Genomic DNA, 57671 nt, shown 5'->3' on the forward strand with positions numbered 1-57671 from the left:
TGTCTCCAGCCGGTCACCCGGGTGAAGATGCAGGTCTTTACGAAGCGGTGAAAGCTGTGGGTGAAGAGCTATGTCCAGCACTTGGTCTGACTATCCCTGTGGGTAAAGACTCAATGTCGATGAAGACCAAGTGGGAAGAGAACGGCGAACAGAAAGAAGTAACCTCTCCGCTATCTCTCATCATCACTGCGTTTGCTCGTGTTGAAGATGTTCGTAAGACAATCACACCGCAATTGCGCACAGATAAAGGTGACACGTCACTGGTTCTTATCGACCTAGGTAACGGGCAAAACCGCCTAGGCGCAACAGCACTTGCGCAGGTTTACAAGCAGCTTGGTGATAAGCCAGCAGATGTAGATAACGCAGCACAACTGAAAGGTTTCTACGAAGGAGTTCAAACTCTAGTAGCAAACGATCAAGTAGTGGCTTACCACGATAAAGGCGATGGCGGTCTATTTGTAACGCTTGCAGAGATGGCATTCGCTGGTCACTGTGGTGTTAAAGCAGACATCGCCGACCTAGGTGAAGATGTACTAGCAGCACTATTCAACGAAGAGTTGGGTGCAGTGCTTCAGGTTAAAAACGATGACCTAGACGCTGTACTTTCAACGCTAGCAGCGAACGGTCTTGAAGCATGTTCTCACGTAATCGGCTCAGTCGAAGCGTCTGATGAGCTAGTGATTACTTCTGGTGACACAGTGGTTCTTGAGCGTAACCGTACTGAACTGCGTACTATCTGGGCTGAGACGACGCATAAGATGCAAGGTCTACGTGATAACCCAGCATGTGCTGACCAAGAGCATGAAGCGAAGAAAGACAACTCTGATCCAGGTCTAAACGTTAAGCTAAGCTTCGACGTAAACGAAGACATCGCAGCGCCTTACATCGCGGGTTCTATGGTAAATACCGGTGCGAAGCCTAAGATGGCTATTCTGCGTGAGCAGGGCGTTAACTCTCATGTAGAAATGGCAGCAGCGTTTGATCGTGCAGGTTTCGAAGCGACTGATATTCACATGAGCGACATCCTAACAGGTCAAGCGGCTCTGGATGAGTACCACGGTCTAGTGGCTTGTGGTGGCTTCTCTTACGGTGACGTACTTGGTGCGGGTGAAGGTTGGGCTAAGTCTATTTTGTTCAATGCACAAGCTCGTGAACAGTTCCAAAGCTTCTTTAATCGTGACAACACATTTTCTCTAGGTGTGTGTAACGGCTGTCAGATGTTATCGAACCTGAAAGAGCTAATCCCAGGTGCAGACCTATGGCCACGCTTTGTTCGTAATGAATCTGAGCGTTTTGAAGCGCGCTTTAGCTTAGTTGAAGTTCAGAAGTCTGATTCTGTATTCTTTGACGGCATGGCGGGTTCTCGTATGCCTATCGCAGTTTCTCACGGTGAAGGTCGTGTAGAAGTACGTGATGCTGACCATCTAGCAGCGATTGAAGCATCAGGTACCGTTGCGGTTCGTTACGTGGACAACCACGGTAACCCAACGCAGCAATACCCGAATAACCCGAACGGTTCGCCAAACGCTATTACGGGTCTAACGACTCAAGATGGTCGTGTCACAATCATGATGCCGCACCCTGAGCGTGTGTTCCGCACAGTAGCGAACTCATGGGCTCCAGAAGGTTGGGGCGAGAATGGTGCTTGGATGCGTATGTTCCAAAACGCACGTAAGAACATCGGCTAATTACGGTGTAGTCCAAGGTTAACGAAAAGAATAAAGCGCTGGTTGAAAGACTGGCGCTTTTTTATTTAAGGGAATCGAGAACGTCTCCCGTCTCCCTTAAAAAACTTGCAGCGTTTCGGTAACTTTTATGCTCTAATACCGCGCTTACCAAGGGATGGTGTTAAACAGCTCAGCTTAGATGGAGTTATCAAGTTGACCGAATCCCTGATTAATCCCTTAGGAAATGAAAGAAATGTCTAAAAATCCAAAATTTGCTATCCGCGTAACTGAAAAACGTAACGGCTGGAGCGCAGAGATCACTCGTCAAGTGACATCTCGTAAGACAGTAGTATCAAAACGTGAAACTGGTTTTGACAGCGAAGAGAAAGCACAAGCTTGGGCTGAGCAAGAACTAGCGGGTTTTGTTCAAAACCAAGTTGTTCGTAACGAGCGTAAAGCAGCACAGCGTCAAGAGCGTGAAGCTGAGCAACTAGCGGCGAAAGTTCGCAAAGAAGAAGCTCGCAAAGCGCGTGAAGTAGAAGCTGACGAAGAGTAATCTCAGCCTACTAGATGGCTTATCTGTGCCGTCGATTATGAATTAAAAAATGCCCTGAGATCATCTCGGGGCATTTTTGTTTGTGTCGTTTAAAAGCAGTCCGAAGATACCGAAAAGCTCACCGAACCTTCTGCAGGGGCTGCAAATTGTTTATTACCAGCAAGCAATTGAGGATTATTCGAATAGGTTCGATACTTGTGGCTGTTTTTGGGAGTATGTACGGGCGGCAAATCGATGTTATGCAAGCCGTCAGAAAGATCTTTGGCTTCCCCATAATCATAATCTCTCGCTTCCGTTATCTCTCCTTTTGTGTATTGGCAATGATCGGGTTTGCCATCTTCTTTCCACGTTAAACCATCTGTTTGAGCATCAAGATCTAAGTTGTCTGTCACAGTGGCAGCGTAATGATCTTCTAATTGCTGGCGCTTACTGTGTTCTTCCAAATATTGAGAGATATTGTCTTGTGAAATACTCGCTGCATGCGGAGAGGCTAGGGCAGCGACAAATAACATTTGTTTCCATGTCAGCGTTTTTCTTCGAAGGCTCATAAGTTTGTATGTAAAATGAGGGTGATAGACCCAAGTCACTCTGGCTGAATCAAGCATTTTGAGGTTACTTGGATATAAACGAAAACTCGGAGCCATTCATAGCCCCGAGCTGGTTGAAGACCAATACAGATAATGTGATTAATTAGTACTGGTAAGTCAGTTTAAGTTTAACTTCACGACCCGGTGAAGGCACGCCGTTAGATAGGTAGGCTTCATAGTAACGGTCAGTCAGGTTTTTCACGACCGCTCCAACGCTCAAGCCTTTGACTTGTTGCACATCCCAAACGACATACGCATTTTGCAGCGTATATTGCTCACTAGGCGATTTTACTTTCAGGTTGTTACCCTCTGCCTTCGTTTTGGTTTGTGCATCGTACCAACGTACTTCCCAACCTGAGCGTAGACCTGGGAGCCATTCGTAACCGAAGCCTAGGTTGATGTTCAATGGTGGTACATCTGGGTGATCGTCATCAGAACCAGTGGAGTCAGATAGACTACCTTTGTTTTTACCACGTACGTAACTCGCTGAAAAATCAGTATAGAAATCTGAAATACGGTACTGTGAAATCAACTCAAAACCGTAGTTTTTGAACCCATCTAAGTTCGTATTCCAGCTTTGGTTTTCTGTACTGTTTTTATCTAGATTTGCACCTGTTCGGATATCGACCGTGTCATTTACGTCGTTGTAAAACACGGTAAACTCCGTTGCAAGGTTGTCACGGTCACTGACGAGACCTTCGGTTAAATTGATCATGCTCGCTTGGTAGGCATGAATACGCGAAACATCCAGATCTCTTGCCGTTGCTGTCGCCGTAGCGCGGGCATATTGTACAGAGTAGATGTTATCAACCGTTGGCGCTTTTAATGCGTATGCGTAAGAGAAATTCAAACGCGTATTATTAGTGGCATCAAAATCGATATCGAGACGCGGACTAAAGCCTTTGTGGCTCGTCTCACTGTAGTCATGTCCAGCCGCCGGGTCGTTGTAGTCTGGCGCTGCATTGCTTTTACCTTCGCTGGTGATGTATTCATAACGCAAAGATGGCGTGATGGTTAGACGATCGGTCGCTTGGTAATGGTCTGCTACATAAGCGGCGTAAATCGTCTGTATACCCGATGGCTCGTAATAAGGTGTGTACCAGCCGTAGTTCTTTGCTTCTTTTTTGGCATACGATTTATTGAAGACCAGTGAATCGCGGTCAGTTTTTTGGTACTGAAGACCGGTGACTAGTGCGTGATCTCCAATTTGTGCTTGGTTGAAGACATCAACATAATCGCGTTCGTAACTTAGCCAAGACTCGTGACCGTAGCTGCCGACAGAGACGAACATTTTTTCGAATGCAACATCAGGGCGTACCCAGTGGCGATCGTTTTCAGAGCGTGCCATTTTGATGTTGAAATCAATGTAAGGATTGGAAGGCATGTAATGGTAAGAGAGCGTCGTCGTATTGTCGGTGTATTTGTTGTCGACCGTGTACGCGTATTTCGCCTTCTCTAATGAGCCATATTTTTTGATGTTGTAGTCGGAAATATTCGGCATTTTTCCACGACGGTTCGCCCAAGGTTTGCGACCTTCGTCTTTGTAGCGCGTATGACTGATTTCGAACTCGTGGTCGTCATTTTCATAGCCGACTTTCACCAGCATGTTTTCTTGCTCGTAACCCGAGTAATCCAACGTTTCACCGCCGCCAACTTGGATGTCATCTGAATCTTTTACCGAGCCATTGGCTAAGAAGTAGAAGCCGGCGTCGTTCTTGCCGTATAAGGACAAGGTGTATGAGTTTTCATCACCATTATTGTTATAGCCAGTGGAAACACGAGCACCAAAGTTACGATCGCCATCGAGGAGATCATCGACACTTTTCGTTTTGATACGGATGGAGCCACCAAATTTACCATTCAATGCGCGATAGTCGTGCGCGCCTTTGATGATCTCTGCCTCACCAATTAAGAACGGGTCAAAGAAGAAGGTTCCGTAACGGTATTGTTGGAAGCCGATAGGTGCGCCATCAACAAATACAGCGATGTCACTTGGGTCATCAAAACCGCGGATATTGATACGTTCCCCCCCAGAGCGAGCACCACCATCTAATGTTGCTCCTGGCACGGAGTCGATCATATCTGCAAAATTGGAATACTGCTGTTCCTCGATAAGAGACCAATCAATGGTCGTTTGAGCAGGTTCTGCAACAGTGATTGGTTTCGCGTAATGCACACCAATGACTTCAAGCTCTTCATCTGAGCCTTCTGCTGCATAGGAAGCAAGGGAGTTGAGCACTGCGAGCGAAACAAGGCTTACCTTGAAGCCATGAGTGGATAAACGTTTCATATTCGTCATTTATAGTAATTTGATTAGGCGAGGATTATATGAATGCTGCACAAATTAATAAATGATAATGAGATTAATTATCAATGGTGTTTTTTTGAATGCCTGTAAAGTTTTATATCCACCAAATGACGGTAAAACAGATTTTGATAGGGATTAAGATATGTAGGGGAGTGAATGTGTCTATCTTTTCGCCACAAAAAAGCCCAGATGAATTTCTGGGCTTTCAGTTTATGCAAAAACTTATTGCTGAGTTTCTAGCGGAATTTGCCCTGTCGTGACTTGATCAACATCGAACTCCGTTAGCTCTTCAATATAGCTTTCTACGGTTTGTTCAACGACATCATCGTCTTGTTTGAAGTAAGCAATGTGGAAGATTGCATCACCTTCGTTAACTAGAGGCAGTGTTTGCTGACCGATCACGATACCGCCTTTTGGTGCAACCAGTTCAAGTTCGTCGTGGCCAAGAGGCGAGCTGATGTATGCGAGTGTTTCACCTTCTTCAACTTTGTCACCTAGGTTCACGACAGTACGCAGAATACCGTTACCTGATGCACGTACCCAACTGGTGGATTTTGCGATAATTGGCTCTGGTAGCTTTTTGCGGCTTGCGCGAAGCATGCCGATGGCTTGCATGACGCGCTGCACGCCAAGTACACCTGCGCTGATAGATAGAGGGTCAAAGCGCAGAGCTTCACCAGCTTCATAAGTTAGCACTGGGATATCGCATTTTTCAGCTTCACTACGCAAAGAGCCATCACGCAGTGCCGAGTCTACGATCACTGGTGTGGCAAACGCTTTTGCGATTCGCAGTGTTTCTGGATTACTCAGGTTCGCACGGATCTGCGGTAGGTTAGTTCGGTGAATCGCACCCGTATGAAGATCCAAGATGTAATCACAGCGTTTGGCGATATTGTTAAAGAACCCATGCGCCATGCGAGATGCCAATGCACCTTTTTCGCTTCCAGGGAAGCAACGGTTTAGGTCGCGGCGGTCCGGTAGGTAGCGTGACTTATGAATAAAACCAAATACGTTCACAATAGGAACCGCAATCACGGTGCCTTTCAGCTTTTGCGGATCCAGTTGGTTGATCATCTGACGAACGATTTCTACGCCATTAAGCTCATCACCATGGATCGCCGCATTCACCATTAGCACGGGACCTTCTTGTTTACCGTGGATGATTTCCACAGGAATAGAAAGTGGTGAGTGCGTGTAAAGCTGTGCTGCTTCAAATTCGGTTTCTAGTCGTTGTCCTGGTTGTACTTGATGCCCGAGTAGCTCAAATACTTTGCTTTTTTTACTTCTGGCCATAAACCATCTCTGTCAAATACGTTAGCAACAATGTAACAACTGGTTCAAAATCACACTAATCATTCTTCTTTAGGTGACGAAAAATAATTTTTATTGAAAAGATTAAAGTTTCACCAGATGTATGAGTTGTGTAAGCACATTGGGTTAATTTCTGTGTTTATTGAGTGGCTGTACGCTGTGTTTTAAAGTAGCACATTCATCGAGTAAATAAGGCTGTGTTAAATTTAATACTCATATTTTTTTGAAGAAAAACTGACTTTTACCTATGGTTTTAATCCGCTAATATCCCCGCCGAATTTTTGACCTAATACTATTTAACTAGAGGTTTTGATGAAAAAGGCGTTCGCTAAAATTGGCGCATTGACTGCAGTCGCAGTTTCTCTTTCTGGCTGTGTGGGCAGTAATGCAGTGACAGGTTACGTAATGGGCTTTAACCTAAAAGCAGTAGATAACCGTTACGCTCGTGGTGGTCTAAACATGCTTTTGGCGCCTGTTTATGGTGTTGCTGTTGCAGCGGATTACATCGTATTCAACTCTCTAGAATTCTGGACTGGTAAAAACCCACTAAACGGTAAGCCACACATCTTTGATACCAAGATGGATACTTACATCGACGTGAACCACCAGTTAGACAAATCTCTAACGACTGCACCGATCGGTCCTCTAACGCACAACCGTGTTATCGAGCAAGGTCAAATGCAACAGATCGACGAGAACACCGTTCAGATGGACATTACATACAACAACGGTGACAAAGCGACACTAATGGGCGTTCGTGAAGGTGACTTCGTTACTTACTACATCGATGGTGAAGTGGTTGCTAAAACTTCTATGGATGAGCTAGCTGCATACGCGCAAACTCGCGCATAGTTTGCGATACTCTTGTTATAAAGAGTCTGTAATAAAAAGCTCACAATAAAAAAGGGTGCCGAGGCACCCTTTTGTGTTTTTCGCGTATTGTTTTGAATTACGCTTTTTCAGGAATGGCTTCAAGAAGCGCAACCATTTGGTCCCAGAACAGTTGAACGGTATCGATCTTCACTTTCTCATCTGGAGAATGAGGGAACTTGATGGTTGGACCGAAAGAAACCATATCCATGTTCGGGTAAGGTTCTTTGAACAGACCACATTCAAGGCCTGCGTGGATAACCATGATATTTGGCTTGTGACCGTAGATGCCTTCGTACATATCACGGAAAATTGCCATGATCTCTGAATCAGCATCTGGTTTCCAGCCTGGGTAAGCGCCAGAGAATTCAATTTGAGCACCAGCCAGTTCAGCGACAGATTGAAGCATACCTTCAACTTGGCTACGACCTGAGTCGATCAGGGAACGAATTAGGCATAGAACGGTTACTTTGTTCTCTTCTGTTGTGATAACACCAACGTTAAGTGATGTTTCAACCACGCCTTCAACTTCATCACTCATACGCATTACACCGTTTGGACAAGCGTTCAATGCTGCGATGAAACGTTGTTGGTCTGCAATCGCAAACACTTGTGCATCTGTTGCAACTTCTTCGTTGAAAGTCACGATGTCTGTTTCAATTTTACCAAGCTCTGTTTTTAGTAACTCAGTGTAGTAGTTGAACAGTTCCGCTAGTTTATCTTGATTTTCTGCCGGTAGTGCTACAGTTACAAAAGCTTCACGAGGAATCGCGTTACGTAAACTACCGCCACGGAATTCAACCAGGCGAAGATCCAACTCTTGCGCGTGACCAGCGAGGAAGCGACCAATCAGTTTGTTTGCGTTACCGCGACCTGTATGGATGTCACAGCCAGAGTGACCGCCTTTTAGACCTTTCAGTGTTAGTTGACGAGTAATAAAGCCCGCTGGAATTGCGTCACGAGTAATATCGAAGGTCATTGCGCCATCGATACCTCCTGCACAACCCATGTACACTTCGCCTTCTTGTTCTGAGTCTGTATTTAGAAGGATATCGCCTTCCAACCAGCCAGCTTCAAGACCAAATGCACCTGTCATGCCTGCTTCTTCATCAATAGTCAGTAAAACTTCAATAGGACCGTGCTTGATCTCTTTAGAAGCAAGTACAGCAAGACAAGAAGCCATGCCGATGCCGTTATCTGCACCTAGCGTTGTGCCCTTTGCTGTTACCCATTCACCATCGATGTATGGCTGAATTGGATCTTGAGTGAAGTCGTGATCAGTGTCTTCGTTCTTTTGTGGCACCATGTCGATGTGTGCTTGAAGCACTACACCTTTTTTATTTTCCATACCTGGTGTCGCAGGTTTTTTAATGAACACGTTGCCAGTTGGATCGCGGCGTACGTCAAAACCTTGCTCTGTTGCCCAAGTAACAATGTACTGTGCTAGAGCTTCTTCATGTTTTGAAGGGTGAGGGATTGAACAAATCTTATCGAAAAACTGCCAAAGTGGAGCAGGTGATAAGGTACTGATTTCAGAATGGAATTCAGACACGGAAGACTCCTTTTGATGTGCTTTGCCAAATTTAAACCGTAAATTTAATGGGTGTTTAGCAGTAAATGCTAATCGGTATTGGCTTGGAATTGCCCTCAGCATACCACCAGAAAAGCGGTTCTAGTAGTTGTGGTGAAAAGGATTTGCCCTAGAACTGTCACAGATTATGAACACAACGTAATACACCAATGCAACGAGCTTAGTATGTTCTGAAAGTTTGTTTAATTTTTTATTTACTAAACTGTAATTTAATTACAGTTAATTCTTGATGAAGGTCAATTTATTAAGTTTTTGTGATTCTGGTCACTAAAATGCTTGTAATTAAATTTCTGGGTGGTATATTTGTAACCAGCTTCTGAGAGAAGAATGAAATGCTCAAAGGATGAGTCCGTTTATCGCCTCCAAGGAACTGAGAAATCAACCAAATTAACAGTATTAATTGATTTAGAAGGTGATATTTATGAAAGGTTTACCAAGTGCAATGTTCTGGAACAGCAAATCTGTTTACACCGGTAACTTTGTATACCCAACAAGCTTTGGTTACTAATTGAAGCCAACGCATGTGACTCGAACAAGTTTGTTCACCCCTATAAATTGGAATTTTTTTTCAGTGCATAGTGCTGACATGATTCACCGCCACTCAAATTGAGTGGCGTTTTTTTATCTTCTGATCCCAATCTCGCCTATTTTATCGCCACCAAGCTTCAATTCTCCGATTGCTTATCTCACTTGTTTCATTTTCTGACCAATTCTTTGGGTATTTAGCGTCCAAAACGATGACTTTGCGTTTGAAAGTTTAATACATTGCTCAGTTTATACACATACGTTTGTTTTCAGTACAAGTTCGTTAGTCATTGTTTATTAAGACCTAAATTTATTTGCTGTTTAAAACGCTAGCGAATGGGTTTCATATCCCAAGAAAAAAATCCCTTTAGAGTGAAGATTCTATCTGGAATTTGTTATTTGATAACTTTATAATTCGAGCCAATCGATTACGCAACCGTTTACTTTTTACCTTTTACAGGATTCGATCATGCTCGAAAGGCTCTTTAAACTTAGTGAAAATGGCACCAATGTGCGCACTGAGATCATCGCAGGTGTTACTACCTTCCTAACTATGGCTTACATCATCTTTGTAAACCCAGCTATCCTTGCAGATACAGGTATGGATCGTGGTGCCGTGTTCGTTGCGACGTGTCTTGCTGCCGCTATTGGCTGTTTCATCATGGGTTTAGTAGCAAACTACCCAATCGCTCAGGCTCCAGGTATGGGTCTAAACGCGTTCTTTACCTATTCCGTTGTGTTGGGCATGGGTTACACATGGCAAGTCGCGCTAGCAGCAGTATTTGTTTCCGGTCTGCTATTTATCGTCTTGAGTGTGTTTAAGATTCGCGAATGGATCATCAATTCGATTCCACTTTCTCTTCGTACTGGTATCTCAGCAGGTATCGGTCTGTTCCTTGCTTTCATCGCACTGAAAAACGCAGGTATTGTTGTAGATAACCCAGCAACGCTAGTTTCAATGGGTAATATCACTTCTCTACCATCTGTACTTGCAGCGATTGGCTTCTTCATGACGATTGCATTGGTTCACCGTGGTGTGAAAGGTGCGGTTATGATCGCAATCCTAGGCGTAACAATTCTTGGTCTGATCTTTGGTGACGTTCAGTGGGGCGGCATCATGTCAACACCACCAAGCATCGCGCCAACCTTCATGCAGCTAGACTTCTCTGGCTTGTTCGAAGTAGGTATGATCTCTGTAGTATTTGCTTTCCTATTCGTTGACTTATTCGACACTGCAGGCACGCTAGTTGGTGTTTCGCAAAAAGCGGGTTTGACTGACGAAAACGGCAACATTCCACGCCTAAATAAAGCGCTACTTGCAGACTCAACAGCAACATCTGTCGGTGCTCTACTAGGTACATCAAACACGACGTCATACATTGAGAGCGTTTCTGGTGTAGCCGCTGGTGGTCGTACAGGTCTAACTGCTGTGGTTGTTGGCGTATTGTTCCTTCTTGCTCTATTGTTCTCGCCACTAGCGGGAATGATTCCAGCTTACGCAACGTCTGGTGCACTATTTTACGTGGCTATCTTGATGCTTTCTGGTCTTGTTGGCATCGACTGGCGTGACCTAACAGAAGCGGCTCCTGTTGTCGTAACGTGTTTGGTTATGCCTTTGACTTTCTCTATTGCAGAAGGTATCACGCTTGGTTTCATTGCTTACGCTGCGATCAAACTGTTCAGTGGTAAAGGACGTGAAGTCTCAATGAGTGTATGGGTTATGTCCGCTATCTTCATTGCGAAGTACATCCTAGGCTAACTCTGACGATTAAAAGAAAAGCCAGTGTGGGCACTCGTTCACACTGGCTTTTTGTTTGTGGGCTTTTACTGGAGGGGAATTTCTCCTTGTTTATGGAGCATTTCTTCTCAAATTCATTCCCTTCTTTATTTTGCCGTGTTCACTGAATTCGATTTTTCTGCGTAATAGACGGAGAATTTTGATATCAGCGTTGGTATTAATCATGGGTTTCGGTAGAATAATCGTTTGCGTAGCTTGAAACCCCCATTTCCTCTGGTGTGGGAAATCTAGATTGATGAGTCCATTTCAGCGCCATCAGCTAGGTCACGGGGATGCATATTTTGAAATTATTAGGTTATTACAATGAGTAAAAAATTCATTATCACTTGGGATGCGATGCAGTCTTACTGCCGTGAACTGGCTGAGAAACAAATGCCAGCTGAGCAATGGAAAGGTATTTGGGCGGTAAGCCGTGGTGGCTTGGTTCCTGGTGCTATCTTGGCTCGTGAGCTAGGTATTCGCTACGTAGATACAATTTGTATCTCAAGCTACGACCACGATCATCAACGTGACATGACAGTGCTTAAAGCGCCAGAAGGTGACGGTGAAGGTTACCTAATCATTGAAGACCTAGTAGATAGCGGTGATACAGCGCGTAAACTTCGTGAAATGTACCCGAAAGCAAAACTGATTGCTGTATGTGCTAAGCCTTCTGGTAAAGAGCTACTTGATGACTACGTAGTAGACATCGCACAAGACACTTGGATCGAGCAACCTTGGGATATGTCTATCCAGTACGCTGAGCCAGTAAATCGCAAGCAAAAATAAGTTTGCACTAAGAATATTGAGAAATGCCCCTTTATAGGGGCATTTTTTTTATTATTATTACGCTATTGCAACCAGCCTAGAGTTCTTCCTATGTCAGAAGACGTCAGTAAAAACCTCTCCGAAACTTTGTTTGTCAAACACAAACAAGCGAAAGAAACCTCTGCACTTACTCAATACATGCCGACCAGCCAAAAGATTCTTGATGAGCGAGAAGAGCATGAAGATCGTGCTTGGTATCGTCATTTGAGACGTCTTCAATGGGCGTGGCAGGGCTTATCTCCTATCGAAATGGAAGGGGTACTTTCTAAAATCGCGTCATCGAATCATTCTCGTACCGAAGATAAATGGCTTGATACGGTCATGGGTTACCACGGTGGTAACTGGACGTTTGAGTGGATTAAGTTAGGCATGGAGCATCAACGCCGCGCGAATGAAATGAAGGGGGAGGAAGCGGCTGATGAGCTGTTTACGGCTTCATTGTGTTTTAGCATTGCAGGCTATCCACATTTAAAGAATGATAACTTAGCCATTCAAGCACAGGTATTGGCGAACAAAGCGTATTCAGAAGGCTCAGAAAAAACTAAATACGTGATCAAGCAGATCGAAGTGCCTTACCAAAAACGCAAGATCATCGCGAACCTACATCTTCCTCGCACAGATAAACAATTACCAGTTGTAATGGTCAGTGCTGGTTTGGACAGTTTGCAAACGGATATGTGGCGCTTGTTCAGAAACCACTTAGCTCCAAAAGACATTGCGATGGTGACTATTGATATGCCGTCAGTCGGTCATAGTTCACATTGGCCGCTGACTGAAAACTCCAGTTGCCTTCATCAAGCGGTTTTGAATGAACTGTATTCTCTACCTTGGGTTGATCACCACAAAGTTGGATTGATTGGCTTCCGCTTTGGCGGTAATGCCATGATTCGTCTTTCGTTTGTTGAGCAAGAAAAGATCAAAGCTTGTGTGGCTTTGGGAGCACCAGTGCATGATCTGTTTACGTCGCCTAAAAAGTTGCAGCAAATGCCGAAGATGTACCTTGACCTATTAGCGTCTCGCCTTGGTAAGAGTGCTGTTGACATCAATAGCATGGCCGGACAGATGATGGCATGGTCACTCAAGGTACAAGGTTTCCTAAGTAGCCGTAAAACTAAGGTGCCAATTTTAGCATTGAGTCTCGAAGGGGACCCAGTTTCACCTCATAGTGATAACCAGTTGGTAGCACTGTTTAGCCAGTACGGACAAGCCAAGAAAATCAGTTCCAAGACAATTACAAAAGGTTATGAGCAATCCCTCGATTTAGCCATAAAGTGGTTGGAGGACGAATTATTAAGATGACAAATCTCCTAATTTAGTTAAGAGTGATATATGTGAGCAAAAAATAAGCTCATGATAATTAAAAATAATAATCATTCTTGGATAGCTAAATATCCTTACTATGGAAACGGAGATTCTTATGTCAGAGACGACACAAGGGCCGACTCACTTTCGCTTGATGTCAAAGTTGAAGGCGATAGGTCCGTACCTGCGCGAACCACAATCACAAGAAGGGCACTACTATTTTGACTGTCTATCTGTCTGTGTAGACGACAAAAAGTCACCTGAGAAACGTGAATTTTGGGGCTGGTGGATGGACTTGGAGTCCATCGAAGGTGGCTTTACGGCAAAATACCATATTGGTAAATACAACAAAGAAGGGGAATGGACCTCAGAACCATTACCAAATAAGGTAGTAGAGGAAGTGTACTTGACACAAAGTACCTTCCATCAAAAGCTTATTGATACAGTGGCTGAGCATTTCAAACTGGAAGTGGAATATCACACCGAATCGTTTGATTTCGCCTAATTTGGCTGTTTTCTTCCCTGATAAGACAAAAAGGTGCGTTTTCGCACCTTTTCTGCTTGTTAAATCCCCATTTGATTGCTAAAACATCCACTCTTTATTTGTTTTTCATTTCAGAAGACATCATGACAACGAATCAACAGAATGCAGTTGTTTCACAACCACAGACCGTCGTTGTGAAACTGGGTACAAGTGTGCTGACAGGCGGCACTTTGGCGTTAGACCGTGCTCATATGGTAGAGCTGGCTCGTCAATGTGCTGAGCTTAAAAAACAAGGCCATTCAGTAGTAATGGTTTCGTCTGGTGCGATTGCAGCAGGCCGTGAGCATCTTGGATACCCCGCACTGCCCAACGCGATGGCGAGCAAACAGTTGCTTGCAGCCGTGGGTCAGAGCCGTCTGATTCAAACATGGGAGTCTTTGTTTGGTATTTACGGTATCAAAATTGGTCAGATGCTACTGACTCGCGCTGATTTGGACGATCGTGAACGTTTCCTTAACGCACGTGACACCATTAATGCGTTGGTTGCGAATGACATTATCCCTATCGTTAATGAAAACGATGCTGTCGCAACAAATGAAATCAAAGTAGGTGATAACGATAACTTGTCTGCTTTGGTGGGGATTTTGTGTGGTGCAGACAAATTGCTGCTCCTGACTGATCAAAAAGGTTTGTTTACCGCAGACCCGCGTAAAGATCCGAATGCTGAGTTGATCAAAGAAGTGAAAACTATCGATGATACTTTGCGTAAAATTGCAGGTGGTAGTGGCACAACGCTAGGTACGGGCGGCATGGCAACCAAACTTCAAGCGGCAGACATAGCTCGCCGCGCTGGTATTGAAGTTATTATCGCCGCTGGTAGCGCACCAAATGTTATCTTTGACTCATTGAGTTCAGAGCCACAAGGCACACGTTTCCTACCGTGTTCTGAAGCACTAGAAAACCGTAAGCGTTGGATCTTAGCTGGTCCTGCGGCGTCTGGTGACATCATTATTGATGACGGTGCCGTTAACGCGGTTGTAGGTAAGGGCAGTAGTCTGCTTGCGAAAGGCGTTATTAAAGTAAGTGGTGATTTTGCTCGTGGCGAAGTCGCCCGCGTGACAAACTCCCACGGTAAACTGGTTGCTCGTGGTATCAGTGCCTACTCAAGTGAAGACCTAGCGAAAATTGCAGGTAAGCACAGTAAAGATATCATCTCTATTTTGGGTCATGACTACGGCTCAGAAGTGATTCATCGCGATGATCTTGTCGTCATTCAAGAATAGAAATTGAGGGAAGCAAAGTGGATTTAACGAATATGGGTAAAGCTGCCAAAGATGCAGCTTTCGAATTGGCGACAGCGTCAACCGCACAAAAGAACCAAGCACTAGCCATTATCGCCGATGAGCTAGAAGCAAATGCAGCAACTATTTTGGCTGCAAACGCAAAAGATATTGAGTTAGGTCGCGAAGCGGGTCTAACGGATGCATTACTTGACCGCCTTTTATTGAATGAAGAGCGCTTAACGGGTATTGCTAACGATGTTCGTAATGTGATCAGCCTTAACGATCCTGTGGGCAGTGAAATTGACAGCAAAGTGCTAGAAAACGGCATGTCTCTGTCTCGTCGTCGCGTGCCACTTGGTGTAGTTGGTGTGATTTACGAAGCGCGTCCGAATGTAACCATCGATATTGCTGCTTTGTGTCTAAAAACAGGTAATGCAAGCATCCTACGTGGTGGTAAAGAGACATTTTTCTCTAATATGGAGCTGGTGAAGGTTATCCAATCGGCACTTGCGAAAGCAAACTTGCCAGCGGCTTCTGTTCAGTACATCGAAAAACCGGATCGTGAGTTGGTTTCTCAATTACTTAAGCTAGACGACTACGTCGATATGATCATTCCACGTGGTGGCGCTGGTCTACACAAAATGTGTAAAGAGAACAGCACCATTCCAGTGATCATTGGTGGTTTTGGTATTAGCCACATTTTTGTTGATGAATCAGCAGAGCTAGAGAAATCACTCAATGTTGTTGAAAACTCAAAAGTTCAACGTCCGTCCGCATGTAACTCGCTAGATACTTTGCTGGTTCACGAGAATATCGCTGCGCAGTTCCTGCCAATGATCGTAGAGCGCATGAACGAAAACGTAACTTTTGTCGCAGAGCCAAAAGCAAAAGCACTGATGGCACAAGCGAAACAAATTCGCGATGCGGGTGAAGGTGATTTTGATACGGAATGGCTAAGTTACACGCTAGGTGTAAAAGTGGTTGCTGATGTGAAAGAAGCGATTGATCACATGCGCGTTCACAACGCGAGCCACTCAGATGCGATCATGACAAACAGCCTACAAAACTCAGAATTGTTCATTAACTCTGTCGGTTCTGCGGCGGTTTACGTAAATGCCGCAACACGTTTTACTGACGGTGCTCAGTTTGGTTTAGGTGCCGAAGTTGCGGTATCAACTCAGAAACTGCATGCTCGTGGTCCTATGGGTTTGGAAGAACTGACCAGCTACAAATGGGTTGGTAAAGCGAACTACTTAGCACGCAGTTAACAGAAACCGTTTGATATTGATTGAAAAAGGGGCAGCGATGCCCCTTTTTGTTTTCTCTAACATAGCAATTCCGCTACACTAGTCTTGCTTTTGGGACGAACCCAATTGCAAGCTATTTGGAGGTGATATGCATTGTCCTTTTTGTTCTGAGAACGACACAAAAGTAATTGATTCACGCTTGGTTGCTGATGGGCATCAAGTGCGTCGTCGTCGTCAATGCCTTGCGTGCAGTGAACGTTTTACAACGTTTGAGACCGCAGAGTTGGTGATGCCGAAAGTGATTAAATCTAACGGTAACCGTGAACCATTTGATGAAGATAAAATGGTTGGTGGTATTCAACGTGCCTTAGAAAAACGTCCAGTCAGTGCTGACTCTATTGAGCTAGCCATCAGCATGATTAAGTCCCAACTGCGTGCAACTGGTGAACGTGAAGTACCAAGTGAAATGATTGGTAATTTGGTTATGGATCAATTGAAAGAGCTGGATAAAGTCGCTTATATCCGCTTTGCATCAGTTTATCGTAGCTTTGAAGACATCCGTGAATTCGGCGAAGAAATTGCTCGCCTAGAAGACTGATTGAATCATGGCTCAACAATCTCTCTCTTCAGAATTTACCTCTCAAGATTTCGAAATGATGTCGCGTGCGCTCAAGTTAGCGAAGCGCGGCATTTATACAACGGCACCTAACCCGAATGTAGGCTGCGTTATTGTCCGTGACGGTGAGATTGTTGGCGAAGGTCATCACCATCGTGCGGGGGAACCTCATGCTGAAGTTCACGCGATGCGTATGGCTGGCAATAAAGCTGAAGGCGCAACGGCATATGTGACACTGGAACCTTGCTCTCATTATGGTCGTACGCCACCTTGTGCAGAGGGGCTAATCAAAGCCAAAGTCGCACGTGTTGTTTGTGCAATGGAAGATCCAAACCCGAAAGTTGCAGGACGCGGTTTTCAAATGCTGCGCGATGCGGGGGTAGACGTTCAAGTTGGCTTATTAGAAAGCGATGCGATCGAGCTGAACAAAGGGTTTATCAAGTTCATGCAAACTGGCATGCCTTATGTTCAGTTGAAAATGGCAGCCAGCCTCGATGGGCAAAGTGCACTCAATAATGGTCAGAGTCAATGGATCACCTCCCCAAAGGCTCGCCAAGATGTACAGCGTTATCGAGCGTTGAGTGGCGCTATTCTCTCTACCAGTAAGACAGTCATTGATGACAATGCATCGCTGAATGTGCGTTGGGATGACCTGCCATGCAGTGTGCGAGCTCAATATCCTCAAGATGAAGTTCGTCAGCCTCCTCGTGTGATTTTCGATCGCCAGTCTCAACTTAGCGATGATCTAAAACTATTCAATACTGACGGTGAGCGTATTATCGTTAGTCACGATGGCGATATTGCGCCTGAGCTGACGGAAAATGGTCAAATTGACTTAACGGCGACATTAAAAGCTGTAGCGAGCGAATATCATATTAATCACTTGTGGGTTGAAGCTGGCGCTACATTCGCGAGTTCATTAATCAAAGCTAACCTTGTAGATGAACTGATTGTTTATCTTGCTCCTAAATTAATGGGCAGCGATGGGCGAGGTTTGATTGGTGCTCTTGGGCTAACCGATATGGCACAAGTTATCGATTTAACTATTACCGACGTTCGAATGGTAGGGGTGGATATTCGCATTACCGCAACCGTCAAACGCAACCAAAGCTAGAAAGAAGCATTATGTTTACAGGAATTGTAGAAGCAGTTGGCAAACTAACTGCAATCACGCCAAAAGGCGAAGACATCACCGTTACGGTCGAAGTTGGCAAGTTGGATATGTCTGACGTTAAGTTGGGGGACAGTATCGCAACGAATGGTGTGTGCTTGACGGTCGTCGACTTCGGTAGCAACTATTACAGTGCCGACTTATCACTGGAAACGCTGAATAAAACAGGTTTTGCCGCTTACCAAGTTGGCGATAAAGTGAACCTGGAAAAGGCCATGTTACCAACGACACGTTTTGGTGGGCACATTGTGTCTGGTCACGTCGATGGCGTGGGCGTGATTGTTGAGCGCAACCAAGTTGGTCGAGCGATTGAATTCTGGGTAGAAATGCCTGCTGAAATCAGTAAGTACGTCGCAGAAAAAGGCTCGATCACAGTGGATGGCATTAGTCTGACCGTCAATGACCTACGTAAAAATGGTTTTAAATTGACGATTGTTCCTCACACCAGTGAAGAGACCACGATTGATCAGTTCCAGGTGGGTCGCAAAGTGAACCTAGAAGTGGATGTACTGGCTCGCTACATGGAACGCTTGCTGCAAGGTCAAAAAGAAGAATCGCAAGAGTCACGTATTACCATGGACTTCTTGCAGCAAAATGGTTTTGCGTAGGCGAAACCGACAATAATCACAGAACGTTATCAGGTTAATTGACTTAATAAGGGTTGGCTGCAAACTGCGCTAAAGCCAGTAGACATGGCTAACCGAAACGTTAAACGTATTGCTGCTGCAATAATAAATTTATGAATAACGGGAAACAGAATATGCCTATCAGCACGCCTCAAGAAATTATTGATGACATTCGCGCGGGCAAAATGGTCATCCTGATGGATGATGAAGACCGCGAGAATGAAGGTGATTTGATCATGGCTGCCGAGCACATTACGCCGGAAGCAATCAACTTTATGGCTACGCATGGTCGTGGCTTGATCTGTCTAACCATGACAAAAGCTCGTTGTGAAAGCCTTGGTTTACCGCCAATGGTGCAAGACAACAATGCGCAATACACCACGAACTTTACCGTTTCTATTGAAGCGGCTGAAGGTGTTACGACAGGTATCTCTGCCGCAGACCGTGCTCGCACTGTACAAGCTGCCGTTGCGCCAAATGCGAAAGCAGCTGATTTAGTTCAACCTGGTCATATCTTCCCTCTAGCAGCACAAGATGGTGGCGTTCTAACTCGCGCTGGCCATACAGAAGCAGGCTGCGATTTGGCTCGCCTTGCAGGTCTAGAGCCAGCATCGGTTATCGTTGAGATCCTAAACGACGACGGCACGATGGCACGTCGTCCTGATCTTGAAGTGTTTGCTGAAAAGCACGGCTTAAAGCTAGGTACTATTGCGGACTTGATTGAATACCGCAATAACACCGAAACAACGATTGAACGTGTTGCTGAGTGTGCATTGCCAACAGAGTTCGGTGAGTTCACGCTTGTGACTTACAAAGACACGATTGATAACCAAGTGCACTACGCAATGTGTAAGGGCGACCTTGCTTCTGAAGCGCCATTGGTCCGCGTTCATTTACAAGATGTATTTACCGATGTCCTTCGAAGTGACCGCAACGCAGAGCGTAGCTGGACACTTGAGAAAGCAATGAAGCGCATTGGCGAAGAAGGTGGTGTTCTGGTTGTACTTGGCAACGAAGAGTCAACCGATCTGCTTATTCACCGAGTGAAAATGTTTGAAGCACAAGACAAAGGCGAAGCACCAACGCTTGCTAAGAAGCAAGGTACGTCACGCCGAGTGGGTGTCGGCTCTCAAATCCTTGCTGATCTGGGCATTCACGATATGCGCCTGCTTTCTTCAACCAACAAGAAGTACCACGCACTCGGCGGTTTTGGTCTGAATGTGGTTGAGTACGTCTGCGAATAATAACTGACCAGCGAGTTCCTAGTCTTACACGCACTTATCGTCGCTAAGGCGAGGAACTCGTGATTCGTCCCTAATTTCCATTAGATATTGCTCACAAAATTGTGATAGAATCCGGCGATTCTCACTTGATGAACAATTTTCACTTATAAATAGAGTTAAAGGAAAGCTTATGAAAGTGATCGAGGGTGGCTTCCCAGCGCCAAATGCAAAAATTGCTATCGTTATTTCTCGTTTCAACAGTTTTATTAACGAAAGCCTACTATCTGGTGCGATCGATACACTAAAGCGTCACGGGCAAGTAAGCGAAGACAACATCACTGTTGTTCGTTGCCCAGGTGCCGTAGAACTACCTCTAGTAGCTCAACGTGTTGCTAAAACTGGTAAGTACGATGCAATCGTATCTCTAGGTACAGTAATTCGTGGCGGTACACCGCACTTTGACTATGTTTGTAGTGAGTGTAACAAGGGTCTTGCACAAGTTTCTCTGGAGTACAGTCTTCCAGTAGCATTTGGTGTATTGACTGTTGATACTATCGATCAAGCGATTGAACGCGCAGGAACCAAGGCTGGTAATAAAGGTGCAGAGGCTGCACTAAGCGCACTTGAAATGATTAATGTACTATCTGAAATTGATTCCTAATGGGGGCCAGTGTGAAACCAGCCGCACGTCGTAACGCACGTCAATTCGCTCTACAAGCGATCTATTCATGGCAAATTACTAAAGATAATGTTGCCACGATCGAAGAACAGTTTTTGTCTGGCGACAAATACGATGAAGAAGAACTTCACGCATCTGAGCCTGCACTTGCTGCTCCAGAAACAGACGTAGCTTACTTCCGTGAACTACTAAGCGGTGTTGTACTTAGCCACTCTGAGCTAGATAGCAAAATCCGTCCATACGTGTCTCGTCCAATGCAGGACCTAGACATGATGGAACTTGCTCTTCTTCGTCTTGCTATGTACGAGATGACTCGTCGCGAAGATGTTCCTTACAAAGTGGTAATCAACGAAGCGATTGAACTTGCAAAAGTATTCGCGGCAGAAGACAGCCACAAATTTGTGAATGGTGTGCTAGATAAAGCGGCGCCACACGTACGTAAGAAATAACGATTTCTTCATTAAAAAGGTCAGCAGATGCTGACCTTTTTTGTATCAAAAGCTTTTCCATCAAAAAGTAAGTGAATAATGTCTGGTGAATTCAATCTGATCGATAAGTACTTTGTTGGACGTCAAAGCCAACGCAAAGACGTACACCTAGCGGCGGGTGACGACTGTGCGTTAGTGAAAGCGCCAGATAACGTACAAATTGCCATTAGTACTGATACGTTAGTGGCTGGAACCCATTTTCTTGCGGATGCAAACCCTGCTTGGGTTGCACATAAGGCGTTGGCATCAAATATTAGTGATCTCGCGGCAATGGGTGCAACGCCGGCGTGGGTGAGCTTTGCATTGACGATGTCTAAGCCTGATGAAGCTTGGCTCGCGCCTTTCTGTGATGCATTTTTTGAGCTGGCGGATTATTTTGGTATTCAACTTATTGGTGGTGATACCACAAAAGGTCCACTGAGCCTGACGCTCACCGTGCAAGGGTTTGTACCAGAAGGGAAAGCATTGACTCGCTCTGGGGCGAAAGTCGGGGACTGGGTTTATGTCACGGGCAACCTTGGAGATGCCAAAGCCGGTCTGGATGTGATTCTGGATGATTCACTGCGCTCACGTATTGCTGCGCAGGAACTTGAGACAGCGCATTATCTTAGCTCACCTCGTGTTTTGGCTGGTCAAGCGCTTGTTGGGTTGGCTTCGGCTGCGATTGATATCTCTGATGGTTTAATCTCTGATATCAAACACATCCTCAAACGTTCTGATGTTGGTGTGAGCTTAGATGTTTCCCAATTGCCAATTTCTTCAGAACTGGTTCAGTTTTTAGATGATAAGGTCATCGCACAGCAGTATGCTCTATCAAGTGGCGAAGAATACGAACTGTGCTTTACTGTGCCAGAGCAAAACCGTGGCTCATTACAAAGCGCTTTGTCTCATATCGGATGTAAAGTCACGTGTATTGGTCAGATTCGACCAAAAGGTACCTTCGAGCTGCATGATAACAATCAACCGCTTGATTGGGATCTGAGTGGCTTTGACCACTTTAAATGATATGAGCTAGGCTCTAGCCTAAGATTGAAACCAAACTTGCAGTATAGGTTTAAGGAAATGACCAACCCTCTCTCTCTGATTTCATTAAAGAACCCGTGGCATTTATTGGCGACAGGTTTTGGTAGCGGTTTATCACCTGTAGTGCCAGGCACAATGGGCACACTGGCATCTGTACCATTATTTCTATTGTTAGCCCAATTGCCTTTTCCACTATACGTGGTCGCCGTACTTATCTCTTGTGTGATTGGCATTAAGATCTGCCAAGTGACATCAGACGACATGGGCGTTCATGACCATGGCTCAATCGTGTGGGATGAATTTGCGGGCTTTTGGATCACTATGAGCTTAGTGCCTGCACTGAATATTCCTTTAACAGAATGGAAATGGTTACTTACTGGTTTTATCTTGTTCCGCTTCTTTGACATGGTAAAACCGTGGCCTATCGGTTGGTTAGATAAACGTGTTCATGGCGGCTTAGGTATCATGATTGATGATATCGTGGCGGGCATTATGGCGGGTATCGCACTGTTTTTTGTGGCGAAATACGCAGGTTGGATGTAGTACCTACCACATAGCACTGACCATCGACAAATAAACAAAAGGGATGCTAGAGCATCCCTTTTTTGTATTTACGCGATTTTATTGCTTTACGCTATTTACTTGGCTAGGTAATCGTTGATTGATTTCTCGATGCCTTTTGCGTCTAAACCAAGTTCTTCGTGCAGCTCGTCTTGCGTACCTTGAGGTATAAAGCGATCTGGCAAGCCAAGATTTAGTACTGGCTTGATGATCTTATCTTGCATCATAAACTCAATTACACCTGCACCAGCGCCACCTGCAATCGCATTCTCTTCTAGTGTGACCAGAACATCATGCTCAGCGGCGAGCTGACGGATCAAGGCTTCATCAAGAGGCTTAACAAAGCGCATATCAGCAACTGTTGCGTTGAGGTTTTCAGCCGCCTCCAGTGCGTTACCTAAGAAGGTACCGAAGCTAAGAATTGCCACTTTCTCGCCTTTACGCACGATACGACCTTTACCGATTTCAAGTGCAGTGAAGTCTTTTTCGATTTCAGTACCCATACCGCTACCGCGTGGGTAACGAACCGCGCTTGGACCCGTGTGTTTGTGGCCTGTGTACAGCATCTGACGACATTCGTTTTCGTCACTTGGTGCCATGATTACCATGTTCGGGATACAACGCATAAAGCTGAGATCGAACGCGCCTTGGTGAGTTTGACCATCTGCGCCAACCAGACCTGCACGGTCGATAGCGAACATCACTGGCAAATCCATGATCGCAACGTCGTGGATCAGTTGATCATAACCACGCTGTAGGAAGGTAGAGTAGATTGCTACGATCGGGTGATCGCCCGCAATTGCCATACCTGTTGCAAGTGTCACGGCATGCTGCTCTGCGATCGCTACGTCAAAGTACTGCTCAGGGTACTCTTTTGAGAAGCGAACCATACCAGAGCCTTCACGCATTGCTGGTGTAATCGCCATCAGCTTAGGATCTTGCGCTGCCATGTCACATAGGAAATCACCAAAGATCTTAGAGAAGGTTGGCTTGCCGCCACTGCTCTTCGGCAAACTGTTATGTGATGGGTCGAACTTTGGTACACCGTGGTAGCCGATAGGATCTTTTTCTGCTGGCTCATAACCTTTACCTTTCTTGGTCATGATGTGCAGGAATTGTGGACCTTTCAACTCACGCATGTTTTTCAATGTCTTGACGAGCTCGTTGACATCGTGACCATCGATAGGACCGATGTAGTTGAAGCCAAGCTCTTCGAATAACGTGCCAGGAACGACCATGCCTTTTAGGTGTTCTTCTGTACGACGCACCAACTCTTTGATCGGTGGGACGCCGGACAGCACTTTCTTGCCGCCTTCACGGATAGAAGTGTACAAGCTGCCAGAAAGGACTTTTGCAAGGTGATTGTTCAGCGCGCCTACGTTCTCTGAAATCGACATTTCGTTGTCGTTTAGAATCACTAGCATGTCAGGGTGAACGTCACCAGCGTGGTTCATTGCTTCAAAAGCCATACCAGCCGTAATGGCACCATCACCGATTACGCTGACCACTTTACGACCTTGACCTTCTTTTTCTGCGCTAATGGCCATACCGAGACCAGCACTGATAGAAGTCGATGAGTGACCAACAGATAAAGTGTCGTACTCGCTCTCTTCGCGCCAAGGGAATGGGTGAAGCCCGTCTTTTTGACGGATAGTAGGCATTTGGTCACGACGACCTGTCAGAATCTTATGTGGGTAAGCCTGATGACCCACATCCCAGATTAACTGGTCAACAGGTGTGTTATATACATAGTGCAGAGCGACCGTTAGCTCTACTGTGCCTAAGCCAGACGCTAAATGTCCGCTAGACTGACTCACTGAATTTAGCAGATACGTGCGTAGTTCATCGCACAATGTCGGCAATGTTTCTTTCGGAAGAAGACGCAACTCCTCCGGTGTATTTGCTAACGCCAGTGTCGGGTATTTTGAAATATCAAGAGTCATATAAATGCGCGCTTATAGTTTAGTTCTTGCGCTCGATGACATATCGGGCGAACTCTTCGAGTAACTGAGTATTGTATGGGATTGCTTCCAATGCTTGAAGTGCTTCCTGTAACAGAGTGTGAGCTTTCTCCATTGCTCCCTCCAAACCCAGTAGAGATGGATAAGTGCTCTTGTTCAGCTCTTGGTCTGAGCCTTGAGGCTTACCCAGTGTTTCTGTGTCACTAATGATATCAAGAATATCGTCTTGAACCTGAAACGCCAGACCGATCGCTTTTGAGTAGCGTTCTAGGTGTGGCAATACTGCCAGGCCTTTTTCGCCTGCGGCTAACGCACCAAGTTTGACCGCACAGTTAATCAGTGCACCAGTTTTATTGCGATGAATTTCTTCTAAATCTGCGAGAGAAACTCGACGATTCTCTGCACCTAAATCTAACGCTTGACCAAGACACATGCCACTTGCACCAGAAGCTTGCGCTAGTGCTTGTACCATCTTTATACGCTGGCTTTCCGCGTTCGGATTCAGTTTTCCTTCAGCAAGAATCGTGAATGCCAATGTTTGTAGAGCATCACCAGTCAAGATTGCTGTGGCTTCATCAAACTTAATGTGGCAAGTCGGTTGACCGCGACGCAGCGCATCGTCGTCCATTGCAGGTAGATCATCGTGAATCAGAGAGTAGGCGTGAATACACTCAATTGCAGACGCTGGCGTGTCGAGATCTTCTGGCTTACAACCCAGCATTTGACCAGTGATGTAAACAAGGAAAGGGCGAACACGTTTGCCGCCTAGCAGCAGACCATATTTCATCGCTTGAATCAGCGGCTGTTCTTGGTGAGGCAATTGCTCAAGCCACAGATTGAGTTGTTGGTTGTTTCGTTGTTGATAAGACGTCAATGTCTCTTGCATCACATTGCTCACTACTGATTATAATTCTGACTCAGGGTTGAAGTCACTCAGTGGTGCTTCATCATCTTCGCTAAGAAGAATGCTTACGCGCTGTTCGGCGTCGCTCAGTTTTGTTTGACCAGCACGAGCCAGTGCAATGCCACGTTCAAATTTACGTAGGGCATCATCAAGGGCAAGATCGCCATTCTCTAATTGATCAACTAAGCTATCTAGCTCTTCAATTGTTGCTTCGAAGGTCATATTTTCTGGTTTCTTGACGGCCATCTTTTATCTGCCTTAATAGAGCCTCTAATAGAATGCACGCAAGTTACCTTAGCCTACTAAGTTGGTCAAATTTAACCTTATATAATTGTCACAAAATTAGCGTTAGACAGGTCTGATAAGACGATATTGATCATAGACTTCGGAGCTAAACGATCTTTTTGTGACGTATTGACCAAGATTTTTCTAAAAAAACTGTTCTAGTTGTCGATACAAGTAATAATTCGCCTGACTAGGCAATATTTAAGTATAGCGAGAGGAGTGCTTTGTGGATTTAGCAACCCTAATAGGTTTGATCGGTGGTTTTGCATTCGTCATCATGGCGATGGTGCTAGGCGGCAGCATCGGTATGTTCGTAGACGTTACCTCAATCCTAATCGTAGTTGGTGGCTCTGCATTTGTTGTGTTGATGAAGTTCACCATGGGGCAGTTCTTCGGTGCGACAAAGATCGCAGGTAAAGCGTTCATGTTTAAAGCCGATGAGCCAGAAGATCTGATCGCTAAGATTGTTGAAATGGCAGACGCGGCACGTAAAGGTGGTTTCCTCGCTCTTGAAGAGATGGAAATCAACAACAGCTTTATGCAGAAAGGCATCGATTTACTGGTTGATGGACATGATGCCGACGTTGTACGTGCGGCACTACAGAAAGACATTGCACTTACCGATGAACGCCATACGCAAGGTACAGGCGTGTTTCGTGCATTTGGTGACGTAGCCCCTGCGATGGGGATGATCGGTACACTGGTTGGTCTGGTAGCCATGCTTTCAAACATGGATGACCCAAAAGCGATCGGTCCTGCGATGGCGGTAGCGCTTTTGACCACACTATACGGTGCGGTGCTTTCTAACATGGTGTTTTTCCCAATTGCAGACAAGCTTTCATTACGTCGCGATCAAGAAACGTTAAACCGTCGTTTGATTATGGATGGTGTTTTGGCGATCCAAGATGGTCAAAACCCTCGTGTTATCGATAGTTACTTGAAGAACTACCTCAACGAGGGTAAACGCGCTCTCGAGATAGACGAGTAATCCGGAGGTCATCTGATGGATGAAGATAACAAATGTGATTGTCCGCCACCCGGTCTCCCGCTGTGGATGGGGACATTCGCTGACTTGATGTCACTGCTGATGTGTTTCTTCGTACTGCTGCTTTCGTTTTCGGAAATGGACGTATTGAAGTTCAAACAAATTGCGGGCTCGATGAAGTTCGCTTTTGGTGTACAAAACCAACTTGAAGTGAAGGACATCCCAAAAGGTACCAGCATCATCGCTCAGGAATTTCGACCGGGTCGCCCTGAGCCGACGCCAATTGATGTCATCATGCAGCAAACCATGGACATCACTCAGCAGACGTTGGAATTCCATGAAGGGGAATCTGACCGAGCAGGTGGTACTAAACGTGACCAAGGTAAGCTGACGGGGGGACAATCACCAGAAACTTCAACGCAAAACAATCAATCGGCAGAAGCAGACATGCAACAACAGCAGTCTGAACAAACGTCGCAAGAGATGGAAACCTTGATGGAAAGCATCAAGAAAGCGTTGGAGCGAGAGATTGAGCAAGGCGCGATTGAAGTAGAAAACCTCGGTCAGCAAATTGTGATTCGAATGCGAGAGAAAGGCGCGTTTCCTGAAGGATCGGCGTTCTTACAGCCGAAATTCAGACCACTAGTACGCCAGATTGCCGAACTGGTGAAAGACGTACCGGGTATTGTTCGAGTGTCTGGACATACGGACAACCAACCGCTGGATTCTGAGCTGTATCGTTCTAACTGGGACTTGTCTTCGCAACGAGCTGTATCGGTTGCCCAAGAGATGGAGAAAGTAAGAGGCTTCTCGCACCAACGCTTACGAGTGCGAGGCATGGCTGATACTGAGCCATTAGCGCCAAACGATTCTGATGCAAACCGCGCACTTAACCGCCGTGTTGAAATCAGCATCATGCAAGGTGAACCACTTTACAGCGAAGAAGTGCCCGTAATTCAATAAGCGGATATTTGTTCTTATACTAAAAGCGAGCGTTAGCTCGCTTTTTTTGTCATTCCATTTCGCTTAGGTGTATAATCTTGCGCCTTTGAAGTGAGCTCAGGCTACCTTTTATGACCAAAACGCACTTTTGCTGCGTATGAAGCATCGAGGTGGAGTATCACTCATTGTTGATTGCGAAACTAACCTGCGAACTAGACTATGAAATTTATTGTAAAGCCCCATCCAGAAATTTTTGTAAAAAGTGAATCTGTGCGTAAGCGCTTCACAAAGATTTTAGAGTGCAACATTCGTAACATCGTTAAGAGCCGTACGGAGTCTGTCGCGGTATTCAACCGTCGTGATCACATTGAAGTGACCTCTGAGAGTGACGAGTTCCACGCTGAAGTTTTAGAAATCCTGACGCACACGCCAGGTATTCACCATATTCTTGAAGTAAAACAAACTGAATTCAAAGACTTGCACGACATCTACGAGCAAGTGTTGGAGCTAAGCAGTTCACTGATCGAAGGCAAGACTTTCGTAGTGCGTGCTAAGCGTCGTGGTAAACACGACTTTACTTCTATTGAGTTAGAGCGTTACGTAGGTGGCGGTCTTAACCAAGCGGTAGAAAGCGCTCGAGTTAAGCTAAGTAAGCCAGACGTAACGATCAACGTTGAAGTGACTAACGACAAGCTAAACCAAGTGTTGGCACGTCACAAAGGTCTAGGTGGTTTCCCTCTAGGTACACAAGAAGACGTACTAAGCCTGATCTCGGGTGGTTTCGACTCTGGTGTTTCTAGCTACCTACATATCAAACGTGGCTCAAAAGTACATTACTGTTTCTTTAACCTAGGTGGTCCAGCACATGAAATCGGCGTTAAGCAGGTTTCTCACTACCTATGGAACAAATACGGTTCTTCAGCAAAAGTACGTTTCATCTCAGTTGATTTTGAGCCTGTAGTTGCAGAAATCCTAGAGAAAGTTGATGACGGCCAAATGGGCGTGATCCTGAAGCGTATGTTCATGCGTGCGGCAGGTATGATTGCTCAGAAGATGAAGATCGAAGCATTGGTAACAGGTGAAGCACTGGGTCAGGTATCGAGCCAGACGCTGACTAACCTACGCCATATCGATAACGTAACAGATACTCTGATTCTGCGTCCGCTGATCAACTGGGATAAAGAAGACATCATCAATCTAGCGCGTGAAATCGGCACAGAAGACTTTGCGAAGACGATGCCAGAATACTGTGGTGTTATCTCTAAGAAGCCAACTGTTAAAGCGGTGAAAGGCAAGCTAGAAGCAGAAGAAGAGAAATTCGACTTCAGCATCCTTGAGCAAGTGGTTCAAGAAGCTCGTATGATGGACATCCGTGATATCGCAAAAGAGTCACAGGAAGCAGCACCAGAAGTTGAGCAAGTACAAGCAGTAGAAGAAAACGCAATCGTATTGGATATCCGTAGCCCTGAAGAGGAAGACGATAACCCACTAGAAATCGATGGTGTTGATGTTAAACATATTCCATTCTACAAACTGGGTACTCAGTTTGGTGATCTAGACCAAGCTAAGACATACCTACTGTACTGTGACCGTGGTGTGATGAGCCGTCTGCAAGCACTTTACTTGCAAGAGCAAGGTTTCAACAACGTGAAGGTTTACCGCCCATAATCGCGTTGTAATGCTGACAATCACAAAAGCGCAAATTGAGAAATCAGTTTGCGCTTTTTTCGTTTTAGCACGCGCAAAATTTTCCCTAATGAAGTGATAAGATTGAGCTCAATCGCACGCTTCGGGATTTGTATTGATATAACGATAATTAATCCGAAATCAGGATGAAAAGGTGATGTTGATACCAATTTCTGAAGAAGAGGGACAGTGGGATTTTTTAGATAAAAAAACACCGCCTAATAAGGCGGTGCAAGAAATTTGACAGACAGGTCAAAATAAATACAGGAAGTATCTGTTTTGTCACAGGGAGTGTGGACAAAACATATGGTAGAAATCTACCTAACTCGAAATACGAGTTTGCAAACACAACATCGCAACAACGAAGCCAATTGATTCACAAAAGGAATCAAGCCGTTCAGGCTCGTGTTGCGGGATGAAATATAGAATTTATCTGGCTGTTCGGCAACGGACATTTTATAATGTTTCAGATAAAAAAAACTAATCCTACTTGAGGTCCCATAATGTCTCGCAGATTGCCTCCGTTGAATTCACTTCGCGTTTTTGAAGCGGCTGCTCGCCATCTCAGTTTTACCCGTGCTGCTGAAGAGTTGTTTGTTACTCAAGCAGCAGTGAGTCACCAAATTAAAGCGTTAGAAGAGTTCTTATCTTTGAAACTTTTCCGTCGTCGCAACCGCTCTTTGTTGCTAACGGAAGAGGGGCAAAGTTACTTTCTAGACATCAAAGATATTTTCACTTCGATTGCAGAAGCGACCGATAAGGTATTGGAACGTAGTGAAAAAGGTGCGTTGACCATCAGTTTGCCACCAAGTTTTGCAATCCAATGGCTGGTACCTCGCTTGGCGGATTTTAATGCCCAAGAACCGGACATCGATGTGCGTATTAAAGCGGTTGATATGGACGAAGGTTCACTGACTGATGATGTTGATGTAGCTATCTATTATGGTCGTGGTAACTGGCCTGGTTTGCGTGCCGATAAACTCTACCAAGAGTTTTTGATCCCACTTTGTTCACCTTCGTTACTTTTAGGTAACAAACCATTAGAATCTCTAAGTGACCTTAAATTACACACCTTGTTACATGATACCTCTCGTAAAGATTGGAAGCAGTTCGCTCGCCAGCAGAATATCGAAGGCATCAATGTGAACCATGGTCCTATTTTCAGTCACTCGACCATGGTGCTTCAAGCTGCTGCGCACGGGCAAGGTGTCGCTCTAGGTAACAACGTGCTAGCCAAACCTGAAATGGAAGCGGGACGCTTAATCGCGCCATTTGATGAGGTATTGGTGTCGAAGAATGCCTTCTATGTGGTGTGTCACGAACAGCAAGCGGATATGGGACGTATCGCGACGTTTAGGGACTGGATGCTAGCAACTGCAAGAAAAGAACAAGAGGAAGTATTGGATGAGCCATTGGATAGCTGAGGGACCTGAAAACGGACCGCTGTTTATTTTTGCTCACGGCGCAGGGGCAGGCATGGAACACGATTTCATGACTGCCGTCGCCAAAGGATTAGTTGAGCAGGGTATACGCGTGGTGCGTTTTAACTTCCCCTATATGGTTAAGCGAGCGGAAGATGGCAAGAAGCGTCCGCCAGATCGTGCCCCAAAACTTCTTGAAGCTTATGAAGAAGTGATCGCTCACTTTACTTCTCAACCTATTGTGATTGGCGGTAAGTCGATGGGTGGGCGTATGTCGAGCTTACTCGCCGATAATGCGCTGGTGGCGGGTGTTGCCTGTTTAGGTTTCCCTTTTCATCCTCCCGGTAAACCAGAGAAATACAAAGGCGAGCATTTAGCGAGTATCGAAAAGCCAACTTTAATCCTGCAAGGTGAGCGCGATACATTCGGCAAGCGCGAAGAGTTCGAAGGCTTTGCATTATCAGAGCAGGTCACAGTGAGCTTTCTGCCAGACGGTGACCACAGCTTTAAGCCACGCAAGAGCTCTGGCTATACAGAGGCAGGTAACATTGCTTCAACAGTGGAGCAGTTAGCGACATTTATTAAAGAGGTGTCCTGTGAAAAGTAAGTGGTTACTCTCATTTACTGGTCTTTCTGGCTTAACATCAGTGGCGCTAGGTGCATTTGCTGCACATGGTTTGAAAGCAAAGTTATCGCCTTATTTACTGGGCGTCTTTGAAACCGGCGTTTTGTATCAGTTCATCCATACTTTGGCTATCGCATTTTGTGCGATTTTGCTGTTGCTCAATTTGGGACAAAAAGCACAAAAGTATTTTTTCATCGCGGCGATTTGCTTTATCATCGGCATCTTTTGTTTTAGCGGCAGTCTTTACGCGCTGGCGCTGACGGGCATTAAGTGGTTTGGACCAATTACTCCTATGGGAGGATTCTTGTTCATGATCGGTTGGTGTCTGTTCTTTTTTGCTGCGTTTAATATCAAAGAGGTCTCCAAGTGAAACAACTAATGCTCTATTGCCGTTCTGGCTTTGAGAAAGAGTGTGCTGGTGAAATTCAGGACAAAGCAACACAATTGGAAGTGTATGGCTTCCCTCGTGTGAAGAAAAACTCAGGTTATGTTGTCTTCGAATGTTACCAAGATGGAGACGCCGATAAGCTAGCAAAAGGCTTAGACTTTAGCGCACTGATTTTTGCACGTCAGATGTTTGCTGTGGCTGCCGAGTTCGAAGCGCTACCAAGCGATGACCGTATCAGCCCAATTCTTGCTGAATTGTCTGAAATCGAAGCATTCCCACGTTGTGGCGATCTGCGTATTGAAACTCCCGATACTAACGAAGCGAAAGAGTTATTGAAGTTTTGCCGCAAGTTCACGGTACCAATGCGTCAGGCGATGCGTGGTAAAGGTCTGATGTGGAACAAAGACAACGCGAAGAAGCCAGTACTGCATATTTGCTTTGTGGCTCCGGGTCATTGTTACGTGGGTTACTCATACCCAGGCAACAACTCGCAGTTCTTCATGGGTATTCCTCGCCTTAAGTTCCCTTCAGATGCACCAAGCCGCTCTACGCTGAAATTAGAAGAAGCATTCCACGTCTTCATTCCGCGTGAGGAATGGGATGAGCGTTTGGCTCCAGGCATGTGGGGTGTCGACCTAGGTGCTTGTCCGGGCGGTTGGACTTACCAATTGGTGAAACGTTCGATGTTTGTTCACTGTGTGGATAACGGCATGATGGCGGATAGCCTAATGGAAACGGGTCAAATTAAACACCACATGGTAGATGGCTTTAAATTTGAACCAGACCGTAAGAACGTTACTTGGATTGTATGTGACATGGTTGAGAAGCCAGCACGCGTTGCGCACCTTATGGGGCAATGGCTGCTAAAAGGTTGGGCGAAAGAAGCGATTTTCAACCTTAAGCTTCCAATGAAAGGTCGTTACGATGAAGTGCTGCAAGATCTTGAAAACCTAAAAATGTTCCTGATTGAGAACAAGGTGAAATTCAAGCTGCAAGCGAAGCACCTATACCATGACCGCGAAGAGATCACGATTCACATTCAATGTCTGTCTAATATCTCACCACACTAAGCTATCGTTTCTATGTGGTTGAACATGTTCAAAAAAGCGCCTAATGCAGGCGCTTTTTTATTGCGGTTTAAGAACCATGACCATTACTTAGTTGCTGGTAGGCCACATCTCTTCCCATTTTACTGATTCCATGTTGTCTTCGATGCTATCTGGCGTTTGAGCAAAAAAGTCTAATCCAGTTTGACGTTCAACTTCGTCAATAGTGGTAATAAAGTTGGCTAACTCTGAGCTTGAAACATCACGATGCGGGACAATAAACGCAATGGCTTCATCAAAGCTTGGATCAAGAATGACTTTGTAAAACGCGCTCGGGATCACCACACCATTACCGATTGTTCCTTCGTTGCCTTGGTAAATCGGTCCAGTCACCACATAAAGTTCGTTGTATTCATTGGCGAGATCACGAACATGTTCTTCTAGAACGCGCCAACCAACTCGGTTAAACCCCGGAAGTTGAGGCGACATGTTGCTCATCAAAAAGCTCTGCTTCATTGACTCTCGGGTGAAGTCCATTGTCGCTGACGGAGCAAGGTGTCCTCTGTCGTAACCAGAGCCTTTGTAGTCCGCTAGGGTAGAGCGCGCGTAATCCGGCATTTCAGTGTCTTCTTTGAAGGAGTTACTGCGTTTGTTGGTGATATTCACGCTTTCCGCGGTAATGTGGTAAGCAACCCAGTCTGCGTTTTTGGTGTCGTAGTTGTACCCAACCGCATAGCCATCTCGGCAGAGGAACTGATCACTGTTGGTTGAAGGCATACCTTTATCAAGGTGTTGACCGCAAGTTTCAGCAAGAGTAGGGAAGGATAGGAGCGTGACTAAAGATACTAAGATGATGTTTTTCATTATTTTTCTCCGTTATTGGGAGATTTGAAAATAATGAAATTACTCACTAAGACTGTGAATTAGCTTATAAACTAATCAGTATCTTGTAGGTTAATGATGAGGTAAATATCATTGCTGTGAATGTAAAGGGTTACACAACAGATTTTATAAACGTGTTGTCTAACCCAAAACTAGCAGCGTAAAAGAGATGCACTTACTCGGCTTTATTTGGTCCGGTAAAGCGAATGTCTTGCAGGTTAAAGCCGAGCTCGATGTCGCATTTCAACGCTGCTACTCGTTTGCATAGACGTGCAGATTCAATGTGTTCATCCAGCTTCTTACGATATTTCGGTACCAGCTCTTCACTTGCGTATGCCGCTTCAATGTCCTCAAACTGAGTGAGAATTTCCTTAGCGGCTTTTGGACCAACACCGGGTACACCCGGTACTTGGCTTGAGCTAATCCCTGTTAAACCCCAGTAGTCGGCAAGCTGAGTGGGTTTCACGCCAAACTCTTTTTCGATAAACGGCTCATCCAACCAACGATGTTGGAAGTAGTCTCGGATTTGCAAAGTTGGGGACAACAATTGGCAATAACCTTTGTCGGTGGAGACGATGGTGACTTTCTCTCCGTGACTTGCGACTTTAGTGGCGAGGGTTGCAACTAAGTCATCCGCTTCATCACCTTCAGATAGCAGTGAGTCGATGCCTTGCTCCCACCACGCTTGTTGAATTGCGTCTAAACCTTGCATCAGGGGCTCTGGCATAGGTTTGCGGTTTTGTTTGTAGTCTGGAAGGATTTCCGCGCGCCAACCTCGGTCTTGCTCGTGGTGATCGAATACCGCGATGATGTGCGTAGGTTGCGCCTCAGATAGGATGCGAGTCAGCGTTCTGCCTGTCGTTGTGATGGTTCTTGCTATGTCAGTTGGATCGGGTTGTGCTGAGTGCACGCGGCGGATCAGGTTTAGGGCATCAATGATAACAAGATGAATAGACATAATGACTTAGCAATAAAAAAGGGGCGGAATGCCCCTAGTGTAACGAAAGCTGAGTTATCTATCGACCACCATTTTCTCGATGGGCAATACGGTAGCATGGTTCATACGCAGTGCCACCCGGCAGTTTCATGCGGTGCTGCTCTACGAAGTCTTTCAACAGCTTGTCGAGTTTTTTCATCAAGACTGGGTCGCCATTGATGGTAAACGGACCTTTGCGTTCGATTTCTCGAATCCCTTCCGCTTTAACGTTACCAGCAACAATACCTGAGAAGGCTTGGCGCAGACTTGCAGCCAGAACTTGAGGTTGTTGGTTCAAATGCAGATCTAGGCTTGCCATCGCATCATGAGTTGGTTCAAACGGAAGTTGGAACTCTGGCTCAATTTTTAGCGACCAGTTAAAGCTATACGCATCGCCTTTTTCTTTACGATGCTGACGAACCTCGTCCATTGAGCGTTTCATAATACGAGCAACTTCTGCTGGATCATCAATCACGATTTGGTAGTGCTTCTGACCTTCTTCGCCCAATGTATCGGCAATAAAGGCATCGATTGAGCGGAAGTAGGCTTCACTCTCTTTCGGACCTGTAAGTACGATAGGCATTGGTTGGTCGGCATTTTCTGGGTGCATCATGATACCCAAGATGTACAGCAACTCTTCGGCGGTGCCCGGACCGCCAGGGAAGATAACGATGCCGTGCGCCATGCGAACAAAGGCTTCGAGACGTTTCTCGATGTCTGGCATGATCACCAACTCGTTCACGATTGGGTTTGGTGGCTCAGCCGCAATGATTGAAGGCTCTGTCAAGCCAAGGTAACGCTGCTCGGTATAACGCTGTTTGGCGTGACCAATCGCTGCGCCTTTCATTGGACCTTCCATCGCACCAGGACCACAGCCCGTACAGATGTTCAGTTCACGTAGACCCAACTCGTTACCCACTTCGCGAGTGTATTGGTACTCTGTCGCGTTGATTGAGTGACCACCCCAACAAACCACAAGGTTCGGCTCAATGCCGGGCGTCAACGTACCAGCATTACGCAAGATGCCAAATACAAGGTTGGTGATGTGCGTGGCATTGGTGAGGTTAAGACGTTGGTTGTCCGCCAAATGCATGTTTACGTACACGATGTCACGTAAAACAGAGAATAAGTGCTCTTGAATGCCCTTGATGATCTCTCCGTCAACGAACGCATGTTCTGGCGGGTTGGCAAGCTCAAGCTTGATGCCGCGTTCGCGTCGAACTACGTTCACATCAAACGATAGGTATTTATCTAACAGCTCTTTTGAGTTGTCGGTATGGCTACCAGAGTTGAGGACCGCGAGCGTACAATTGCGATAGAGCTGGTAAAGCTCACTTGATGCGGTTTTCTTAAGACGTTCAACTTCCAGTTGTGATAGCAAATCCATGCTACCTGCGGGGCTTATATGGGTAATCATAAGGCCTCCTTGCTAGTGCTTTCTTTGAGGGAAGAAACCAACTCACCTACTTAGCTTATACGTGTCGTTCTACTCAGTGGTTGGCAGACTTTGTTTATAGCGTTTAAACAGCTTAGCAGACTGGAAGAGGAGAAACGTGATAACTCGTTGAAAATTTGAGGCAATATGACAAAACAGCACGTAAAAAGTGTTCGTTTGATTGTTTTTTGAACGCTTTTTAGTTCCAGTTGACTTGGTTGTTACCACGCTGTTTGGCGTCTTTTAGCATGTTACCAAGACGGTCGAGGACGTATTCTGGGTTGTCTGCTTCTTTAAATGATGTAGAAACCGCAGTTAAGGTGATCATGATGTTTTGTTCACGGAACTTGAATGGTAATTTGCTAATGTCACGTTGAATGTTTTTCATCAACTCAAGCGTGTATTCTTCTGATTGTTCCGGGATCAGCAAGATGAACTCTTCACCACCAAAACGCGCTACGGTTTCCGTATCTGCAATCCGCTTGTTCATCGTGCGGGCAATGATTTTTAGCGCCTTGTCACCAGCTGTGTAACCGTAGCTATCATTGACCGCTTTGAAGTTATCCACGTCAAACAGCACCACGCGCAAGTTTTGCTGTGAGCGAATCCAACGACGATATTCGAGCTCTAAACGATCGTTAAAAGCCGTGCGGTTGTAGACCTTTGTAAGAGGATCAAGCAGCATACGCTGAGCTTGGTCTTCCAAGCGGCGACGGTAATCTTGTGTCGTTTCGAACACTGCTTCCAATTGATTTTTGCTGTAGCTTAGGCGTTCTTGAAGTGCTTGCTCACGCTCTTCTGTCATTCTCAAGCGTTCAGTCAGTGATGCCATTTTTGCCAGCAGTGGCGAAACTTCGCCTTTTAACTCGTCTAAGTCTTGAGCTTGCTCAAGAGACTCTTGGCTGCGTTCAACCAAAGTGGTCATCTCAGCGTTCAGCTCTTGACGATGCTCAAAGTAAGTTTGGTGCTGGTCAACATTCTGATGAACGGTTTTGAGATTGCTAGACAGTGACGTGTTCAACTGTTCTAGGAACTGTTCTGATGATTTACGCTCGTACTTGGTCGCTTCCACGACCAGTTTTAATGTGTGTAGCGTTAATTCAATCAGAGATTCAGCATTGACACCTAAAAGTAACTTAGCGCGAATATCCAACAGTTGATCGCCAGACTCACCTTCAAAATCGAGTTCCGTGATGGTGTGTTGTAGATCGCTTGCAAGGCATTCCAGTTGTGACTTATCAGGACCGTGTTCTAGCTCGCCTAGGTTAAGGCGTGAATTAGAGGTGATTATCTTGAGTGCGCGCTCGTAGATGCTCAGTAGCTTAGTGGCTTGATCGACTTTCTTACCAGCATGGACTTCCGAGAAGCTCATCAGGTTACGCAATTCACGTTTTAACTGCGCAGGCAAGCCGGTGATACGTTGAAGCGTTTCACCACTGTGTTTGATTTGTTCGTCGAGATAACCGTTTTGTTTTTCCATCGTCTTAGATTGCTGTTTGAGCATTCTTTCTAGCACTGCTAAGCGAGGGATCAGCGTACTTACATCTTTATGATGTTCAAGCTCTTGCTGAATTTCGCGCAGGTAGTTGGATACTTGAGAGTTTGAACCCTGACAAGCAGAAGACAATGATGCCACAACTCGCTTAAGAACTTGCTGCTCACGTTGAAATTTGAGCGAAGTATCACGATGAGTCAGCCTGAGTTGGTCAAGTTGACAACTCAGCTGATGAAGCTGCGACTGAATATCGGATTCCAAGATTCCCATGAAGTGACTACGGTTAAGTCCATGTACTACTGACGATTATTTGATAATAACAAAAAACTTTATAGCGTCATCACTGATCACGCTCAACCGTTGTTTAATTATCCGTTTTTTAATATTTTTTTGATGTCGTCCTCATTCTTGTACGAAGAATGAATCTTTATTAGCCCTTGATTGATGGCATGTTGGCAAGCTGTCCTTATGTCACCGGTTGCAAAGCTCGCGGCAGGTGCATTATCAATGGCCTTTAAGAATACCCAATGACTGTGCTTATCTTTCAAACTAACTTCACGTGCAATGTGTGTCGCAAGCAACAGTAGATCGAGCAGTTCTTCATCGTTAATCGCGGTGTAAGCACGCGGCAAGAATGGGTAATCACTGATGCCCATGCGAATGATACGATTAACGTTGTGCTGTGCTGCGAACTCGTCCACCCAGCCTTGGAATTTATCAAAGGTGGCTTCTGCGGAGGCATCGCGATCGGCATTTGGCTCAATGTACAACAAGTTTGCATCTGAGAAATGGTACAAACGTGTTGGCTTCTGAATGCGTTCTGCTAGGAACTCACCAAATGCACGTTCTAACTCTAAGCCAGCTTTGTAACCATGTTGAACGTACATGCTGCGCAAGAATGGCAAATCGATCATCACAAAGCGTAAGCGGTCATTCAACGGCTCGTGGATAAGTTCACCCATTTGCCATTGTTCGAATGTGTCGCTCGACTTCTTCAATGAACGCGATAGCTTGACGTTGAGCATACGTAAGTTACGCAGGCGTGAGCGAGAGTGAGTGAACAGATCATTACGCAGCTTTTCAATCTCAGCTGTTTGACGTTGGTTGATAACACCACGACGCATGATGAATAAGAACATCACCAAAACGGTAATAAACAGTGCGAACGAGATCTTTTGGAATTTACGATGCTCCATTTCAACTTGAGCTAGCTTGTCTGCCTGACCTACATAGTGGATGCTTTGCTCAGCAAACTCTTTTTGTTGGCGGAAGGCATCTTCACTGATTTGGTTAAGCTGCTTTTGCTCTAGGCGCACTAGGCTGATGTATTTTTTGTACGCTTGAAGGGATAACTGGTATTCGCCAGCTTGCTCATACCCCAAACCCAGTAAGCGATAGCTTTGTTGTTTAATGAAGCCCGTATCTTCTGGTGCTTTCTCTATCAGGTCTAGCGCTCTCTTGGCATTGACGATCACATCTTTACTGTCATTTTGATGGTATGCCAGACCTGATTTAAGCAGTGCAGCTTTGGCTTCTAGCTGAGGTAAATCAGCGTATTCCAATAAGTCTTTGGAACGGTCTAGGTACTGCTCTGCTAACGCATAGTTGTAAAGCTGAAGGTAAGTGGCAGCTAGGCTCAAACGTATTTTAATGATGCGGTTGATATTCTTACTGGTGCTGTCGTGATCAAGTACATTGAAGTAATGCACCAGCGCGAGGTTGAACTTACCTTGGTAGAAGTAGATATCGCCCATCTGTTCTAGCACGTCAGCCAAAATTGGGGAGCTTGGGTAACTGTCGTAAAAGTCCGCCGCCTGAGAGAGGTATTCAATTGCTTTGTCGTAAACGCGGCGCTCTTGGAATAGTCGAGCTAATAGACGGTTAACCTTTGCTAGTCTGGCTCCACTGTCGCTCTCGATAGATTGCCAGTAACCGTAAAGCAGTTCTGAAAGCGCGAGGTTGTATTTCTTGTTGTTGAGGTAAAATTCGCCTACCGCTGTGTGGTAGTCAATCAGAGTCAGATCTGAGCGATTGTCTTCCAACATGGTTTTAGCTTTAGCATACAAACGCTCAGCGTTTACGGAGTCACCGCTGTTTGCTGCGAGCAAGGCACGTTGCATCACTAAGCGGTAACGAACGCTGTCGGTACGCTGTAAAACCGGATTTGCTTCTTCAATCTGCTTTTCGATCTGGTCGAGTTTTTGTTCTGCTGCGGCGTAGTTTTTGTCGTACATCCAAATCATTTGGTTGCGCATTAGTTGCACATCCAGATTCATGTACGGCAATTGGTATTCTTTGGCTAGCCGTTCTGCTTCATCAAGGTTGTTGATGGCAGAGCGAATGTTGCCCATTGCATAATCGGCTTGTGCAATGATTTTGTGCGCCTCAATCGTGCTGCTCGGGGTGCGGATACTGCGGTCGGTCTCTTCACGAGACATCGCGGAAGGGCTGCCATTCTCTTGGCGTTCAATCAGCTCGCGTTGCAAAAGGTAGTTTTTGGCCGCTTGTTTTGCTTGTGAAGGTTCGATCTCAGCTAATTGCTGAGCTTCATTGAGCAAAGCGGAAGATAAAATGGTCGCGTGAAGTGGCTGTGCTAACAATAAGCAAAGAAAGCCAATCAGCCTTAATAGGCGCGAACTGTCCCAAAACATCCTTTTCGTTCCCTCGAACTGTGTCGTTTTTGAATAAACAATATTAGAGAAAAACGCCCAGCAATCCAACAGATAGCTGGGCGTTTTTGAGTATTTAAGCAATGAGTGTTGAGTATTTAGCTCATTCGCTTTTGATTAAGTACTCAGATTATTGACGAGCCATGCGATTATTGTGCGCTGGCTTGTCTTGTTCCGTTGAGCGGTAAGGGTTGATATCCAAACCACCACGACGCGTGTAACGTGCGAATACGGTTAGCTTCGTTGGTTGGCAGTACTTCATCAAGTCAGTGAAGATACGTTCAACACATTGCTCGTGGAACTCATTGTGTTCACGGAATGAAACCAAGTAGCGAAGCAGCTTCTCACGATCAAGCTTAGCGCCTTGGTAGCGAATTTCTACGCTGCCCCAATCTGGCTGGTTGGTGATCAAACAGTTTGATTTTAGTAAATGGCTGTGAAGTACTTCTTCCACTTGCTCGTTACCTGCAGCGCCGTCTAGAAGCGCTGCATCAAAGTCGTAGCTAGTGATTTCGATGTCTTGATCGTCAATGCATTCACCTTCCATCGTGACAATAGGTTGGTTGGTGTAGTGACTAACTGGATTCACTTTCACAAGTACTTGCTCGCCAGCGCATGCTGATAAATCTTGCGCTAAACGCTCAGTGACTTCTTCCCAAGTAGCAAAACGCGTTTGGTTGTAGCTGTTTAGGTACAACTTGAACGACTTTGACTCAATTAAGTTTGCGCTGGTTGCTGGGATGTAGACTTCGCCAACGGCAACTTGAGGCAAGCCTTTACTGTTTAGCCAAGATAGCTCGTACAGCGTCCAAATATCGTGACCCATAAACGGTAGGCTGTCGCCAAGTTCAAGGTCATCACGGTTTAGGCTGCGAGGTACAGGTTGCAGCAAGCTTGCGTCGTATTGATTTGCGTACTCGGTCTTTTTACCCAGAGTTAGGCCAGCAAGCTCTTTAGCGTCAGAATATTTGCTCATACTTTGTGGTCATTTTCGATTAGAATGGCGAGAATTTTACTGAATCCGCTGATTAATTGCCATCCGGCAGATACCGCGACCTGATAAAAACTAACCAGGAGACCTTCATGACCCAAACCGTTACTCAGGCTCTACAGGACTTTAGCCTGCGCTACCAACAAGCTTGGCAAGACGAGCATAACGAACTGCCACGCAGTGAAGAGCTTGCTGATCTTGTTTCTCCATGTGTAGAAGAGAAACGCGACGGGGCCGTATTGTGGAAAGCATTCCCACGTGAAGAAATGGCGGATTTCACTAACGTTGAGAACGCAATTGAGCTGACGCTGCATGAAGACATCAAAACCTTTTACGGTTCTCAGTACAGCGCTGATATGGACGCAACTTGGCAAGGTAACGAACTGACGTTGCTGCAAGTATGGAGTGATGATGACTTTACTCGTCTGCAAGAAAATATTCTTGGTCATCTAGTCACTCAGCGCCGTCTAAAATTAAAGCCGACGGTATTTATCGCAGCGACAGATGCAGAGTTGGATGTTATTTCTATCTGTAACTTAACCGGTAATGTGATTCTTGAGCGCTTAGGCTCAGACAAACGCGACGTACTGGCTGAGACGCTCACCGAGTTTCTAAGCAAACTAGAGGCTGCAGTGTAAGCATGTACGTTGTTGAGTTGCAGTTTGAGTGTTTTGATAACACTACCGTAAGCGCGGTTGATAAAGCGATTAATGGTTTGATGGACGCATTGCGCTATAACGGTCAGGTGCTTGGTCGTGAGTTTCCTATCGTGATGGGTGATGGCGAGTTTTATGTTCGCGTGGTTTGCCCAGAGCAAGACAGTTTGCACCCTCGTTACCATTCTGATTTCGTCAAAGTGTGCATGAATCGTTTGTCGGAAGCCTCGTTGCTTGCGCCGAAAATGCGCATGTTGGGTCGTGATTTGAACTCAGAAGAAGCGGCGGAAGAAGAGACACCTAGCTGGCAAGTGCTGTACACCACGTACGTTCATACTTGTTCTCCACTGCGCAGCGGCGAGACACTGTTACCAATTCCACTTTACCGTAATGGTGCTACGTTGAATGGTGACCACAAAGCGGTGGTGAAATGGCAAACCGAATGGCAAGCGTGTGATGAAATCCAAATGGCAGGTGGCTGTCGTGCTGAACACGCTGCGCTGCATGAAATTTGCGACGCTGACAGTGTGCTGTTCCGTCGAGGTTGGGATTTGCGTGGTCGTATTGAATACATCACCAAGATCCCGACTTATTACTACCAATACCGAGTTGGTGGTGAGTCACTGGAAGCGGAAAAAGCGCGCAAGTGTCCCAAATGTGGTGGTGACTGGTTACTAGACGAACCGTTACACGACATCTTCTACTTTAAGTGTGACGATTGCCGAATTGTCTCCAATATCTCTTGGGACCACATCAAGTAGTCTATTTTTAAAAAGCTGGCGTTTATGCCAGCTTTTTTCTATCGCTATAAATGAATCAGGGTTGATTGGTAAAATTTTCTATTATTTATTTTATCAATACATTGATTCGAAAAGCATTTTCATTGACCATTTCTCTCATCCCCTTGATTGTGATCTTTGTTCATGTTCAAAGAAAAATGTAACTTAGTTGCATGGTTTATAAGCATTGAAACGTTTGCTTCTCAAAAATTTCAAATAATATCCATACCCTTTTTGAGGTTTTGGGAAGAGGGCCCCTTCCGAAAATATATATAAAAAAATAATCTGGAAGGAATTGAGATGACTTTATTTAAACGAAGCCTAATCTGTATTGCAGTTGTCGGCTTGATGGCTGGTTGTAACGATGATGAAACCAAATACGTAGAGGTACCATCAGATTACAGTCCAGTGGTCGCAGAGGGTAAAACGCTAACTAACACACCTGACGTCGTCGTCAAAGGTGAAGCAACGCAAGATGACGAAGTCACCATTGCTATCGCGGCGACATCGGATTTACATGGTCGCTTGTTTGGTTTTGACTATGCGCTAAATGCCGTAGACGATGACGCTGGTATTACCCGCATCGCAACCTTGCTTGCTGGCCAAAAAGCGGCACATCCAAATATGATCCTGATTGATATCGGTGATACGGTTCAGGGCAACTCCGCGCAGCTATTCAACGATGACCCAACTCACCCTGTGGTTGAGAGCATGAACTCTCTTGGCTTTGATGTTTGGGTACCAGGCAACCATGAATTTAACTTTGAGCGTTCGTTTGTCGATCGCAACCTCGATCATTTTAATGGTGCGGTCCTGTCTTCTAACATCAAGTGGGAAAGTAACGATGTGAACTACATTCGCGCGTTCCAAATGTTTGAAGTGGAAGGTGTGAAAGTGGCGATCGTTGGTCTAACGCCATCGAACGTGCCGAACTGGGAAGCCTCAGCTCCGGATCACTTCAAAGGTTTGAAGTTTGAGAACGAATTGGACGCAACCAAAGAAGCGGTTGATCAACTGGTGTCTAAGTACAATCCAGATGTGATTGTGGGTGCGCTTCACCTTGGTCGCCAAGAAGACGGTGGTGTGGGCGTTTATGAAATTGCGTCTGCAATGGCGGATAAATTCGACGTTATTCTAGCGGGTCACGAACACGCGAACTACATCGAGCAAGTGAATGCGGACGGCACAGTCACACCAATCAGCAAATCAACATCAGAAATCGGCGGCGAAAATACGTTGATTGAAGATAAAGCCAAGTCTGGCGAATACACTCAAGATAACCGAGCACAAAGCGTGAAAATCATTGAGCCAGGTAAGTGGGGTGCTTACCTTGCCAAAGCTGAGATTCAACTGAAGAAAGTCGATGGTAAGTGGACAATGGAAGACACCACGTTAACCAACATCGGCACGAAGAAGGTCAAAGAAGAGCAGGCTCTACAAGCGAAATTCCAATACGTGCATGATATTTCGGTTGAAGACGCGACGCGCGAGCTTGGTCGTGTAACGGGCAACTTCACACCAAGCGCATCAGGCTTCCCAGATGAAGCGACCGCGACGGATTACAACTACACCGCAGAGCGCCTGTACTCGACGATTCACCTTGCGAAAGTGGTTGATACACCATTGATGGATGTGATTAACCAAATCCAAATGCAGCAAATCGAAGCGGCGATGGGTAAAGGTAACGGCGCGATAGTCTCTGCAGCATCTCTGTTCTCTGATCAATCTAACTTAATAGACAACGAAGTGTACACCAAAGGTAAGTCGACTAACTTGTATAAATACGACAACACTTTGCTTGGTGTGGAGATGACAGGTGCCAACCTAAAACGCTTCATCGAATGGTCTTACTCTTACTTCAACCAATACCAACCGGGTGATATTACCGTTTCGTTCAAGAAAGGCGCTCCTGCTTACCTATACGACCAATTTGATGGTGATATCGAATTTACTGTGGATCTGAGTAAGCCGTCTCTTGAGCTGGATGAAAACAATACAGTGACGAATGAAGGCAGCCGCGTCAACATCACTAGCATTGGCGGTGAACAGTTCGATCCTAATGCAACTTACAAAGTGGCAATGAACAGCTACCGCTTTGGTTCGCAAATCCAGAAGTTTGGTTGGGCGAGCAAAGATGACGTGTTCTACGACTCAGTGAATGAGCCGGTATACGCAATCCGCGATATGTTGACGGCTTATGTTGAGAAGAACAAAGGCATCAACGTGGCAGATTTTAATGGCAACGTTGGTAACTGGTCGTTCACGCAATACCTGCCAAGTGGTGAAATTACGACACTAAGAGAAGGTAAAGGCAAGGCGCTGTGGGATCAATTGAAGAACATGGAAATCTGTGTCTCGATTGATTTGGAAAACCCGAAATACCCTGCAATTGTTAAGTCTGTGAACATCAATGATTCGTCTAGCTACTTTGTTAACCCTAACAAAGACGCGGCGACGCTTGATGAGAAAGTCGCAGGTTGTAACCCAACTCATTAATCCTGCATATGGGCGCGGTAATCTTTACCGCGCCTAATTTTACTCACCAGAGGCAAAGCCCGTTTAGTGAGTGATGTAGAAGAGTGCTTCATGATCAAAAGAATCTATAACCGATGGGGTTTCACCCTACTGATTACCCTTATCTCCACGCTTATCTTTCAGTTTTCTTCTTCGTGGAGTGAAGATTTCCGTCCCAAATCTCGTCAACAACAAGAGTTTGTTGAAGCGACTGTCACGCGTTCGATCTCAAACCATGTTGCGCCAGATCCGCTTGTGCCGGATGTGATGACTGGTAAGCAAGTCTTCATGGCAAAAATCCTTGAGGGAGAGAGCGAAGGTTTAGAGGTGGAAGTCACCAATCCTCTTAGTCGCCAGCACAATGTGTACGTTGGTGAAGGCGATACTTTCATTATGATGATCCGCGAAACCACCAATGGTACCGTTTATTGGGCGTATAACCACAAACGCTCAGACGCGATTTACCTTATGCTTGTGCTGTTCTGTGCGCTGCTACTGAGCTTTGGCAAGAAAGAGGGCATCAATTCTATGGTCGCGCTCTATTTTACCGCGGCATTGATTGTTGGCGTGTTGGTGCCAAGTATTTTCGCTGGCTGGAATCCGATGCTGGTTAGTATTTTGCTGATGGTGGTGATCATCGTGGTCAGCTTTATTCTCGTCTCTGGCTATAACCGCAAGAGTTTATGTGCCATGGGCGGCACATTATTGGGTGTGATCGCCGCGGGTGTAATGGCGCAGTGGTTCGGTGAAATGGCGCACTTGTCGGGCATTTACCTCGACAAGGGCGAAGACGTGATTTACCTAACGTCGGTAAAGATGGGCATCCGTTGGTTGATGTTCGTGACGATTGTCGTTGCTGCACTTGGCGCTGTTATGGACGTTGCGATTTCGATTGCATCGGCGTATGCGGAGCTGCAACAAACCGACCCGAAACTCAAACCAAAGCAGTTGGTTAGAGCGTCGATGAACATTGGTCGAGACATCATGGGCACCATGACTAACACCTTGATTTTGGCGTTTGCTGGTGGCTCATTGACGACTATCATGATGGTGTGGGGTCTTAACATGCCAGCGAGCCAGTTTATGAATATGCCGCTGGTGGGACTTGCAGTGGTGAATGCGTTAGCGGGCAGTGTAGGCATTGTGCTTACTATCCCGTTTACTGCGTTTTTAGCGCCTTATGTGTTTAAACATCCGCAAGTGGATACACAGCAAGAACAGGAGCAAAAGAAGCTTGAGCAAGACGAAGTTCAGCTGTTCTAGCGATATAAAACCGCAATGAAAACAAATGCAAAAAGGGCGCTCCGATGAGCGCCCTTTTTAAGTTTAAAGTGTTGTAGAAAGAGGGGATTACCAACCTTTCACTACACCACCTTTGAAGATGTCTTTCGCTGCTTCGTAAACTTCATCTGTTTGGTATGCTTTCACGAAGTTTTGTACGTTAGCTGCTTGAACGTTGTCTTCACGAGCAACGATAAGGTTTACGTATGGAGACTCTTTGTCTTCTACGAAGATACCGTCACGCTCAGGTGTTAGGTCAATTGAACTTGCGTAAGTTGTGTTGATGATAGAAACCGCAACGTCATCAAGAGAACGTGGAAGCTGTGCTGCGTCTAGTTCAACGATAGTGATGTTTTTCGGGTTACCTACGATGTCACGTACTGTTGCCAGTAGACCAACGCCATCGCGCAGTTCGATCAGACCTTGTTGCTCAAGAAGTAGAAGAGAACGACCTAGGTTAGTTGGATCGTTTGGAACCGCGATGCGAGCACCATCTTCGATTTCATCCACTGATTTCACTTGCTTAGAGTAACCAGCGATAGGGTATACGAAAGAGTTGCCTGCAGTTACTAGCTTGTAGCCACGATCTTTTACTTGCTGATCTAGGTATGGCTTGTGTTGGAACGCGTTTGCGTCGATTGAGCCATCATCTAGTGCTGCGTTTGGTGTTACGTAATCGGTAAAGGTAACCAACTCAACATCCAGGTTATATTTCTCTTTAGCAACTTTTGCTGCAACTTCCGCAACTTGAGCTTCAGCACCTGCCATTACGCCAACTTTTACTTTATTCACGTCGACTTCTTTGTCACCACAACCAGCAAGAACCAGTGCAGAAGCGGCAGTTGCAACAGTCAAAAGACTCTTAAGGCTAAATTTCATCTTTATCTCCTTATAATTGGTATTTTCAATTCTTATCTGTGGTCTACACGGCGTACGATTGCATCACCGATAGACTGAATAATTTGTACTAGAACAATCAGCATCACGACCGTTACTGCCATGATGACTACGTCGTAACGGTGGAAGCCATAACGGATAGCTACGTCACCAAGACCGCCGCCGCCTACCGTACCCGCCATTGCTGAGTAGCTTACAAGTGTTACTAGGGTAATCGTTACTGAGTTAACAATAGTCGGCATTGCTTCAGGAAGCAGAACTTTTGTGATGATTTGTGTTGGTGTTGCGCCCATAGATTGTGCAGCCTCAACCAAACCTGATGGTACTTCCAGCAGTGCACCTTCAATGAGACGCGCCACAAATGGGATTGCACCGATAGTCAAAGGAACAATCGCTGCTGTTGTACCGATAAAGGTGCCAACCAACAGTTTGGTTACTGGAATAATCGCAACCATCAGCACTAGGAAAGGAACCGAGCGACCAATGTTAACGATGGCGCCAAGCACGCGATTAAGTTTAGTGTTCTCCAGCAAGCCACCTTTTTTAGTGGTGTGCAAAATTACGCCTAGTGGAATACCAACTGCGAAACCAACGATGCCAGCAACCGCAACCATGTATAGGGTTTCCCATGTTGCGCCCAAAAGTAGGTTGCAGTTTAGGCTCAGCCATTCAGAAATCGTATTAAAGGACATAGCCAAGTACCTCTACTTTCACGTTGTGCTCACGCAAGAACTCAATCGCTGCGTTATCGTCTTCTTCGTTACCAAACAGCTCTGCGACCATCATGCCGAACTTCACGCCGCCAGCGTAATCCAGATCAGAGCTTAGAATGCTTACGTCGATGTTGTACTTACGAGCGATCTGCGTCATTAGAGGGGCATCCACGGTTGCGCCAGTAAATTCTAAGCGAACCAATGGGTAGCTGTTTTCTACGCGCGTGGTTTGTAAGCGAGCTTGGTAATCTTCTGGGATAGAAAGATCCAAAGTAGAGCGAATGAACTCGTGCGCCAGTGCAGTCTTCGGATGCGCGAAGATTTCACCAACGGTACCTTTTTCCACTAGCTCACCATCACCGATGATCGCCACTTCGTGACAGATGCTCTTAACCACTTCCATTTCGTGAGTGATCAGAAGAATGGTGATTTCGAGCTTGCGGTTGATTTCTTTTAGTAGTTCTAAGATGGACTGAGTCGTTGCTGGATCCAGTGCACTGGTTGCTTCGTCACACAGCAAAACGCTAGGGTCTGATGCCAGTGCACGTGCAATCGCTACTCGTTGCTTTTGACCACCACTTAGGTTTGCTGGGTAGCTTTCATGCTTGTCTGAAAGACCAACGAGTTTAAGTAGCTCAGTCACTTTTGTTGTGATTTGCGCTTTGTCTTTGCCTGCTAGCTCAAGAGGGAGTGCGACATTGTCGAAAACGGTGCGAGACGACAGCAGGTTAAAGTGTTGGAAGATCATCCCGATGTTACGGCGAGTGTCTCCCAATTGCTTTTTGCTTAATTTGGTTAGATCAACGCCATCTACGATGATGGAACCCGATGTCGGGGCTTCCAGCATGTTCACACAGCGGATTAGGGTACTTTTACCCGCGCCCGATGAGCCAATAACACCGAAGATGGTGCCCTTCGCGATATCTAGATTAATGTCCTTAAGGGCAAGAATTTCCTTACTGCCTTGGTAGAACACTTTATTGACGTTTTTTATTTCTATCATGTTTCAACCTGCACAGAGATACTGGGAACTTCGCTGTTAAAAACGGCTTTTAACAGGAGTAAATTTTGAACTCTATCTCAATTCTCAGTTGATGCTATGGGTTAAGTAGTATTAAGTCAATAGATATTTTTACGTCTAGACGTCTAAATGTATGGATGTTCTGTTGGGAAAGGAAAACAGAGAATGTTTGGCGGAAGGGCATATATAAGAGGGATACTCAAGATTTACCGATTCTCGGGCGACAAATCAACTGTTTTGTCGCCCACTCACACCAATTAGATAGTGTGAGTGCTTATAAGGTATGTAATAATCTGATAAAACCGAGTAAATAGAGAAATACGTTTTGGCAAAACCTGCTGTTTTTATCGACCGTGACGGCGTGATCAACGTTGACCACGGCTACGTTCATGACGAACATGATTTTGAGTACATTGACGGTGTCTTTGAAGCGACAAAAGCGCTGAAAGATAAAGGCTACCTGCTGGTGCTTGTGACCAATCAATCTGGCATTGCACGTGGTAAATTCAGCGAAGACCGTTTCTTGTCTCTGACTCAATGGATGGACTGGAACTTCGCTGATAATGGCGTTGAGTTCGACGGCATCTACTACTGCCCGCATCATCCGGAGCATGGCATTGGCGAGTACAAGCAAGATTGTGATTGTCGTAAGCCAAAACCAGGTATGTTTATTTCTGCGCGTGACTTCTTGAAGATCGACATGGAGAAATCTGTGATGATCGGCGACAAAGCCGAAGACATGATGGCAGCAGAAGCGGCAGGCGTTGGCACTAAGATTTTGGTTCGCACTGGTAAGCCAGTAACAGAACAAGGCGAAGCGATTGCAACGGTAGTATTAGATAGCATTGCAGACGTGCCTGCGTACCTAAACAAGTAATCTTCATTACTGACTGAGATAAGGGAAGCCGCTGCTTCCCTTTTGTTTGATTCCTTCTTTTAGTCTGAACACTTATGAGCAAAAAACTCACCATTCTTGATATCGCGAAACTGGCTGGCGTAGGCAAGTCGACGGTCAGTCGTGTGCTTACCAATGATCCCAAGGTAAAACCGCAAACGCGTGAGAAGGTAGAGCAAATCATTCGTGAATCAGGTTATGTGCCCTCAAAATCGGCTCAGTCGATGCGTGGCGGCAGCCAAAAGGTGATCGGTGTGATCATCTCTCGTCTGGATTCACCATCAGAAAACCGCGCTGTTGGGACCATGCTCAACGCTTTGTACTCAGCCGGATACGATGTCGTGATCATGGAGAGCCAGTTCGATCGTGATAAAACCAATGAGCATTTGGATGTGCTTAAACGTCGCAATGTCGATGGGGTGATCGTGTTTGGCTTTACTGGATGTGATGAGCAAGCGTTAGCGGAGTGGGGCAATCGCATTGTCGTGATCGCGATGGACACACAAATGGTTTCCTCGATCAACTACGACAACCAAGGCGTTATCGATATGGCGCTCTCCCACCTGGAACAACAATCTATTTCTCGTATTGCCTACATTGGTGTTGATCCAGAAGACCGCACTACAGGTCTCGCTCGCCTAAATGCTTACCAAGCTTGGTGTGAGAAAAAGCGCATCGAACCATGTTTTAAAACTGGCAAGCTTAGCCACGAAAGTGCGTATCAGCTGGTGGATCACGTTCTTCAATCCGATACACAAGCCATTGTTTGTGCCAGTGATACCATCGCTCTAGGTGTGATTAAACGTCTGCAAGAAGTGGGACGTGAAGATGTGGTGGTTACCGGTGTCGGTGGTAACGAATTGCTTTCTTTTCTCTTCCCGAAGGTCTTTAGCGTGGATCCAGGCTACGCTCATGCTGGTGAAAAAGCCGCTAACATGCTGATAAATCAATTAAATGGTGATGAGTCTGTGGTGCATTTTACCCAGCAACCTATCCGTCATTAATCCTCCTTTCGATGATCTGCTCTAAAATTATACTGTGATCATTCTCAATTAATGGGACTGTTCCCATTTTGTTTTTGAATGCGAAATGGCAATATTAAAATCATCGAGTGGGAATGTTCCCATTATAAAAATAAAACGATGAATTGAATGTATCCAATACAGGGTGGACAAAGTTATGAGTAAGATTGCGCGTCAAGATGTACAGCGTCTTATTGAGCTGGTCGGGGGATCGGACAATATTGCCAGTGTAAGCCACTGCTTAACTCGCTTGCGTTTCGTGTTGAATGACACTGACAAAGCCGATACAAAACAGTTAGATGCACTGCCTATGGTGAAGGGCTGCTTTACCAATGCCGGTCAATTTCAGGTCGTTATCGGCACTGAAGTTGATGAGGTTTACAAAGTACTGATCGAGCTTAGCGGCAAAAGTGAATCGAGCAAAGATGAATCTAAGAACGCTGCTCGTCAAAATATGAACATCGTTGAGCGTGGTATTTCCCACCTTGCTGAAATCTTTGTACCACTGCTACCAGCGATCATCACCGGTGGTTTGATTCTTGGTTTCCGTAACGTGATTGGCGACATCAAGATGTTTGATGGTCAAACGCTAACGGAAATCAGCCAGTTTTGGGCAACGGTACACTCTTTCCTATGGCTAATTGGTGAGGCGATCTTCTTCTTCCTACCGGTTGGCGTGTGTTGGTCGACAGTGAAAAAGCTTGGCGGTACTCCGATTCTGGGTATCACATTGGGCGTGACGCTGGTTTCGCCACAGTTAATGAATGCCTATTTAATTGGTAAGCAAGTGCCTGAAGTATGGGACTTTGGCTTATTCGCCATCGAGAAAGTAGGCTATCAAGCGCAAGTGATTCCAGCGATGCTTGCTGGTATGGCTCTGGCGTTTATTGAAACCAACTTAAAACGCATCATTCCTTCTTACCTCTACCTAGTGGTCGTGCCGTTTGTTTCTATCATCGTGTCTGTGATTCTTGCGCACTCTATCATTGGTCCATTTGGTCGTATGTTAGGTGACGGCGTTGCTTTCGCAGCAAAAGCAGCCATGACGGGTGACTTCGCAATGATTGGCTCAACCATCTTCGGTTTCCTATATGCGCCATTGGTAATTACCGGTATTCACCACACCACTAACGCGGTTGATCTTCAACTGATGCAAGAGCTAGGTGGCACGCCAATTTGGCCTTTGATTGCTCTTTCAAATATTGCTCAAGCGTCTGCAGTAGTCGGCATCATTATCATCAGTAAAAAACACGGTGAGCGTGATATCTCGGTGCCTGCGGCTATCTCTGCTTACCTTGGTGTGACTGAGCCAGCGATGTACGGCATCAACTTGAAATACAAATTCCCAATGCTGAGCGCGATGATCGGTAGTGCGATTGCCGCTGCTATCTGTGGTAGTGCAGGTGTGATGGCGAACGGCATCGGTGTGGGCGGTTTGCCGGGCATCTTGTCTATCCAACCGCAGTTCTGGGGCGTATTTGCTCTGGCGATGTTGGTGGCGATTGTCGTCCCAGTCGCGCTGACGCTTGTGTTGTATAAGCGCGCACAGATGAAAGGCGAGTTAGAAACCGCTAACGCGTAATTCAAACTGAGGCAGTGATTTGGCTGCCTCGTTTATCTCCTCTATTTTTTTAAGATTTTTAAGTTTCCGTTTAATGGTAAGTGAGCGTTAGAAATGGCAATGACCAAGCATGATGAGAGCTGGTGGAAAACCGCAACCATCTACCAAATTTACCCAAAAAGCTTTTGTGACAGTGGAAGTAAAGGCACGGGCGATATCAAAGGGATCATTTCTAAGCTGGATTATCTAAAACACCTTGGTGTGGATGCGATTTGGCTGACGCCGGTTTATCAATCACCAATGATCGACAACGGTTATGACATTTCCGATTACTATGCGATCAACCCAGATTTCGGCACCATGCAAGATTTCGATACCCTGTTGGCTGAGGCTCACCAGCTGGGTATTCGAATCATCATGGATATCGTGGTGAATCATACTTCGACAGAACACAAGTGGTTCCAATCAGCACTGGGTGATAAAAACAGCCCGTACCGTGATTACTACATCTGGAAAGATCCGGTAGATGGCGCAGAGCCAAACAACTGGCAATCTAAGTTTGGTGGCAACGCTTGGGCGCTGGATGAAAAAACGGGTCAGTACTATTTGCACCTTTTTGCTAAAGAGCAAGCGGACCTAAACTGGGAAAATCCGGTAGTGCGTGAAGAGGTGAAAGAAGTCATTAGCTTCTGGGCAGAGAAAGGTGTGGATGGTTTTCGTCTAGATGTCATCAACCTGATTTCCAAGCAACAAGATTTTCCAAGTGATGATATTGGTGATGGTCGCCGTTTCTACACTGACGGTCCTCGCGTACATGAATATCTTCAAGAGATCAGCGAAGCTGTGTTCCAAAAGTACGGTAGCGTGACGGTGGGTGAAATGTCTTCCACCACGCTAGAGCATTGTCAGCAGTATTCAGCGCAAGATGGCAAAGAGCTGTCAATGGTGTTCAACTTCCACCACCTAAAAGTTGATTACCCAAATGGTGATAAGTGGACGAAAGCGCCGTTTGATTTCATCCAACTGAAACAGATCTTCAACCATTGGCAAACTGGCTTAAATGGCAAAGGGTGGGGCGCGCTATTTTGGTGTAACCACGACCAACCACGCGTTGTGAGCCGATTAGGTAACGACGAACAATACCGTGTTGAATCTGCCAAAATGCTTGCGGCATCGGTACACATGATGCAAGGCACACCTTATGTTTATCAAGGTGAAGAGATCGGCATGACCAACCCGGGCTACACCGAAATCAGCCAATATCGCGATGTTGAAAGCACGAACATGTACGACATCATGGTCAATCGCGATGACGTATCTCACGACGATATGATGGCGATTTTGGCACAGAAGTCGCGTGATAACTCACGTACGCCAATGCAATGGAACAGCGCGAAACACGCGGGCTTTACTGAGGGCACGCCGTGGCTAGAGGTGGCTCAGAACTATTCAGAGATCAACGCAGAAGCCGCGATTGCCGATTTAAACTCGGTGTTCTACTTCTACAAGCGCTTGATTGAACTGCGTAAACAGGTACCAGTCATCACCGATGGTCGTTACGAGGACTTACTGCCTGAGCACAAACGTATTTTTGCTTACGCACGTCAGAACGACAAGCAAACGCTGCTGTGTATTAACAACTATTACGGCGAAGAAGTAGAGTGTGTATTACCAGAGCGCTTTGATATGAGTAAAGCCAAAAATCTGCTTTCCAACTATCAAAATGCGACCAGCGCGATTGCTTCTAGTCATCAGGTATTGCGTCCTTACGAAACTCGCATCTTGCTGATTGAAGAGTAAAAATTAAGCTTCCCCTAAGGATTTCGGTCCTAAACAAAAGGCTTTGGAGTGCTCCCCAAAGCCTTTGCTTTTTATCTAAATAAGATTTGATGGCTGAATTAAGCTTTTTCGATCTTATTCAAAGTTACTTTCGTTTCTCTCACTTGAATCTGTTCACTCTTTAGCAGTTCTACTTGCTCAATGAATCCTAGAGTTGGGTTAAACCAGCGTTCAGCAGAACTCTCAAACTCTTTTGAATCGATCAATTCCATACCGTCACATACAAGGTTATAAGTATTTTTCTCGGTTAGGTATGCCGCTTCAACCGATTTACCGGAGACATTAAACGTCTTACGGGCACCTGTTTCCCCAACTTGTTGGCTCCAAGTGGTTTTACACTGAGCGTTATCAGCTAACGCGTTTACCCAAGGATTATCATCAAAGGAATCAAGCATGCGTTTCACTTGCTCTCCTGACAAATCTACGATTACAGATACAAGATGTTTGCTGATATCAATGTTTGGATCCTTCTCTTTCACCGTTGCCCCCTCTAACCGAAATAGAGGACTGCTGTTCATCATCATGACGTTGGATAGAGAGTCAATGAGATAAAGGTCGGTAACTTCATGCAGCGCACCGTCAATACCAGCAAAGTAAATGGTATTACCTTCTTGCTCGCTACTGTCTAGGTAGAACTGTGTAATGCCGTTGTTTTCCAGAAGTTGGATAACGGGAATAAAAGGGTCATCTTGCTGGGTGTCGCGTAGTCGGTCGATGAGCTTTTGAACAGCCATTGGCTCAAAGCTTATCGTTATAGGTTCGCCCTGTTGACCGTCAGCAGAAGTGACGTAGTGAAGCGTTGTACTTGCTTCAGGTTTGAAAGATGAGTTTTGGATTGGGTAGTCGAAGCTTGATTGTGGACCTTTGCTTTCGCTTGTAGAACCAGAAGAAGAACCGCCCCCTCCACAGCCGTAAAGTGCGATCGTAGCTGCTGCGAGAAGCGTCATTTTTTTAAGCATGAGTTTACATTCCTAATTTTAGAAGGCTGATAAATCGAGCCGTTATTTGAATGTCGCCATGCTAAGTTTTGAGTGAGAAAAAGGGCAAAAAACAAAAACTAATAGAGTTAAATGAAAGCTTAATTTTATATTTAGGTCTTTGTTTTTTCTGGGTTAATATCTTCTTCGATATTGGTGCAGTATTCTTCAATTAATGCCTTCCAGCGCATCACAATTTCCTTTTCTTTAATACTGACACGCAACTTCTTCCAAGGCTGTAAGCAGGTTTCTTTCGATTCCGGCTGAGACAAACGACTGAATAACTCTTCAGAAGGCATAACACGTAAAAGAGCTACGAGCGATTCCATGTAATTTAAGCGGAACTGATCAAGCTTATTTTGCTTGTAGGCAATATGAGATACAAAAGTGTAAATCAGGGCATTCTGAATTAATGAGTCTCCCGCCGGTGTCGTCAATAAGGTTTTCGCCTTATCAAGATTGCCGAGCTTGTAATTGAGGATACCCATCCATAAGTTAAGCTCATCGGGTAAGGCATCGAACTCGGATTGTACTTGATAAAGAAAACCTTCGAGTTTAGTTTGATTTTGTTCGTACAACGCGAGATGGCGAGCTATCGTGATGGCAGTAAACTCATCCATGTTTTTAATACCATCCATTGAGAATTGCTCATCCAGTAACATCTTCTCGTGTGCATCGGTTAACTGCCAATTGCTCTGAGAAGGCGCAGGCAAATTAAAGTATTGAGCGATATCTGCATGCATACGAAAGATATCTGATTGTAGATGGCTGATACGGAGCTCGTATTGATTACGAAACGCCAATTTTCCCGTCGCTGGGTAAATTAGGTTCATTTGCGCTTTGAGTCCCCCTTCTGTGGAATCATCTTTTAGCTCAATGTTGAGCTGATAATCGCTGGTTTGCATGTTTCGTGCGCCAGGGAAATAAGGGGTCTCATTAATTGGGTCGAGAAAGTAGCTCGGCGCATCTTGGTTAGCGATATCGGTATAAGGATACTCGACTTGTTGCTGCAACAAGATCGCTTTCACTAGAGTTCGGTACTCACGAGCAGTGGTGCCTATAGCATCAACACGGTTCAGCAATAACTCTACTTTAGGGATTAAGAGTTGGTTTCGAGTTTGCTGAGTTGAAATGCCTTGCTGCTGCCACAGCGTCACCCCAAGCCCAATACTCATTAGCGCAAGTGCGGCGCATAAGCCATAAACAAGTTTGAATTTGTGAGACGCAGGGGCAAGGTTGCTCTTAGCTGGCTCTTTGGTTTGCTGAGCCTTCTGGGCTGGAGGTAGCAATTGAATATTGGCTGGATTAAGGAAGTAACCTTTACGTGGGTAGGTGACCAACAATTTGGCTGCATCGTGCTCCGGCAAGTGTTCTTGAAGCAAAGCTCTGAGTGTACTGATTCGGTTGGTTAGGACATTCTTTGAAATGAACTTACTTTGCCAAATGGTCTCGATGATAGTTTCAGCAGAGAGTGGGTGCCCAACACTGGTGAGTAACAGTTCCAGTAACTCGACGGTACGCGGCTCAAGATCGATACTGACTGCTTGTTTATGCAGAGTTTGAGTCTCTGGATTGTAGATAAGCTCGCCAATAGCAATCTGACTTTTGGTTTGTTTGGCTTGTTGTAGAAAGTCTCGCATACCATCATGAGTGATTAGTGAATGGCGAGATATTATATAGTCATTGGAGCGCAAAATCTTATAAATTGCGCTCCAATCATCATGGAAAGGCTATGAACCGTAGCTGACCGAATAGCGATGCGGTTTATGGTTCATCGCAAGCACGAGGTTCAGTGCGAAGGCACCAAGTATCGACAACCCAATAACCCAAGGTGTGACGAAGAAGAAAGACGCAAACAAGATACATGCGTCAATTGCCATCTGGGATTTACCTACAGAAATACCGAACTTATCTTGGATGAATAAGCACAATACGTTAAAGCCGCCCAAGCTTGAACGATGACGGAATAGGATCAACATACCCAAGCCCATCAGCAAGCCACCCGCTACCGCGCAGTAAATTTCGTTGATTGATTCCAATGAAATCAGTAAATACAGGTGATCAGCAAAGATAGAAACCAAAGCGCCAGAAATTGCACTGTT

Annotated in this window: 52 protein-coding genes (2 of these 52 cut by a window edge); 33 read left to right on the forward strand and 19 right to left on the reverse strand. The window is 45.6% G+C overall.

Going from position 1 to position 57671, the window contains the following annotated elements; genetic code table 11:
* Both purL and J4N44_RS03165 read left to right on the forward strand, forming a co-directional pair.
* Window positions 1–1688 carry the final stretch of a phosphoribosylformylglycinamidine synthase gene (purL, locus tag J4N44_RS03160; protein WP_005447626.1) on the forward strand. Its footprint begins 2224 nt before the window's first position, so 1688 of the gene's 3912 nt are visible here — the last part of the coding sequence; its start codon lies beyond the left edge, outside the window; the stop codon is at window positions 1686–1688.
* Window positions 1689–1920: 232 nt separating this feature from the next.
* Complete coding sequence (locus J4N44_RS03165) at window positions 1921–2223, forward strand: DUF3622 domain-containing protein (protein ID WP_005447624.1); 303 nt, start codon at window positions 1921–1923, stop codon at window positions 2221–2223.
* Window positions 2224–2312: 89 nt separating this feature from the next.
* On the opposite strand, the gene J4N44_RS03170 is transcribed toward J4N44_RS03165, so the two are convergent.
* From J4N44_RS03170 to J4N44_RS03180, 3 genes are all read right to left on the reverse strand, one after another.
* Window positions 2313–2735, reverse strand: coding sequence for a hypothetical protein (locus J4N44_RS03170; protein ID WP_029789190.1), 423 nt, complete (start codon window positions 2733–2735; stop codon window positions 2313–2315).
* Window positions 2736–2913: 178 nt separating this feature from the next.
* The gene (locus J4N44_RS03175) at window positions 2914–5100 is read right to left on the reverse strand and encodes a TonB-dependent receptor domain-containing protein (RefSeq protein WP_252044842.1); all 2187 of its coding nucleotides are present in this window, start codon (window positions 5098–5100) and stop codon (window positions 2914–2916) included.
* 240 nt (window positions 5101–5340) lie between these two features.
* Window positions 5341–6411, reverse strand: a complete 1071-nt coding sequence (locus J4N44_RS03180; RefSeq protein ID WP_005447618.1) for a succinylglutamate desuccinylase/aspartoacylase family protein — start codon at window positions 6409–6411, stop codon at window positions 5341–5343.
* 330 nt (window positions 6412–6741) lie between these two features.
* Between J4N44_RS03180 and J4N44_RS03185 the strand changes: the two genes are divergently transcribed.
* Window positions 6742–7281 carry a DUF3332 domain-containing protein gene (locus tag J4N44_RS03185; RefSeq protein ID WP_005447616.1) on the forward strand — a complete coding sequence of 180 codons (540 nt, stop codon included), beginning with the start codon at window positions 6742–6744 and terminating at the stop codon, window positions 7279–7281.
* Between the two features lie 97 nt (window positions 7282–7378).
* Here J4N44_RS03185 and J4N44_RS03190 read toward each other — a convergent pair whose 3' ends face one another.
* A complete protein-coding gene (locus J4N44_RS03190) occupies window positions 7379–8851 on the reverse strand; it encodes an aminoacyl-histidine dipeptidase (RefSeq protein WP_009697714.1) in 1473 nt (490 codons plus the stop codon).
* A 460-nt stretch (window positions 8852–9311) separates the two neighbouring features.
* Between J4N44_RS03190 and vcdP the strand changes: the two genes are divergently transcribed.
* The 15 genes from vcdP (at window position 9312) to pgpA (ending at window position 22705) form a co-directional block, all read left to right on the forward strand.
* Window positions 9312–9398, forward strand: a complete 87-nt coding sequence (gene vcdP, locus J4N44_RS28250; RefSeq protein WP_017188447.1) for a small protein VcdP — start codon at window positions 9312–9314, stop codon at window positions 9396–9398.
* A gap of 486 nt (window positions 9399–9884) precedes the next feature.
* A complete protein-coding gene (locus J4N44_RS03195; RefSeq protein ID WP_005447607.1) occupies window positions 9885–11174 on the forward strand; it encodes an NCS2 family permease in 1290 nt (429 codons plus the stop codon).
* 342 nt (window positions 11175–11516) lie between these two features.
* Window positions 11517–11981, forward strand: a complete 465-nt coding sequence (gpt, locus tag J4N44_RS03200) for a xanthine phosphoribosyltransferase (protein ID WP_005447605.1) — start codon at window positions 11517–11519, stop codon at window positions 11979–11981.
* Window positions 11982–12071: 90 nt separating this feature from the next.
* Window positions 12072–13319 carry an esterase FrsA gene (gene frsA, locus J4N44_RS03205; RefSeq protein ID WP_009697716.1) on the forward strand — a complete coding sequence of 416 codons (1248 nt, stop codon included), beginning with the start codon at window positions 12072–12074 and terminating at the stop codon, window positions 13317–13319.
* A gap of 118 nt (window positions 13320–13437) precedes the next feature.
* Complete coding sequence (gene crl, locus J4N44_RS03210) at window positions 13438–13827, forward strand: sigma factor-binding protein Crl (RefSeq protein WP_005447601.1); 390 nt, start codon at window positions 13438–13440, stop codon at window positions 13825–13827.
* Window positions 13828–13949: 122 nt separating this feature from the next.
* Complete coding sequence (proB, locus tag J4N44_RS03215) at window positions 13950–15089, forward strand: glutamate 5-kinase (RefSeq protein WP_005447599.1); 1140 nt, start codon at window positions 13950–13952, stop codon at window positions 15087–15089.
* A 17-nt stretch (window positions 15090–15106) separates the two neighbouring features.
* Window positions 15107–16357, forward strand: coding sequence for a glutamate-5-semialdehyde dehydrogenase (locus J4N44_RS03220; protein WP_038898513.1), 1251 nt, complete (start codon window positions 15107–15109; stop codon window positions 16355–16357).
* Window positions 16358–16484: 127 nt separating this feature from the next.
* Window positions 16485–16934 (forward strand): transcriptional regulator NrdR, encoded by a 450-nt coding sequence (nrdR, locus tag J4N44_RS03225; RefSeq protein ID WP_005424846.1) that lies wholly within the window; start codon window positions 16485–16487, stop codon window positions 16932–16934.
* A gap of 7 nt (window positions 16935–16941) precedes the next feature.
* Complete coding sequence (gene ribD / locus J4N44_RS03230) at window positions 16942–18066, forward strand: bifunctional diaminohydroxyphosphoribosylaminopyrimidine deaminase/5-amino-6-(5-phosphoribosylamino)uracil reductase RibD (protein WP_252044843.1); 1125 nt, start codon at window positions 16942–16944, stop codon at window positions 18064–18066.
* Between the two features lie 11 nt (window positions 18067–18077).
* Complete coding sequence (locus tag J4N44_RS03235) at window positions 18078–18731, forward strand: riboflavin synthase (protein ID WP_029789187.1); 654 nt, start codon at window positions 18078–18080, stop codon at window positions 18729–18731.
* Between the two features lie 152 nt (window positions 18732–18883).
* Window positions 18884–19993, forward strand: a complete 1110-nt coding sequence (ribBA, locus tag J4N44_RS03240) for a bifunctional 3,4-dihydroxy-2-butanone-4-phosphate synthase/GTP cyclohydrolase II (protein ID WP_005447594.1) — start codon at window positions 18884–18886, stop codon at window positions 19991–19993.
* Window positions 19994–20162: 169 nt separating this feature from the next.
* Window positions 20163–20633, forward strand: coding sequence for a 6,7-dimethyl-8-ribityllumazine synthase (gene ribH, locus J4N44_RS03245; RefSeq protein WP_005440184.1), 471 nt, complete (start codon window positions 20163–20165; stop codon window positions 20631–20633).
* On the forward strand, window positions 20633–21100 hold the full coding sequence (nusB, locus tag J4N44_RS03250; RefSeq protein ID WP_005440182.1) for a transcription antitermination factor NusB: 468 nt from the start codon (window positions 20633–20635) through the stop codon (window positions 21098–21100). Before ribH ends, nusB begins: the two co-directional genes overlap by 1 nt.
* A 78-nt stretch (window positions 21101–21178) precedes the next feature.
* Window positions 21179–22144 (forward strand): thiamine-phosphate kinase, encoded by a 966-nt coding sequence (gene thiL, locus J4N44_RS03255; protein WP_252044844.1) that lies wholly within the window; start codon window positions 21179–21181, stop codon window positions 22142–22144.
* Between the two features lie 57 nt (window positions 22145–22201).
* Window positions 22202–22705 carry a phosphatidylglycerophosphatase A gene (gene pgpA, locus J4N44_RS03260; protein WP_009697721.1) on the forward strand — a complete coding sequence of 168 codons (504 nt, stop codon included), beginning with the start codon at window positions 22202–22204 and terminating at the stop codon, window positions 22703–22705.
* A gap of 95 nt (window positions 22706–22800) precedes the next feature.
* On the opposite strand, the gene dxs is transcribed toward pgpA, so the two are convergent.
* Genes dxs through xseB form a run of 3 tightly spaced genes read right to left on the reverse strand, consistent with a single transcriptional unit; the run spans window position 22801 to window position 25834 of the window.
* The gene (gene dxs, locus J4N44_RS03265; protein ID WP_045488626.1) at window positions 22801–24666 is read right to left on the reverse strand and encodes a 1-deoxy-D-xylulose-5-phosphate synthase; all 1866 of its coding nucleotides are present in this window, start codon (window positions 24664–24666) and stop codon (window positions 22801–22803) included.
* Between the two features lie 19 nt (window positions 24667–24685).
* The gene (gene ispA / locus J4N44_RS03270; RefSeq protein ID WP_252044845.1) at window positions 24686–25570 is read right to left on the reverse strand and encodes a (2E,6E)-farnesyl diphosphate synthase; all 885 of its coding nucleotides are present in this window, start codon (window positions 25568–25570) and stop codon (window positions 24686–24688) included.
* A gap of 18 nt (window positions 25571–25588) precedes the next feature.
* The gene (xseB, locus tag J4N44_RS03275; protein WP_252044846.1) at window positions 25589–25834 is read right to left on the reverse strand and encodes an exodeoxyribonuclease VII small subunit; all 246 of its coding nucleotides are present in this window, start codon (window positions 25832–25834) and stop codon (window positions 25589–25591) included.
* A 265-nt stretch (window positions 25835–26099) separates the two neighbouring features.
* Between xseB and pomA the strand changes: the two genes are divergently transcribed.
* The 7 genes from pomA to rlmM all read left to right on the forward strand — a co-directional run bounded on the left by pomA (window position 26100) and on the right by rlmM (window position 32990).
* Window positions 26100–26861 (forward strand): flagellar motor protein PomA, encoded by a 762-nt coding sequence (pomA, locus tag J4N44_RS03280; RefSeq protein ID WP_005427558.1) that lies wholly within the window; start codon window positions 26100–26102, stop codon window positions 26859–26861.
* 15 nt (window positions 26862–26876) lie between these two features.
* Complete coding sequence (locus J4N44_RS03285) at window positions 26877–27821, forward strand: flagellar motor protein MotB (protein ID WP_005447588.1); 945 nt, start codon at window positions 26877–26879, stop codon at window positions 27819–27821.
* A gap of 198 nt (window positions 27822–28019) precedes the next feature.
* Window positions 28020–29468 carry a tRNA uracil 4-sulfurtransferase ThiI gene (gene thiI, locus J4N44_RS03290; RefSeq protein WP_252044847.1) on the forward strand — a complete coding sequence of 483 codons (1449 nt, stop codon included), beginning with the start codon at window positions 28020–28022 and terminating at the stop codon, window positions 29466–29468.
* 521 nt (window positions 29469–29989) lie between these two features.
* The gene (locus J4N44_RS03295) at window positions 29990–30910 is read left to right on the forward strand and encodes a transcriptional regulator GcvA (RefSeq protein ID WP_005447583.1); all 921 of its coding nucleotides are present in this window, start codon (window positions 29990–29992) and stop codon (window positions 30908–30910) included.
* Window positions 30891–31514: an alpha/beta family hydrolase gene (locus J4N44_RS03300; RefSeq protein WP_005447578.1), complete on the forward strand. Its 624-nt coding sequence runs from the start codon at window positions 30891–30893 to the stop codon at window positions 31512–31514. The genes J4N44_RS03295 and J4N44_RS03300 overlap by 20 nt, the downstream gene beginning before the upstream one ends.
* Window positions 31504–31902: a DUF423 domain-containing protein gene (locus J4N44_RS03305; protein WP_005447577.1), complete on the forward strand. Its 399-nt coding sequence runs from the start codon at window positions 31504–31506 to the stop codon at window positions 31900–31902. Before J4N44_RS03300 ends, J4N44_RS03305 begins: the two co-directional genes overlap by 11 nt.
* Window positions 31899–32990 carry a 23S rRNA (cytidine(2498)-2'-O)-methyltransferase RlmM gene (rlmM, locus tag J4N44_RS03310; protein WP_005447575.1) on the forward strand — a complete coding sequence of 364 codons (1092 nt, stop codon included), beginning with the start codon at window positions 31899–31901 and terminating at the stop codon, window positions 32988–32990. Before J4N44_RS03305 ends, rlmM begins: the two co-directional genes overlap by 4 nt.
* 87 nt (window positions 32991–33077) lie before the next feature.
* Here rlmM and J4N44_RS03315 read toward each other — a convergent pair whose 3' ends face one another.
* The 6 genes from J4N44_RS03315 to queF all read right to left on the reverse strand — a co-directional run bounded on the left by J4N44_RS03315 (window position 33078) and on the right by queF (window position 41399).
* Window positions 33078–33830: a DNA/RNA non-specific endonuclease gene (locus J4N44_RS03315; RefSeq protein ID WP_009697728.1), complete on the reverse strand. Its 753-nt coding sequence runs from the start codon at window positions 33828–33830 to the stop codon at window positions 33078–33080.
* Window positions 33831–34023: 193 nt separating this feature from the next.
* Window positions 34024–34806 carry a flap endonuclease Xni gene (gene xni, locus J4N44_RS03320; RefSeq protein WP_005447572.1) on the reverse strand — a complete coding sequence of 261 codons (783 nt, stop codon included), beginning with the start codon at window positions 34804–34806 and terminating at the stop codon, window positions 34024–34026.
* Window positions 34807–34864: 58 nt separating this feature from the next.
* On the reverse strand, window positions 34865–36241 hold the full coding sequence (gene ppnN / locus J4N44_RS03325; protein ID WP_005447570.1) for a nucleotide 5'-monophosphate nucleosidase PpnN: 1377 nt from the start codon (window positions 36239–36241) through the stop codon (window positions 34865–34867).
* A gap of 217 nt (window positions 36242–36458) precedes the next feature.
* Complete coding sequence (locus J4N44_RS03330) at window positions 36459–38024, reverse strand: GGDEF domain-containing protein (protein ID WP_005447568.1); 1566 nt, start codon at window positions 38022–38024, stop codon at window positions 36459–36461.
* A gap of 98 nt (window positions 38025–38122) precedes the next feature.
* Window positions 38123–40405 (reverse strand): tetratricopeptide repeat protein, encoded by a 2283-nt coding sequence (locus J4N44_RS03335; protein ID WP_017188442.1) that lies wholly within the window; start codon window positions 40403–40405, stop codon window positions 38123–38125.
* Window positions 40406–40553: 148 nt separating this feature from the next.
* Complete coding sequence (gene queF / locus J4N44_RS03340) at window positions 40554–41399, reverse strand: NADPH-dependent 7-cyano-7-deazaguanine reductase QueF (protein WP_252044848.1); 846 nt, start codon at window positions 41397–41399, stop codon at window positions 40554–40556.
* A gap of 107 nt (window positions 41400–41506) precedes the next feature.
* Between queF and syd the strand changes: the two genes are divergently transcribed.
* The 4 genes from syd to J4N44_RS03360 all read left to right on the forward strand — a co-directional run bounded on the left by syd (window position 41507) and on the right by J4N44_RS03360 (window position 46626).
* Complete coding sequence (gene syd / locus J4N44_RS03345; protein WP_005447560.1) at window positions 41507–42052, forward strand: SecY-interacting protein; 546 nt, start codon at window positions 41507–41509, stop codon at window positions 42050–42052.
* A 2-nt stretch (window positions 42053–42054) separates the two neighbouring features.
* Entirely contained in the window at window positions 42055–42831 is a 777-nt protein-coding gene (locus J4N44_RS03350; RefSeq protein ID WP_005447555.1) for a Zn-ribbon-containing protein, read from the forward strand.
* Between the two features lie 318 nt (window positions 42832–43149).
* A complete protein-coding gene (locus J4N44_RS03355) occupies window positions 43150–45345 on the forward strand; it encodes a bifunctional metallophosphatase/5'-nucleotidase (RefSeq protein WP_017188440.1) in 2196 nt (731 codons plus the stop codon).
* A gap of 90 nt (window positions 45346–45435) precedes the next feature.
* Window positions 45436–46626 carry a YibE/F family protein gene (locus tag J4N44_RS03360; RefSeq protein WP_009699859.1) on the forward strand — a complete coding sequence of 397 codons (1191 nt, stop codon included), beginning with the start codon at window positions 45436–45438 and terminating at the stop codon, window positions 46624–46626.
* Between the two features lie 87 nt (window positions 46627–46713).
* On the opposite strand, the gene J4N44_RS03365 is transcribed toward J4N44_RS03360, so the two are convergent.
* The 3 genes from J4N44_RS03365 to metN are packed head-to-tail and all read right to left on the reverse strand — an operon-like array spanning window position 46714 to window position 49257.
* Window positions 46714–47523, reverse strand: coding sequence for a MetQ/NlpA family lipoprotein (locus J4N44_RS03365; protein WP_005447551.1), 810 nt, complete (start codon window positions 47521–47523; stop codon window positions 46714–46716).
* A gap of 32 nt (window positions 47524–47555) precedes the next feature.
* Window positions 47556–48233: a methionine ABC transporter permease gene (locus J4N44_RS03370; protein WP_252044849.1), complete on the reverse strand. Its 678-nt coding sequence runs from the start codon at window positions 48231–48233 to the stop codon at window positions 47556–47558.
* Window positions 48223–49257 carry a methionine ABC transporter ATP-binding protein MetN gene (metN, locus tag J4N44_RS03375; protein WP_252044850.1) on the reverse strand — a complete coding sequence of 345 codons (1035 nt, stop codon included), beginning with the start codon at window positions 49255–49257 and terminating at the stop codon, window positions 48223–48225. The genes J4N44_RS03370 and metN overlap by 11 nt, the downstream gene beginning before the upstream one ends.
* A 343-nt stretch (window positions 49258–49600) precedes the next feature.
* Between metN and gmhB the strand changes: the two genes are divergently transcribed.
* The 4 genes from gmhB to treC all read left to right on the forward strand — a co-directional run bounded on the left by gmhB (window position 49601) and on the right by treC (window position 54553).
* Window positions 49601–50152: a D-glycero-beta-D-manno-heptose 1,7-bisphosphate 7-phosphatase gene (gene gmhB, locus J4N44_RS03380; protein ID WP_005447547.1), complete on the forward strand. Its 552-nt coding sequence runs from the start codon at window positions 49601–49603 to the stop codon at window positions 50150–50152.
* Window positions 50153–50226: 74 nt separating this feature from the next.
* Entirely contained in the window at window positions 50227–51174 is a 948-nt protein-coding gene (gene treR, locus J4N44_RS03385) for a trehalose operon repressor TreR (RefSeq protein WP_239210974.1), read from the forward strand.
* A gap of 175 nt (window positions 51175–51349) precedes the next feature.
* On the forward strand, window positions 51350–52774 hold the full coding sequence (gene treB, locus J4N44_RS03390; protein ID WP_005440120.1) for a PTS trehalose transporter subunit IIBC: 1425 nt from the start codon (window positions 51350–51352) through the stop codon (window positions 52772–52774).
* 93 nt (window positions 52775–52867) lie between these two features.
* Window positions 52868–54553, forward strand: coding sequence for an alpha,alpha-phosphotrehalase (gene treC, locus J4N44_RS03395; protein ID WP_252044851.1), 1686 nt, complete (start codon window positions 52868–52870; stop codon window positions 54551–54553).
* A 98-nt stretch (window positions 54554–54651) separates the two neighbouring features.
* On the opposite strand, the gene J4N44_RS03400 is transcribed toward treC, so the two are convergent.
* The 3 genes from J4N44_RS03400 to J4N44_RS03410 all read right to left on the reverse strand — a co-directional run.
* The gene (locus J4N44_RS03400) at window positions 54652–55551 is read right to left on the reverse strand and encodes a hypothetical protein (protein ID WP_029789176.1); all 900 of its coding nucleotides are present in this window, start codon (window positions 55549–55551) and stop codon (window positions 54652–54654) included.
* 131 nt (window positions 55552–55682) lie between these two features.
* Window positions 55683–57209, reverse strand: a complete 1527-nt coding sequence (locus tag J4N44_RS03405; protein WP_005447542.1) for a winged helix-turn-helix domain-containing protein — start codon at window positions 57207–57209, stop codon at window positions 55683–55685.
* Between the two features lie 90 nt (window positions 57210–57299).
* Window positions 57300–57671: the 3' portion of a YitT family protein gene (locus tag J4N44_RS03410; RefSeq protein WP_005447540.1), read on the reverse strand. It continues 231 nt past the right edge of the window; only the last 372 of its 603 coding nucleotides appear in the window; its start codon lies beyond the right edge, outside the window; the stop codon is at window positions 57300–57302.

It is taken from the genome of Vibrio sp. SCSIO 43155 (assembly GCF_023716605.1).
Lineage (GTDB): Bacteria > Pseudomonadota > Gammaproteobacteria > Enterobacterales > Vibrionaceae > Vibrio > Vibrio harveyi.

What these genes read in the sequence shown, in the direction of transcription:
- treC (WP_252044851.1), top strand. Translation starts at nt 52,868, where the DNA reads ATGGCAATGACCAAGCATGATGAGAGCTGGTGGAAAACCGCAACCATC.
- vcdP (WP_017188447.1), top strand. Translation starts at nt 9,312, where the DNA reads ATGAAAGGTTTACCAAGTGCAATGTTCTGGAACAGCAAATCTGTTTAC.
- J4N44_RS03400 (WP_029789176.1), bottom strand. Translation starts at nt 55,551, where the DNA reads ATGCTTAAAAAAATGACGCTTCTCGCAGCAGCTACGATCGCACTTTAC.
- J4N44_RS03335 (WP_017188442.1), bottom strand. Translation starts at nt 40,405, where the DNA reads ATGTTTTGGGACAGTTCGCGCCTATTAAGGCTGATTGGCTTTCTTTGC.
- dxs (WP_045488626.1), bottom strand. Translation starts at nt 24,666, where the DNA reads ATGACTCTTGATATTTCAAAATACCCGACACTGGCGTTAGCAAATACA.
- J4N44_RS03315 (WP_009697728.1), bottom strand. Translation starts at nt 33,830, where the DNA reads ATGAAAAACATCATCTTAGTATCTTTAGTCACGCTCCTATCCTTCCCT.
- proB (WP_005447599.1), top strand. Translation starts at nt 13,950, where the DNA reads ATGACAACGAATCAACAGAATGCAGTTGTTTCACAACCACAGACCGTC.
- J4N44_RS03405 (WP_005447542.1), bottom strand. Translation starts at nt 57,209, where the DNA reads ATGCGAGACTTTCTACAACAAGCCAAACAAACCAAAAGTCAGATTGCT.
- ribH (WP_005440184.1), top strand. Translation starts at nt 20,163, where the DNA reads ATGAAAGTGATCGAGGGTGGCTTCCCAGCGCCAAATGCAAAAATTGCT.
- J4N44_RS03195 (WP_005447607.1), top strand. Translation starts at nt 9,885, where the DNA reads ATGCTCGAAAGGCTCTTTAAACTTAGTGAAAATGGCACCAATGTGCGC.
- xseB (WP_252044846.1), bottom strand. Translation starts at nt 25,834, where the DNA reads ATGGCCGTCAAGAAACCAGAAAATATGACCTTCGAAGCAACAATTGAA.
- crl (WP_005447601.1), top strand. Translation starts at nt 13,438, where the DNA reads ATGTCAGAGACGACACAAGGGCCGACTCACTTTCGCTTGATGTCAAAG.
- thiI (WP_252044847.1), top strand. Translation starts at nt 28,020, where the DNA reads ATGAAATTTATTGTAAAGCCCCATCCAGAAATTTTTGTAAAAAGTGAA.
- J4N44_RS03365 (WP_005447551.1), bottom strand. Translation starts at nt 47,523, where the DNA reads ATGAAATTTAGCCTTAAGAGTCTTTTGACTGTTGCAACTGCCGCTTCT.
- treR (WP_239210974.1), top strand. Translation starts at nt 50,227, where the DNA reads ATGAGCAAAAAACTCACCATTCTTGATATCGCGAAACTGGCTGGCGTA.
- J4N44_RS03350 (WP_005447555.1), top strand. Translation starts at nt 42,055, where the DNA reads ATGTACGTTGTTGAGTTGCAGTTTGAGTGTTTTGATAACACTACCGTA.
- J4N44_RS03355 (WP_017188440.1), top strand. Translation starts at nt 43,150, where the DNA reads ATGACTTTATTTAAACGAAGCCTAATCTGTATTGCAGTTGTCGGCTTG.
- ppnN (WP_005447570.1), bottom strand. Translation starts at nt 36,241, where the DNA reads ATGATTACCCATATAAGCCCCGCAGGTAGCATGGATTTGCTATCACAA.
- J4N44_RS03185 (WP_005447616.1), top strand. Translation starts at nt 6,742, where the DNA reads ATGAAAAAGGCGTTCGCTAAAATTGGCGCATTGACTGCAGTCGCAGTT.
- nrdR (WP_005424846.1), top strand. Translation starts at nt 16,485, where the DNA reads ATGCATTGTCCTTTTTGTTCTGAGAACGACACAAAAGTAATTGATTCA.
- treB (WP_005440120.1), top strand. Translation starts at nt 51,350, where the DNA reads ATGAGTAAGATTGCGCGTCAAGATGTACAGCGTCTTATTGAGCTGGTC.
- J4N44_RS03175 (WP_252044842.1), bottom strand. Translation starts at nt 5,100, where the DNA reads ATGAAACGTTTATCCACTCATGGCTTCAAGGTAAGCCTTGTTTCGCTC.
- J4N44_RS03300 (WP_005447578.1), top strand. Translation starts at nt 30,891, where the DNA reads ATGAGCCATTGGATAGCTGAGGGACCTGAAAACGGACCGCTGTTTATT.
- J4N44_RS03165 (WP_005447624.1), top strand. Translation starts at nt 1,921, where the DNA reads ATGTCTAAAAATCCAAAATTTGCTATCCGCGTAACTGAAAAACGTAAC.
- J4N44_RS03235 (WP_029789187.1), top strand. Translation starts at nt 18,078, where the DNA reads ATGTTTACAGGAATTGTAGAAGCAGTTGGCAAACTAACTGCAATCACG.
- xni (WP_005447572.1), bottom strand. Translation starts at nt 34,806, where the DNA reads ATGTCTATTCATCTTGTTATCATTGATGCCCTAAACCTGATCCGCCGC.
- ispA (WP_252044845.1), bottom strand. Translation starts at nt 25,570, where the DNA reads ATGCAAGAGACATTGACGTCTTATCAACAACGAAACAACCAACAACTC.
- J4N44_RS03285 (WP_005447588.1), top strand. Translation starts at nt 26,877, where the DNA reads ATGGATGAAGATAACAAATGTGATTGTCCGCCACCCGGTCTCCCGCTG.
- syd (WP_005447560.1), top strand. Translation starts at nt 41,507, where the DNA reads ATGACCCAAACCGTTACTCAGGCTCTACAGGACTTTAGCCTGCGCTAC.
- J4N44_RS03180 (WP_005447618.1), bottom strand. Translation starts at nt 6,411, where the DNA reads ATGGCCAGAAGTAAAAAAAGCAAAGTATTTGAGCTACTCGGGCATCAA.
- J4N44_RS03170 (WP_029789190.1), bottom strand. Translation starts at nt 2,735, where the DNA reads ATGTTATTTGTCGCTGCCCTAGCCTCTCCGCATGCAGCGAGTATTTCA.
- metN (WP_252044850.1), bottom strand. Translation starts at nt 49,257, where the DNA reads ATGATAGAAATAAAAAACGTCAATAAAGTGTTCTACCAAGGCAGTAAG.
- J4N44_RS03295 (WP_005447583.1), top strand. Translation starts at nt 29,990, where the DNA reads ATGTCTCGCAGATTGCCTCCGTTGAATTCACTTCGCGTTTTTGAAGCG.
- J4N44_RS03370 (WP_252044849.1), bottom strand. Translation starts at nt 48,233, where the DNA reads ATGTCCTTTAATACGATTTCTGAATGGCTGAGCCTAAACTGCAACCTA.
- ribD (WP_252044843.1), top strand. Translation starts at nt 16,942, where the DNA reads ATGGCTCAACAATCTCTCTCTTCAGAATTTACCTCTCAAGATTTCGAA.
- queF (WP_252044848.1), bottom strand. Translation starts at nt 41,399, where the DNA reads ATGAGCAAATATTCTGACGCTAAAGAGCTTGCTGGCCTAACTCTGGGT.
- gpt (WP_005447605.1), top strand. Translation starts at nt 11,517, where the DNA reads ATGAGTAAAAAATTCATTATCACTTGGGATGCGATGCAGTCTTACTGC.
- J4N44_RS03360 (WP_009699859.1), top strand. Translation starts at nt 45,436, where the DNA reads ATGATCAAAAGAATCTATAACCGATGGGGTTTCACCCTACTGATTACC.
- frsA (WP_009697716.1), top strand. Translation starts at nt 12,072, where the DNA reads ATGTCAGAAGACGTCAGTAAAAACCTCTCCGAAACTTTGTTTGTCAAA.
- pgpA (WP_009697721.1), top strand. Translation starts at nt 22,202, where the DNA reads ATGACCAACCCTCTCTCTCTGATTTCATTAAAGAACCCGTGGCATTTA.
- nusB (WP_005440182.1), top strand. Translation starts at nt 20,633, where the DNA reads ATGGGGGCCAGTGTGAAACCAGCCGCACGTCGTAACGCACGTCAATTC.
- thiL (WP_252044844.1), top strand. Translation starts at nt 21,179, where the DNA reads ATGTCTGGTGAATTCAATCTGATCGATAAGTACTTTGTTGGACGTCAA.
- J4N44_RS03330 (WP_005447568.1), bottom strand. Translation starts at nt 38,024, where the DNA reads ATGGGAATCTTGGAATCCGATATTCAGTCGCAGCTTCATCAGCTGAGT.
- ribBA (WP_005447594.1), top strand. Translation starts at nt 18,884, where the DNA reads ATGCCTATCAGCACGCCTCAAGAAATTATTGATGACATTCGCGCGGGC.